48 protein-coding genes and 2 pseudogenes are annotated in these 51146 nt (G+C 42.0%); 24 read left to right on the top strand and 26 right to left on the bottom strand.

From position 1 onward, the window contains the following. Positions 1-487: 487 nt before the first annotated feature. Positions 488-814, top strand: a complete 327-nt coding sequence (locus PN447_RS15990) for an STAS domain-containing protein (protein WP_271764008.1) — start codon at positions 488-490, stop codon at positions 812-814. Here the strand turns inward: PN447_RS15990 and PN447_RS15985 are convergent, their stop codons facing one another. From PN447_RS15985 to PN447_RS15970, 4 genes are all read right to left on the bottom strand, one after another. Continuing rightward, positions 815-1951, bottom strand: a complete 1137-nt coding sequence (locus tag PN447_RS15985) for a PP2C family protein-serine/threonine phosphatase (protein WP_271764007.1) — start codon at positions 1949-1951, stop codon at positions 815-817. It abuts the gene before it with no gap. Between the two features lie 251 nt (positions 1952-2202). After that, a complete protein-coding gene (locus PN447_RS15980) occupies positions 2203-2970 on the bottom strand; it encodes a DUF1350 family protein (RefSeq protein WP_271764006.1) in 768 nt (255 codons plus the stop codon). 78 nt (positions 2971-3048) lie between these two features. After that, the gene (locus tag PN447_RS15975; RefSeq protein ID WP_271764004.1) at positions 3049-3777 is read right to left on the bottom strand and encodes a hypothetical protein; all 729 of its coding nucleotides are present in this window, start codon (positions 3775-3777) and stop codon (positions 3049-3051) included. Between the two features lie 294 nt (positions 3778-4071). Further along, complete coding sequence (locus PN447_RS15970; RefSeq protein ID WP_271764003.1) at positions 4072-4845, bottom strand: MlaE family ABC transporter permease; 774 nt, start codon at positions 4843-4845, stop codon at positions 4072-4074. Positions 4846-5713: 868 nt separating this feature from the next. Between PN447_RS15970 and PN447_RS15965 the strand changes: the two genes are divergently transcribed. Next, positions 5714-7348 carry a fasciclin domain-containing protein gene (locus PN447_RS15965; RefSeq protein ID WP_271764002.1) on the top strand — a complete coding sequence of 545 codons (1635 nt, stop codon included), beginning with the start codon at positions 5714-5716 and terminating at the stop codon, positions 7346-7348. 30 nt (positions 7349-7378) lie between these two features. Here PN447_RS15965 and PN447_RS15960 read toward each other — a convergent pair whose 3' ends face one another. Then, positions 7379-7621, bottom strand: coding sequence for a hypothetical protein (locus PN447_RS15960; RefSeq protein ID WP_271764001.1), 243 nt, complete (start codon positions 7619-7621; stop codon positions 7379-7381). 165 nt (positions 7622-7786) lie between these two features. On the opposite strand from PN447_RS15960, the gene PN447_RS15955 reads away from it, so the two are divergent. Continuing rightward, positions 7787-9397, top strand: a complete 1611-nt coding sequence (locus PN447_RS15955; RefSeq protein WP_442867105.1) for an alkaline phosphatase D family protein — start codon at positions 7787-7789, stop codon at positions 9395-9397. 173 nt (positions 9398-9570) lie between these two features. Further along, positions 9571-12150, top strand: a complete 2580-nt coding sequence (gene mutS / locus PN447_RS15950; protein ID WP_271764000.1) for a DNA mismatch repair protein MutS — start codon at positions 9571-9573, stop codon at positions 12148-12150. Positions 12151-12179: 29 nt separating this feature from the next. On the opposite strand, the gene PN447_RS15945 is transcribed toward mutS, so the two are convergent. Continuing rightward, entirely contained in the window at positions 12180-13463 is a 1284-nt protein-coding gene (locus tag PN447_RS15945) for a tetratricopeptide repeat protein (RefSeq protein ID WP_271763999.1), read from the bottom strand. A gap of 121 nt (positions 13464-13584) precedes the next feature. On the opposite strand from PN447_RS15945, the gene sfsA reads away from it, so the two are divergent. The 4 genes from sfsA to PN447_RS15925 are packed head-to-tail and all read left to right on the top strand — an operon-like array spanning position 13585 to position 16501. Then, positions 13585-14310, top strand: a complete 726-nt coding sequence (gene sfsA, locus PN447_RS15940; RefSeq protein WP_271763998.1) for a DNA/RNA nuclease SfsA — start codon at positions 13585-13587, stop codon at positions 14308-14310. 29 nt (positions 14311-14339) lie between these two features. Next, positions 14340-14825, top strand: coding sequence for a gluconokinase (locus PN447_RS15935; protein ID WP_271763997.1), 486 nt, complete (start codon positions 14340-14342; stop codon positions 14823-14825). A 12-nt stretch (positions 14826-14837) separates the two neighbouring features. Further along, entirely contained in the window at positions 14838-15737 is a 900-nt protein-coding gene (locus PN447_RS15930; RefSeq protein WP_271763996.1) for a HipA-like protein, read from the top strand. Between the two features lie 2 nt (positions 15738-15739). Next, positions 15740-16501: an HIRAN domain-containing protein gene (locus PN447_RS15925; RefSeq protein ID WP_271763995.1), complete on the top strand. Its 762-nt coding sequence runs from the start codon at positions 15740-15742 to the stop codon at positions 16499-16501. Here the strand turns inward: PN447_RS15925 and PN447_RS15920 are convergent. Beyond that, positions 16498-17475 carry a carbohydrate kinase family protein gene (locus PN447_RS15920; RefSeq protein ID WP_271763994.1) on the bottom strand — a complete coding sequence of 326 codons (978 nt, stop codon included), beginning with the start codon at positions 17473-17475 and terminating at the stop codon, positions 16498-16500. The genes PN447_RS15925 and PN447_RS15920 overlap by 4 nt on opposite strands. 389 nt (positions 17476-17864) lie before the next feature. Here PN447_RS15920 and PN447_RS15915 point away from each other — a divergent pair, with 389 nt between their 5' ends. The 4 genes from PN447_RS15915 (at position 17865) to PN447_RS15900 (ending at position 21521) form a co-directional block, all read left to right on the top strand. Continuing rightward, positions 17865-18128 carry a helix-turn-helix domain-containing protein gene (locus PN447_RS15915; RefSeq protein ID WP_271731655.1) on the top strand — a complete coding sequence of 88 codons (264 nt, stop codon included), beginning with the start codon at positions 17865-17867 and terminating at the stop codon, positions 18126-18128. Between the two features lie 169 nt (positions 18129-18297). Continuing rightward, positions 18298-18933: a DUF6391 domain-containing protein gene (locus tag PN447_RS15910; protein WP_271763993.1), complete on the top strand. Its 636-nt coding sequence runs from the start codon at positions 18298-18300 to the stop codon at positions 18931-18933. 10 nt (positions 18934-18943) lie between these two features. Next, positions 18944-19939, top strand: a complete 996-nt coding sequence (locus tag PN447_RS15905; RefSeq protein ID WP_271763992.1) for a glycosyltransferase — start codon at positions 18944-18946, stop codon at positions 19937-19939. Between the two features lie 253 nt (positions 19940-20192). Continuing rightward, positions 20193-21521, top strand: a complete 1329-nt coding sequence (locus PN447_RS15900) for a serpin family protein (protein ID WP_271763991.1) — start codon at positions 20193-20195, stop codon at positions 21519-21521. Positions 21522-21543: 22 nt separating this feature from the next. Here the strand turns inward: PN447_RS15900 and PN447_RS15895 are convergent, their stop codons facing one another. Continuing rightward, positions 21544-22704 (bottom strand): AI-2E family transporter, encoded by a 1161-nt coding sequence (locus PN447_RS15895; protein ID WP_271763990.1) that lies wholly within the window; start codon positions 22702-22704, stop codon positions 21544-21546. Between the two features lie 933 nt (positions 22705-23637). Here PN447_RS15895 and PN447_RS15890 point away from each other — a divergent pair. After that, positions 23638-25053 carry an LCP family protein gene (locus PN447_RS15890; protein ID WP_271763989.1) on the top strand — a complete coding sequence of 472 codons (1416 nt, stop codon included), beginning with the start codon at positions 23638-23640 and terminating at the stop codon, positions 25051-25053. Between the two features lie 106 nt (positions 25054-25159). Further along, positions 25160-26731, top strand: a complete 1572-nt coding sequence (locus PN447_RS15885) for a tetratricopeptide repeat protein (RefSeq protein ID WP_271763988.1) — start codon at positions 25160-25162, stop codon at positions 26729-26731. Positions 26732-26744: 13 nt separating this feature from the next. Here the strand turns inward: PN447_RS15885 and PN447_RS15880 are convergent, their stop codons facing one another. After that, positions 26745-28181 (bottom strand): carotenoid oxygenase family protein, encoded by a 1437-nt coding sequence (locus tag PN447_RS15880; protein WP_271763987.1) that lies wholly within the window; start codon positions 28179-28181, stop codon positions 26745-26747. Between the two features lie 225 nt (positions 28182-28406). Between PN447_RS15880 and PN447_RS15875 the strand changes: the two genes are divergently transcribed. Next, positions 28407-29222, top strand: a complete 816-nt coding sequence (locus tag PN447_RS15875; protein WP_271763986.1) for a carbon-nitrogen hydrolase family protein — start codon at positions 28407-28409, stop codon at positions 29220-29222. A gap of 78 nt (positions 29223-29300) precedes the next feature. On the opposite strand, the gene PN447_RS15870 is transcribed toward PN447_RS15875, so the two are convergent. The 4 genes from PN447_RS15870 to PN447_RS15855 form a co-directional block, all read right to left on the bottom strand. Further along, positions 29301-29882, bottom strand: a complete 582-nt coding sequence (locus tag PN447_RS15870) for an HMA2 domain-containing protein (RefSeq protein WP_271763985.1) — start codon at positions 29880-29882, stop codon at positions 29301-29303. Between the two features lie 170 nt (positions 29883-30052). Next, positions 30053-30352 (bottom strand): DUF5132 domain-containing protein, encoded by a 300-nt coding sequence (locus PN447_RS15865; RefSeq protein WP_271734283.1) that lies wholly within the window; start codon positions 30350-30352, stop codon positions 30053-30055. A 259-nt stretch (positions 30353-30611) separates the two neighbouring features. Continuing rightward, positions 30612-31169 (bottom strand): peptide deformylase, encoded by a 558-nt coding sequence (gene def, locus PN447_RS15860; protein WP_271763984.1) that lies wholly within the window; start codon positions 31167-31169, stop codon positions 30612-30614. A 10-nt stretch (positions 31170-31179) separates the two neighbouring features. Then, positions 31180-32358 (bottom strand): HhoA/HhoB/HtrA family serine endopeptidase, encoded by a 1179-nt coding sequence (locus PN447_RS15855; protein WP_271763983.1) that lies wholly within the window; start codon positions 32356-32358, stop codon positions 31180-31182. 220 nt (positions 32359-32578) lie between these two features. Here PN447_RS15855 and dnaA point away from each other — a divergent pair, with 220 nt between their 5' ends. Continuing rightward, complete coding sequence (dnaA, locus tag PN447_RS15850) at positions 32579-33958, top strand: chromosomal replication initiator protein DnaA (RefSeq protein WP_271763982.1); 1380 nt, start codon at positions 32579-32581, stop codon at positions 33956-33958. Between the two features lie 598 nt (positions 33959-34556). Then, the gene (dnaN, locus tag PN447_RS15845) at positions 34557-35720 is read left to right on the top strand and encodes a DNA polymerase III subunit beta (protein WP_271763981.1); all 1164 of its coding nucleotides are present in this window, start codon (positions 34557-34559) and stop codon (positions 35718-35720) included. Positions 35721-35832: 112 nt separating this feature from the next. Here dnaN and PN447_RS15840 read toward each other — a convergent pair whose 3' ends face one another. From PN447_RS15840 to PN447_RS18755, 6 genes and pseudogenes are all read right to left on the bottom strand, one after another. Continuing rightward, on the bottom strand, positions 35833-37020 hold the full coding sequence (locus PN447_RS15840) for a TRC40/GET3/ArsA family transport-energizing ATPase (RefSeq protein ID WP_271763980.1): 1188 nt from the start codon (positions 37018-37020) through the stop codon (positions 35833-35835). Between the two features lie 88 nt (positions 37021-37108). Then, entirely contained in the window at positions 37109-37504 is a 396-nt protein-coding gene (locus PN447_RS15835) for a DUF2358 domain-containing protein (RefSeq protein ID WP_271763979.1), read from the bottom strand. A gap of 28 nt (positions 37505-37532) precedes the next feature. Continuing rightward, the gene (locus PN447_RS15830; RefSeq protein ID WP_271763978.1) at positions 37533-38111 is read right to left on the bottom strand and encodes a hypothetical protein; all 579 of its coding nucleotides are present in this window, start codon (positions 38109-38111) and stop codon (positions 37533-37535) included. A gap of 97 nt (positions 38112-38208) precedes the next feature. Next, positions 38209-38574: a zinc ribbon domain-containing protein gene (locus tag PN447_RS15825; RefSeq protein ID WP_271764010.1), complete on the bottom strand. Its 366-nt coding sequence runs from the start codon at positions 38572-38574 to the stop codon at positions 38209-38211. Positions 38575-38692: 118 nt separating this feature from the next. Further along, the gene (locus tag PN447_RS15820) at positions 38693-39175 is read right to left on the bottom strand and encodes an RNA-guided endonuclease InsQ/TnpB family protein (protein WP_442867106.1); all 483 of its coding nucleotides are present in this window, start codon (positions 39173-39175) and stop codon (positions 38693-38695) included. Beyond that, positions 39176-39238 (bottom strand): annotated as a pseudogene (locus tag PN447_RS18755) (helix-turn-helix domain-containing protein); the annotation flags it as partial. A gap of 38 nt (positions 39239-39276) precedes the next feature. On the opposite strand from PN447_RS18755, the pseudogene PN447_RS15815 reads away from it, so the two are divergent. The 3 genes and pseudogenes from PN447_RS15815 to dprA all read left to right on the top strand — a co-directional run. Next, a pseudogene (locus tag PN447_RS15815) lies at positions 39277-39366 on the top strand (IS200/IS605 family transposase); the annotation flags it as partial. Then, positions 39367-39633, top strand: a complete 267-nt coding sequence (locus tag PN447_RS15810) for an HNH endonuclease (RefSeq protein WP_271764009.1) — start codon at positions 39367-39369, stop codon at positions 39631-39633. Between the two features lie 33 nt (positions 39634-39666). Beyond that, a complete protein-coding gene (dprA, locus tag PN447_RS15805; RefSeq protein ID WP_271763976.1) occupies positions 39667-40797 on the top strand; it encodes a DNA-processing protein DprA in 1131 nt (376 codons plus the stop codon). 50 nt (positions 40798-40847) lie between these two features. On the opposite strand, the gene PN447_RS15800 is transcribed toward dprA, so the two are convergent. Beyond that, positions 40848-42242: a serine hydrolase gene (locus PN447_RS15800; protein WP_271763975.1), complete on the bottom strand. Its 1395-nt coding sequence runs from the start codon at positions 42240-42242 to the stop codon at positions 40848-40850. A 98-nt stretch (positions 42243-42340) separates the two neighbouring features. Then, complete coding sequence (locus PN447_RS15795; RefSeq protein ID WP_271763974.1) at positions 42341-43066, bottom strand: RNA methyltransferase; 726 nt, start codon at positions 43064-43066, stop codon at positions 42341-42343. A gap of 237 nt (positions 43067-43303) precedes the next feature. Between PN447_RS15795 and PN447_RS15790 the strand changes: the two genes are divergently transcribed. Continuing rightward, the gene (locus PN447_RS15790; protein WP_271763973.1) at positions 43304-43654 is read left to right on the top strand and encodes a DUF6464 family protein; all 351 of its coding nucleotides are present in this window, start codon (positions 43304-43306) and stop codon (positions 43652-43654) included. A gap of 46 nt (positions 43655-43700) precedes the next feature. Here PN447_RS15790 and PN447_RS15785 read toward each other — a convergent pair whose 3' ends face one another. The 4 genes from PN447_RS15785 to sufB form a co-directional block, all read right to left on the bottom strand. After that, positions 43701-44963 (bottom strand): cysteine desulfurase, encoded by a 1263-nt coding sequence (locus PN447_RS15785; RefSeq protein WP_271763972.1) that lies wholly within the window; start codon positions 44961-44963, stop codon positions 43701-43703. Between the two features lie 30 nt (positions 44964-44993). Next, the gene (sufD, locus tag PN447_RS15780) at positions 44994-46346 is read right to left on the bottom strand and encodes a Fe-S cluster assembly protein SufD (protein ID WP_271763971.1); all 1353 of its coding nucleotides are present in this window, start codon (positions 46344-46346) and stop codon (positions 44994-44996) included. Next, positions 46346-47128 (bottom strand): Fe-S cluster assembly ATPase SufC, encoded by a 783-nt coding sequence (sufC, locus tag PN447_RS15775; protein ID WP_271763970.1) that lies wholly within the window; start codon positions 47126-47128, stop codon positions 46346-46348. The genes sufD and sufC overlap by 1 nt, the downstream gene beginning before the upstream one ends. A 97-nt stretch (positions 47129-47225) precedes the next feature. Then, the gene (gene sufB, locus PN447_RS15770; RefSeq protein WP_271730657.1) at positions 47226-48665 is read right to left on the bottom strand and encodes a Fe-S cluster assembly protein SufB; all 1440 of its coding nucleotides are present in this window, start codon (positions 48663-48665) and stop codon (positions 47226-47228) included. 271 nt (positions 48666-48936) lie between these two features. Between sufB and sufR the strand changes: the two genes are divergently transcribed. Together sufR and PN447_RS15760 are read left to right on the top strand one after the other, a co-directional pair. Next, on the top strand, positions 48937-49620 hold the full coding sequence (gene sufR, locus PN447_RS15765) for an iron-sulfur cluster biosynthesis transcriptional regulator SufR (RefSeq protein WP_271763969.1): 684 nt from the start codon (positions 48937-48939) through the stop codon (positions 49618-49620). A 38-nt stretch (positions 49621-49658) separates the two neighbouring features. Continuing rightward, the gene (locus tag PN447_RS15760) at positions 49659-49919 is read left to right on the top strand and encodes a hypothetical protein (RefSeq protein ID WP_271763967.1); all 261 of its coding nucleotides are present in this window, start codon (positions 49659-49661) and stop codon (positions 49917-49919) included. A gap of 78 nt (positions 49920-49997) precedes the next feature. Here PN447_RS15760 and PN447_RS15755 read toward each other — a convergent pair whose 3' ends face one another. Continuing rightward, a complete protein-coding gene (locus tag PN447_RS15755) occupies positions 49998-50618 on the bottom strand; it encodes a hypothetical protein (RefSeq protein ID WP_271763966.1) in 621 nt (206 codons plus the stop codon). 313 nt (positions 50619-50931) lie between these two features. Between PN447_RS15755 and PN447_RS15750 the strand changes: the two genes are divergently transcribed. Beyond that, on the top strand, positions 50932-51146 hold a 215-nt coding region (locus PN447_RS15750), incomplete at its 3' end, for a hypothetical protein (RefSeq protein ID WP_271763965.1).

The raw sequence follows: 51146 nt of genomic DNA, 5'->3' as shown, positions 1-51146 counted from the left end.
TATAAAATCTTCCTTGTCCACTTTCCTTCCTTGTCTTCCTAGTCTTGCCTTCACAGATCATATTAAAAACCTACCCTTGCAAGGAGAGGGTGGGGTCAAACAATAGTTGATACACTAATCATGACTTGACAAACATCCTCTTAGAAACCCATCTAACTTATATAAACTTTGGCTATAGGAATCCTATTTAATTTTTGAACAAGACTCAGTACACACAGCAATTCTTCTTACCTGTTCCCTGTTCCCTATTCCCTGTTCCCTGTTCTCTACCTAGACAAATCAATTCAAAACCAAACCGGATTTCTATATATGTAATTTCTGTTAAATGAAATCCTGGATACTTTTTTATTAATCAGCAAGCATTTATGATATACCACTAGTAATTGAGTGCCTGTTTGATTTTGCTAGGTTTCTTAAAAAGTCCATCTTGGTATATAATACTAACAAAATCATTACATTTTCTTAAAAAAATCTGGTCATAAGTATTATGAATGAACAAGTCAAAGTCCTGAAGCTCAGTGGAATTATCAACACCACCAACTCACAACAACTACGAGAAGACCTGATGTGCCTTGTAGAAAGTGGTGCTAAAATAGTTTTAGTCGATTGTCAAGATGTGACCTTTATGGATAGTTCAGCCTTGGGCGCTTTAGTATTAGCATTCAAAACATTACGGGCAGCAAATACCAAACTAGTTCTGTGTTCTATCAATGAACAAGTCAGAATATTATTTGAATTAACAGGTATGGATAAAGTGTTTGAGATATTTTTAAATCAAGATGACTTTAATCAAGTTGTACTCTCCACCAAATAATTAATCGAAATTAATTTGTAGGACTGATAAATCATCATCAAAAGCATCTTTGGAGTTCAAAGCAATGAGATAATTCAATACTTGATCGAGTTTGACCTCAATGGTGTGTTGTAAGCTAACAAGTATTTGAATAAAAGCATCTAAACTCCAAAGTGTGCCATCTGATTTTGTGATTTCATAAGCACCATCACTGAAAATATAGAGATTACTAAATTTATCAATATTGCAAAAGGCATCAACATATTTTGCCTCTGGAAACATCCCAACAGGCATTCCCGGAGTTCTTAGTAATTTAAATTCGGTGTTTTTGGCAGATGTACCTGATACTAATATTGCAGGGGGATGGCCAGCGCTTGCATAAATTAACTCCCGCTTAACTCGGTTATAAACTCCATACCAAATAGTAAAATATTTGTCATTTTGGTAATTCATCTGGAAGGTTTGATTTAAAGCCTTGAGTACATCGCTCGGTTGATAGTAATTCAAACCTTTTAAGGCGCGAGAACGTAACAGATTGAGGACGGAAATTGAGGGGAGAGCAGCTTTTAGTCCATGTCCAGCCGTATCTAGGAGGTATATAGCTAGATAATCAGCATCTAGCCAGTAGTAATCGAAACAATCGCCGCCAAGTTGTCGGGAAGGAATGAATCGAGAGTCGATTTTTAGAGGTTCCATGACTGGTAATGGTAGCAGCGATCGCACATATTCTGCTGCTTCTGCTAATTCGGTTTCTAAAAGTAGCTTTTGGGTATGTAAATCCTGACTTAACTGATGCAAGCGCAATCCGGCTCTGACTCTTGCTTTTAATTCATTTTGCTCAATGGGCTTGGAGATAAAATCATCAGCGCCAGCATCTAGTCCCTTGACACGATCAGCAATCGAATCTAAAGATGTTAAAAAAATAAAGAAAGTGGTGCATAAGCTGGGGTCTGTCTTCATGCGCTTACAGACTTCTAACCCATTGAGTCCTGGCATGATCCAATCACAAATAACCAGGGCTGGATGGTAAGCTATAGCTTTGGCTATTCCCTCTTCTCCATTACTAGCAGTAATTACTTTATAGCCTTGTTTTTCCAACATCCTCTTCAGGAGTATTTGTATAGAAATATCATCATCAATTACGAGGATTTGAAACATGGATCATGCTAATTGGAAATTTGATCATGGTTTGGTATTTTGCCAATACTCCCAGGGTTTTCTCCTGGTGGGAAGATATCAGGAAGGAATTAATTGACCTCAGATGCACACAGATATAGCATTTCCCATGCTCGTGAGGTACAAAGTTGTTTAGTTTCAGGGAACAGGGAATAGGCAATTGATGTGTACTTCATTAGCCTGAAAAAGGCTTTAAACACCGATAATTTTTATATACTCGTTTTTTTCAAATGTTATGGGGGTGATAATGGGTTTAACCATAAGAGAATGGCGCGTTTTAGCTGGTTTAAATCTCGGTAAATTTCTTGTTTAAACCATTGTCCTAAAGCATCCCAAGGAGTAAATGACCCTCCTGTTTGCCATTTGATATCTTGACCTAAAGGTGTGGTGTGAGTACCTGGTAAGGTTTGTTTGGTCACCATGTGGGAAAAGCGGTCTAGTAAGATTTGACTTAAACCTGCTGATTGATCAATGGTATCGTTGCTAAATTTTATTAATAAATTACGGCGGATATTGTAGCTCTGTCTTACGATTGTGTCGGTTTCCACTGGTGAGGGCGTAAACTCAATGGGCAAAGTAGAATTAAATTGCTCTACTAAGGGGATGGCCTCTTTGGCGGCGTAGTTGTTGAAGGAAATTAAAATATTTCCAGCACGTTCTACAGGTAGCAAACTGCCAATGAGTAAGTGAAGTTTACAACCCATACTGTGCCCTAACCCGTAAGTAGGCAGATAAAGCTGGCGTAGGGAGCCAGAGTCCTGTAATCTTTCTAGGGTGCGTTCAAAGTTCAGCAGTACGGTTTTGGCGATCGCAATATGATCTAAAGTATTGATAAATGGTGTAGCAATAATCACATATCCTTTGTTAGCCAGATGTTCTAGTAACCAGCGATAAGTCAGATGGGGTGCGGTGGCCACAAATGCACCTCCGAGAAAATGGATGATACCAATGGGCTTTGGGGGAATGAGTACCCAGTTACCTCTAATTTCTTTCCAGTCCATACCTATAGGCGATCGCTAAATTCACACCTCTTTATGTTAGACTGTCGATTGCAGTCCTGGGGAGTTTCATAGCAAGATTCATGAGTGTGAGGTCAGGTTTTGCAGCCTTTTCATTTCCAGTTGCACATCTAAAGCGATTTGCAATGCTTCATTGAGTAACCTACCATGCTCGGTCGCTTCTTCTGTAACTTGCATTGCGGTTAAAGTCGCCAAATTATTGGTAAATAACTCTGTATTTCTGAGAATAAAATTCTGATTTTCTCTTAAAATTCTCTCTGTCTTCAAAGCCCGAATTAAATCATTTCTTGTGAGCTTCAGGGCGGCGATAACTTTTTCCCTTTCTCTAATAACCACTCCTGGATTACCAGCTGCTTCTATTTGATCATTGATATCTATGGCTTTGATAACAGCATTATATCTATCAACATCATTTAAAAGTATTTCTAAAGAATTCGTCATATTGTGATTAAGTATTTTAATTTTTCTCCGCCATAATAAATAGAAAACAATCTGTGTGACACATCCACCCCAAGAACACAATATTATTAACAGTAACCAAGATGGAATTGTGATCCAAGTAGCAAACAGCTTAATCAGGATATCAAAGAGCAAATAACCAAAAACAAATATAGAAGAACTAATAAAAACTACAGTAGCTCCCTCGGAACCCCTAAGTTTATCTGTAATGCTTTTAGCAATTGTTCTTAAAGGTTGGGTAATAATAATTAATTGCTGTTTAACAGGTAAATTAGTCAAATTTTGCAATTCTGTATGACTAATATCTAAGCCATGTAAATCATTACGCACCAATTCCGTATCCTCACCAGATTACTTAGGAATGTGAATTAAATAACCTGCAAAGGAAAATTTTCCACCTCACCCAGTCTTCTTTAAGCAAGAGGCGGACAGGGGATGAGGTTCTGTACTTTCCTGATGCAATGCTTATTTAGTACAATATAGCAATCAAATTTATTGATGGCTCGTTAAATAGTAATTTTTATGATTATTTTAATTGAGAGAACTACTAGCATTCAAATACATATACGTTAAATTTGATACAGATTTATCACTAGCTAGTGACCATCTAATTTTAAACTCCAATTAAATTGTAGGCTGATGAAACATCAACAAAGAGAGAAAAAAGTCCATCATAAAAATTAACACCCAAGTAGTGACCACTGCAGTTGTTGCTGACTCTCCAACTTCTTTTGCTCCTCCCTTAGTAGTTAGTCCCCAACTGCAACCATTGATAGCGACTATAGCGCCAAAAATCAGCCCCTTCACTAAAACTATAAGTAAATCTGATGGTTCTAAAAAAGTTCTGACAGATTCTAAAAATGCTTCAGGGTCAACATGATAAAATTGGGATCCTGCAAAAACCCCACCAGTGATGCCTACAACTAAAGCAAAAACCATCATAATGGGCATCATCAAAATGCAAGCCACTACTCTAGGAAGCACCAAGTAATCAATAGGATTTGTTTTGAGCATATAAAGTGCATCAATTTGCTCTGTAACTCGCATAGCACCTATTTCCGCTGCAAAAGCAGAACCTACTTGTCCAGCAATAATACTAGCTGTCAAAAGAGGCGCTAATTCTCGACAAAAAGCCAAAGCGAAAGCCCCCCCCACAGCATCTAATGCACCAAATCTCACTAATTCTCGAGCAGTTTGAATAGTAAAAATCATACCAGCAAAACCACTAACAAGGACAACTGGAGACACCGAAGCAGGCCCTGCGGTCACCATATGTTGCAAAATTTTGCGGTAGTAAGTTTTTCCTTGGAGTAAATGCAGGAGTACCTGACCAAAGAGTAGAACTGCGGCAAAGCAGCGTACTATCCATAATTGATCTAATTTTTTTTTAGTTTGCATTACCGCCCTTCAGACTGAGTTTTTTTGTCCCCATATAAGCAAGTGATACAAATGGGAGGCAATTTAGTACCTATCTAAATTGAGTCTTGCCTGTCATTAGTTTATCGCCAATTATGTCTTGCATCAAAATATTATGCCCCTATATAAGCCCTAAGTTTGTGTAATTAATGAGACCAATAGATTGAGCATATTACATTATTGCATTCCCCGTCCCATAAACTAGAAAAACATCTGTGTTTATCTGTGGTAGATATGAGATTTTTAGTGATGATAATCAGCATCTAAAAGCATGATCAGTCCTGAGTAATAATTTAGATGAAATTGCAGTCAATAAAAATACTTAACTTGTATATAGAAATCCGGTTTGGTTTCTGAATTGATTTGTCTAGGTAGGGAACAGGGAACAGGGAACAGGGAACAGGTAAGAAGAATTGCCGTGTGTACTGAGTCTTGTTCAAAAATAAAATAGGAGTTGTATATATTCATCCTAATTAATAGGTATTCGATTGTCCTCAACTATCTAAAGGAAGAGAAAAAAAATAATAGTTTCACCTTAAGCTAGTTGTGTAATTCAATTAAATCTGAGAACATTCATTATGTCCAATAATTTATTTCAATACTATTGAGACATTTGGCGAGAATTTTGGCAAAGTGGCGATTAAATGGCCAGTATTATGTTAAGACTCCGCTATCAAGTCATAGATAAATTAATCAGGGTGAGGAGAAAATGATCATGTCCTCAAAAGTTATAACTCTCATTCATTCAGGTTTGCATTGGTACTTTAGATATTGACATCAGCCAAACACTCCTGTGTCTACTAGGAATCTACATAAAATAATTTTCAACTTTTTCTTGGAGGATATTTTCATGATTAGTTTCTGGCGTTGGTCATCAGCAGGTACAACTTTGTTGTCCTTAGGAGTCATACTAGCTACAATCAATCCCATGATAGTTTCCGCTCAAACCAGTGTGACTCCCTCCCCTGCTTTAGCAGCTAACTTGTCTGACGTTAGTGCACAGTATTGGGCCAGTCCATTTATTCAAGCTTTAGCGCAAAGAAACATTATATCTGGTTTTCCAGATGGTACTTTTAGGCCAAATGAACCGGTGAGTCGCGCTGAATTTGCAGCAATGATTCAAAAAGCTTTTAATCAAGACCAAATTCGGCAAATAAGTGCTGATGGTTTTGCAGATGTTCCTGGGAACTTCTGGGCGGGTTCTGCAATTCAGGAAGCCTACGAAACCGGATTTATGTCAGGTTATCCAGGAAACTTATTTCTGCCAAATCAACAAATTCGCAAAGTTGAGGCCATAGTTGCTTTAACAAATGGTTTAGGTTTACAAACTAGAGAGAATCCATTAGCCGTAGTCAATACTTACTACACAGATGCGTCAGCAATCCCCAGCTATGCATTAGATAATCTTGCAGCAGCTACGGAGGCTAGTATTGTTGTTAATTATCCCAATGTTAAGCTACTTAACCCGCTAGATCCTTTAACTCGTGCTGAAGCGTCGGCGATTTTATATCAAGCTTTAGTCAGACAGGGACAAATGCAACCCCTAGCTAGCAACCTTGTAGCCACTAAGTATATAGTTGGGCCTGCAGAACAAACTCAAAGTCAAGATATTGTTTCTATTGCTGCATCGAGTGAGGTTTTTACAAGCTTGACTTCTTTATTGCAAACAGCAAATTTAGCAGGTATTCTGCAACAAGCGGGCCCCTATACAGTGTTTGCTCCCACGGATCAGGCATTTGCAGCTTTACCAGCTGGGACTCTAGAAGAGTTGCAGCAACCGGAGAATAGAGAATTATTGATTGAGATTTTGAGATATCATGTGGTTCCTGGGGAGATAACGGCTAATCAACTCTCACCCGGAAAATTAATCACCTTTGAGGATGTACCTGTAAATATTCAGGTAGATAGAGCTACTAATCAAATTGCGGTGAATGATGCGGATGTTATCCAGCCCAACGTACAGGCGAGTAATGGTGTGATTCATGTAATTAATAAGGTACTCATACCACCTAACCTGGGAGTCAGTCAATCGCCACCAGCAGCAACTACTGTTGCTATGGAACCAGGTACAGGTACTCGTGGAGGGTCTAGTTATATTGGGGTTGCTGGTAACATTGGTATAGGGGGTAATTCCACTCTCAGTGAAAGTAACTATGGATTAATCAGCAAAATTGGGCTGACTAATACTATCTCCGTGCGACCAGCGGTGATATTTGGGGGCGATACACTGTTTTTGGTTCCCGTAACTTTAGATTTTGCTCCCCGTTTCGCAGATCCCCTAAATGGAGAACAAATATCAATATCTCCTTTTTTAGGGGCTGGGGTAGCTGTTGAAACTGGAAGCGGTTCTGACGTTGGTTTATTATTAACTGGTGGTGTGGATGTGCCTATAGGCGATCGCTTTACTGTCACGGGTACTGCAAATGCAGCATTTTTAGATCGTACTGATGTGGGTTTGCTCCTGGGGATTGGCTATAATTTTTGATAGTGACCTTGCGGGTGATGGTAGTTCATCTTACCTGTTAATCAGAATGAACAGAGAATAGCCACAGATAGCAAACACGAAGGCGATCGCCACAGAAAAAATAACAACATCCCTGACAATAAATAAAATCCAATCTTTTCTAAGTTCTTGTCTAAACTTGAGTTCCCGCAGCTTCTGTTCTAGTTCCGCGTCTGCTTGTGATTGCAAGTTTACCGGTGATATGATTTTGGTTTTATCTACTTCCATCTTTCTCCTGTGAGCAATGCTTTCCATCTCCTAACTAAGCAGAAATCTCTCCAGAACCTAGGTTCAGGTTTTTGCCAAATTCATCTAAAAAACTAGTTTTAATTAACCTTTGGATAACTCAAGCTTTACTTATTGGCATTACAAAATTTAGTAGTTAACTATTTTGTAATACTTTGCTTGAGGGGGCTATTCATGAGCATAAAATCTCATAACCCATTAAGATTAAATCGTCGGCAGTTTTTACTTAGTTCTGCTGTTACAGCAGGTGGTATTATCACCACAAATATTGTATCAAATTCACAAGTATTTGGACAAGCGCCGGGAATTATTACATCTGAAAGTATGCGTCCTACCATACCCTATGGTGTTGCTACTGGGGATATAAGTGGTAATAGTATTGTGATTTGGAGTCGGAGCGATCGCCCTGCACGAATGGTGATTGAATACTCTACCAGTGAATCCTTTAATAGACTAGGACGTGTTTTTGGTGAACGTACTTCACAGGAACAGGATTTTACAGCCAGATATGTTCTCAAGAACTTACCCCCAGACCAGCAAATATTTTACCGGGTAATTTTCCAAGACTTAGACAATCCACGCATCCAAAGTGAACCTGTCAGCGGTACTTTTCGCACTCCTTCCAGAACCGGAAGAGATATTTTCTTTGTGTGGGGTGGAGATACCGCCGGTCAAGGCTGGGGGATTAATCCCGATTTGGGTGGGATGACAATTTATGAACAAATGCGTCAGTTAAATCCTGACTTTTTCATCCATTGCGGGGATACGATTTACGCCGATAACCCACTTGTAGCAGAAAGAACACTAGATGATGGTAGCATTTGGCGGAACATCGTCACAGAAGAAAAGTCAAAGGTAGCAGAAACCCTACAAGAATTTCGTGGTAATTTTCAATACAACTTGCTAGATGAAAATGTGAAGCGTTTTAACGCCCAAGTACCGATGTTAGCCCAATGGGATGATCACGAAGCTGTAAACAACTGGTATCCTGGGGAATTTTTGACTGATGATCGCTATACAGTTAAGGATGTTAACTTGCTAGTACAAAGAGCAAGACAAGCATTTTTTGAGTATATGCCCATGGAATATAAGTCAAGATATGGTGCTGACCGGTCAGAAATTTATCGTTCTTTCCAATATGGCCCATTACTTGACATTTTCATGATAGATGAGCGGACTTATCGCGGACCAAATACCGGGAATGTTCAGCCAGCAAAAAGTCCAGAAACAGATATGCTGGGCCAATCACAACTGCAATGGTTGAAGGTGCAACTACTTAAATCAAAAGCTACATGGAAAGTAATTTCCAGTGATATGCCTTTAGGGCTAATAGTGCGAGACGGTTCTACTGCTTTTGAGGCTTGGGCTAACGCAGATAATGGTAAAGCCTCCGGAAGAGAATTAGAGTTGGTTGAATTACTGCGATTTATCAAACGCAGAAACATTAAAAATGTTGTTTGGATAACTGCTGACGTACATTATGCCGCAGCCCACTATTATGACCCCAACCAGGCGGTATTTCAGGAATTTAAGCCTTTTTGGGAGTTTGTCGCCGGGCCTCTCAACTCCGGGACATTCGGACCGGGACAATTAGACAATACCTTTGGTCCACAATTGATATTTCAAAGCAATCCTCCAGGTATGCGTCCAAATCGACCACCCACTGAAGGTTTACAATTCTTTGGTGGAGTGAAAATTGATGCTAATACCAAGGTGATGACAGTATCACTGCGTAATTTAGCAGGGGAAATTATTTATAGCCAGGATTTACCACCAGAAGCGTAAGTTTTTGACACTTGAGCTTAATTGAGCCAGTAAGATAGAATTATTCTGTCTACTGGCTTTTTGTGCAGCTGAGATAGCCGGAAAACATCACAAAAGTTTGAGCCATCGCCTCTTAAACTCCACATCAGGTTATCATCAAATATTGTGGAATGTCCGTGCATAACCTACCATCTATGACTGCTTCTGATTCTGACACTCAACTAACGGAACCCCATAACCCTGCAGCGCCTCTGATTGATACTCAATTAGCAGACCGCAGTAAGCTGAGTAAGATGTACCAGCACTATGTAGAAATGAAGGATAAATATCCTCATGCTTTGCTACTGTATCGGGTAGGAGATTTTTTTGAAACTTTCTTCCAAGACGCTGTAACAGTCTCCAGAGAATTGGAACTGGTACTGACGAGTAAACACGGTGGCGAAGTTGGTCGCGTAGCCATGACTGGTGTACCGCATCACGCCTGGGAACGCTACACCACCCAGTTAGTAGAAAAAGGCTATGCGGTGGTAATTTGCGACCAAGTAGAAGACGCATCGGAAGCAGTGGGTTTGGTGAAGCGTGAAGTCACCCGTATCCTCACACCGGGGACTTTGCTAGAAGAGGGAATGTTAAATACGCGTCGCAATAATTACCTAGTTGCTGTGGTAATTGCGGTAACTCATTGGGGTTTAGCTTATGCAGATATCTCCACAGGGGAATTCCTCACAACTCAGGGGAGTGATTTAGAACACCTCACCCAGGAATTAATGCGGTTGCAACCCTCAGAGGTGGTGGTTCCCACTAACGCCCCAGATTTAGGGAGCTTGTTGCGTCCCGGAGAAACTTCGCCTCATCTTCCCCAATGTTTACCACCATCATTTTGTTATAGCCTGCGATCGCAGGCTCCCTTTACCCAAGGTGAAGCTAGAGCAAAATTATTGCATAAATTTAAGATCCGATCGCTCGAAGGACTCGGTTGTGATCATCTTCCTTTAGCGGTACGGGCCGCTGGGGGTCTGCTGGAATATGTGGAAGATATGCAAAAAGTCAACCCCGTTACCCTGCAAAAGTTACGCACTTATACTATTACTGACTATTTAATTGTAGATAATCAAACTCGCCGTAACCTAGAGATTACGCAAACAGTCCGGGATGGTACATTTCATGGTTCCCTGCTGTGGGCGTTGGATAGAACTAGCACATCAATGGGGGGGCGGGCTTTGCGGCGGTGGTTATTGCAACCACTACTTGATATTAAAGGCATTCGGGCGCGACAAGACACCATCCAAGAATTGATGGAAAATACACCCCTGCGTCAAGATTTGCGGCAATTGTTACGGCAAATTTACGACTTAGAACGGCTGACAGGTAGGGCGGCTTCGGGAACAGCTAACGCTAAGGATTTAGCAGCTTTGGCCGATTCCCTCTCACGCTTACCCCAATTATCTTACCTAGTGGCTGATGCGCGATCGCCTTTTCTCAAAGCCTTACAGAAAGTCCCCGATGTCTTGGGAGAAATAGCCCAAAAATTACACGCCCATATAGTAGAATCACCACCCATACATATTAAAGAAGGCGGCTTAATTCGTCCGGGGATAAATCCCCAGTTGGATGAGAGAAAAGCCACGGTAGAATCAGACCAGAAATGGATTGCTAATTTAGAAGTTGACGAACGAGCAAAAACCGCAATCCCCACCTTAAAGGTAGGATTTAATAAAACTTTTGGTTATTATATTAGTGTTCCCCGGTCTAAATCTGACCAAGTACCTGATAATTATATCCGCAAGCAAACCCTCACCAACGAGGAACGTTACATCACCCCAGACCTGAAGGAACGGGAAGCGCGCATACTCACAGCGCGGGATGATTTAAACCAGTTGGAATATGAGATTTTTGTACAGTTGCGCCAAGATGTGGGAGAACAAGCGGAGGTAATTCGCAATGTTTCCCGTGCTGTAGCTGCAGCGGATGTGTTATGTGGTTTAGCTGAGTTAGCTGTACAACAAGGTTATTGTCGTCCAGAGATGATTTCCGGACGAGAGATGATGATTGTGGATGGTCGTCATCCCGTAGTCGAACAGTCTTTACCCGCAGGGTTTTTTGTCCCCAACTCCACCCACTTAGGAAGAGAACAGACCACCCAGCACCTAGAGGAAAAACCAGATTTAGTTATTCTCACCGGACCAAACGCAAGTGGTAAGAGTTGTTATTTGCGTCAGGTGGGGTTAATTCAGTTAATGGCGCAAATTGGGAGTTTTGTCCCAGCGACCCTGGCGAAGTTGGGAGTATGCGACCGGATTTTTACCCGTGTGGGTGCGGTGGATGATTTGGCCACAGGTCAATCTACTTTTATGGTAGAAATGAATGAAACCGCCAATATTCTCAATCATGCCACTGCGCGATCGCTGGTATTATTAGATGAAATTGGCCGAGGAACAGCAACTTTTGACGGTCTTTCGATTGCTTGGGCCGTAGCGGAATATATAGCTACAGAAATTCGCTCGCGGACAATTTTTGCCACTCACTATCATGAGTTAAATGAATTGGCTAGTATTCTCCCCAATGTGGCTAATTATCAAGTCACCGTCAAGGAGTTACCCGACCAAATCGTTTTTTTACATCAAGTTCAGCCCGGAGGGGCGGATAAGTCCTATGGTATTGAAGCTGGACGTTTAGCGGGTTTACCAGATGTAGTCATTCAAAGGGCGAAACAAGTTATGGGACAAATTGAGAAACACAGTAAGATTGCTATGGGGTTGCAAAATATGGAATAAGCCCATCAAAACCTCTAAATTAAGAATCATCACCTACCTCGTCCCCGTTCTATATCCTCAATTACTTGTTGTAAATACCATTCATAAGACATCCCCGGAAGGTATTCCTGTTTATCATCAATTAGTCTTTGGGCGATTTCCCAATGTCCCCCCACCAGTCGCAACAGTCGCTGACGCAGTAAATTATAGTTTTGCTGTTTCGACTCCGGTCTAGATGTCTGGACTTTTTGCAACCTCTCCAATACTTGATGATAATTGTCCCAATCTTCCTGTTCACAAAAAATACTCGCCGCTTGTTGATAATCTGCAACTGCGTTTTGCATTTCTTCTAAGCAAGCATGGGCAATACCGCGATTGTAGTAAGCTGGTGCATAATGGGGATGAATTTGTAATGCTTGGTTGTAATCTTGAATGGCATCCAGATAATTACCAGATAATCGATAGGCGTTACCCCTAGCAACATATATTAAAGCATCTTGGGGTTGGATTTTCAAAGCTTGATTAAAATCCGCCATCGCTCCTTGATTGTCCCCCAACAGCGAACGGGCTTTACCTCGGTTACGATAAACTATGGCATCTGTGAAGTTTAATTGTATAGCTTGGTTAAAGTCAGCGATCGCTTCTCGATAATTGCCCATTTTACACCTGACCACCCCCCGACAACAATAAGCTTGAGCATCTTGGGGGTCAGCTTGTAATATCCAGTTTAAATCAGCGATCGCCTCAGTGGTATCTCCCTTTTCGGCTTTTTCTAATAACTGGGTAAAATATCCGTTGATTGATAAGTCTAATATTTTTTGGGCATAAGCGTTAGTATAATTACTTGAGGTTACATCTGGTTTTGGTTTTGGTTGTAACTGTTTAATTTTTTGCATACACAGCCGACAGCTAGCGGTGTCTTTTTGTGCTAAATATAATTCAGCGGCTTTTTTAAAGTTAGCGATCGCATCTTGAATAAAACCTTGCTTGCGCCGTATTGTTCCCCGCAATTGATAAGCAGGTGCATAATTAACATTGAGGCGAATCGCCTGATCCACATCTTCCAGCGACCCCGGTAAGTTTTTCAGTACTACCCTAGCCAATCCCCGACAATAATACCCCTCCATACCCCCAGGATTCAACCGGATACATTCAGTATAATCAGAAACTGCTTGATGAATCGCACCTAAATTATAATAAGCCAGACCCCGGTGTAAAAACCCATCCGCAAAATCAGGGACCCATTGTAAACAACTAGTAAATTCCTCAATAGCACCAGAGTAGTCTTTTTCCTCAGCCCTTTTTAGTCCCCGGTGATAAAACTCATTACTCATAAATCACCTAACCAGATAAACATTCCACTTATATTATGATGTTAAATATGAAATCAACCTGTTGCATAATTCCATCAGCAGTTAATCATTGTATATTACTTAACAGTAAACAGATTTGATCATGATTGACTGGCTTTACCGCTATCCACCTTTATATTCAGGAACACTACTAAAGCGCTACAAGCGCTTTTTTGCGGACATTCAACTTGACTCCGGGGAAATAGTCACCGCACATTGTCCCAACACAGGGCCAATGACAGGAGTCTCCACCACCGGGAGTAAAGTACAACTTTCTCAAAGTGATAACCCCAAGCGCAAATTAGCTTACACCTTAGAATTAATTCAGGTACATGATACTGAACCCACCTGGGTAGGAGTAAATACAGCCTTACCCAATCGTATAGTTAAACTAGCCTTAGAAAAACATCTATTCCCCCAACTAGGAGATTATAGCCAAATTAAAAGCGAAGTAGTGTATGGACAAGATAAAAAAAGCCGGGTAGATTTCTACCTCACAGGTAAAGACCCACAACCGCCAATTTATTTAGAAGTCAAAAACACAACCTGGTCCCAAAGTACCCGAGCAATATTTCCTGACACCGAAACCACCAGAGGACAAAAACACTTACGCGAACTAACAGCACTCCTCCCCCAAACCCGCGCAGTCATGTTGTACTTCATCAACCGGGGGGACTGTACAGAATTTGCCCCCGGGGATGTAACAGACCCAATATATGGTAGACTCCTAAGACATGCCATACATCAGGGTTTAGAAGTATTACCCTGTCGTTTTGACATCTCACCAGAAGGCGTACGCTACCTAGGTTTAGCAAAACTGAGCATTTAACTAACTTTGCGTCCCTCTGCGTTAAAAAAATGATCATTATTATCATGGGTGTATCCGGTTCCGGTAAAAGCACCATTGGTAAACTACTCGCCGATGCCTTAAACTGGGAATTTCAAGACGCGGATAACTTTCACTCCACAGCGAACATTGAGAAAATGCGCCTGGGTATCCCCCTCAATGATAGCGATAGAAAGCCTTGGTTAAAAGACTTGCAAACAGCGATCGCTGTGTGGTTACAACAAAATACTAATGTAGTCTTAGCCTGTTCGGCGCTCAAAGCAGACTATCGCCAATATTTACTATTAGATAGCGATCGCATGCAACTAGTCTACCTCCAAGGCAGTTTAAACTTACTACAGCAAAGGCTCCTAGGGCGACAAAATCATTTTATGTCCGAAAAACTCCTCAACAGTCAGTTAGAGACCCTAGAAGAGCCTGATGACGCTATTTGTGTAGATATTTCTGAGCCACCCCAATTAATTGTCGAGAACCTGAAAACAGTGATTGGGCTTTAGATCATTTTTAGCATGAAAGAACCATTTCCCATCATTGACATCCTACCCGATGCCCCTGAAGCTGATGAAGATTTAGGAACCAAAGAAAAATTCTGGTTCCGCCGCCATGATAATGTCAATTATCTCTACAAAAAAACTAGACAAAACACAGGCGAAGACTGGTCAGAGAAGATAGCATCTGAGTTGTGCAGTTTGCTAGACTTACCCCATGCTATTTATGAGTTAGCCACATTCAATGGTGACAATGGCGTTATTAGCCCCTCGTTTTTGCCGGAAGCTGGAATTCTTACCTTAGGAAATGAGATTCTAGCGCCAATAGTACCTGGATACCCACAAAATTGCCGAGACTTATCTCAACACACAATTCATAATATATCCCATGCTCTTGAAGGTGGTTCCGTAAATTCACCGATTCACTGGGTACTACCAGCAGGAATTAACCGTGCCATGGAGGTTTTCGTGGGATATTTACTCTTAGATGCTTGGATAGGAAATACAGACAGACATCACGAAAACTGGGCATACATAAATTTAGGCGATAAGATGCACTTGGCACCAAGTTATGACCATGCTTCTAGCTTGGGTAGGGAAATGTCTGATGGAAAAAGAGAAGAGAAGCTGAAAAATAAATCTTCTGTGGTAGATTATGCCGAAAAGTGTACATCTTTGATTTACCCTAGTAATGGAGGGCAAAAACCCCTCAGAACTTTTGATGCTTTTTATCAAGTCCAACAACTTTATCCAAAAGCTGCTGGGTTATGGTTAGAAAAATTAGCGGGAGTGTCCAGTCATGATACGTCAATGCTCTTTGAGCGCATACCATCTCATCGCATATCGCCAATAGCAATTGAATTTGCACAAAAAATCTTGGAATTTAATCACAAAAGACTGGTACAACTCCTAGACACCTGAATATGAAAACATTATTTTTAGCTTGGCAAGACACCCACACTAGAGCTTGGTTTCCCATTGGACGTTTAACTTTTGACGGTAGAAAGTACGAGTTCTTATATACAAAGGGTGCATTGACAGCTAAAAATAACTGCGGATTTACTGGATTACTTTCTTTCCCAGATTTTAATCAAGTATACACATCAGTGGAACTGTTTCCATTATTTTCTAACAGATTAATGCGACGCTCCCGCCCCGACTATAAAAATTATATTGAATGGCTGAATATTCCAGAAGGTGAAGATGACCCCATTACCATTCTTTCTCGGAGCGGGGGAAGGAAAGTAACAGATAAATTTGAAGTTTTCCCCGCTCCACAACCAGATCAAAATAATTTATACCATATTCATTTTTTTGCACATGGACTCAGACATCTTCCCACTTGTGCAACTGAAAGAATTAATCAACTACAACCTAGGGAACTTTTATATTTAGCTCACGACTTTCAAAATCCCTATGATCCAAAGGCGTTACTTTTATGCACTAGGGAGCATCACATCGTAGGTTATTGTCCCCGCTATCTTGTGGATGATATTCTTCAAGTGAGAAACAAAAATCCACAAGTTGTAAAAGTACACGTTGAACGGGTCAACCCCGCACCAACTCCACTTCAACTGCGGTTATTGTGCAACGTCACCGCGGAATGGCCAGAAAATTTTCGTCCATTTTCCGGCCAGGAGTATCAGCCCATTATCGCTGATATCCCAGCTGGTACTACTTCCTAAACTTGATGGGAAGCTAGAAAAGCCTCAACTTCAGCCCCAGTGGGTTGAGAAGCGATCGCACCCGGTTTAATAGTAGTCAGGGCCCCCACAGCATTAGCATAAGCAACAACCTTTTTGGCTGTTTCGCCATCCTGTAAGCTTTGGATACCATGTTGACCCAATTGGTGGATAAATCCAGCTAAAAAACTATCCCCTGCGCCCGTTGTATCCACAACCTGAATGGGATAAGAAGGTAACCTATCTTCATTTTCACCCAAACAATAGGCGCAACCATTTTCTCCATCTGTTACCAGCACCCCCTCAACGGAAGCCAGACGGTAAGTAATTGCACCTGGGTCAGTGGTATTAAACAGCCATTCTGCCTCTTCCTTAGAGAGTTTGAGGAAATCAACCTGCTTTAAGATATCCTGGATTTTTTGGCGAGCCACATTGGCATCTTGCCAAAACACAGGTCGCCAGTTAACATCCAAAATAATCTTCAGGTCATATTGTCCTGCTAATTCCAAAGCCCGGTGAATTGCCCGCTCACTTTCAGGGTAGGCTAATTCTAAGGTACCTAATACCAAAAACTCCGCCTCTGTAAACAGCGACTCTGGTAATTGTTGAGCTTGTAAGCGGGTATCGGCAAATTCAGAGGTGTCATACTCACCAAATCCCGCAAAATTGCGATCGCCCCCCAAATCTCGCACCACATAAACTTGCCTCGTTGGTGCTGTAGAATGGGGTTGTACCCCTGTTGTATCGACACCGATCTCTGCTAATAGCTTCACTAACTGACTCCCCGGTTCATCTTCACCAACAGCGCCAATAAAACCTGCGGGAGTGCCCAATTTTACTAAAGCACAAGCCACATTAGCCGGCGCACCCCCTGGGTAGTGAGTCCAGGACTGAACTTCTTCTAGCTTTAGCCCCAATTGGTCAGCTAAACAATCGAACAAAATTTCACCAACGCACAAAACACGGGGATTGCTCATATAAATATCTGGTATGTGGAAAACGACGGCGTCTTTCAACCTGAGAGTTCAGGGATAGGTTGACTCAAATCAGTGACCACTCCAGCGGTTAAAACCGCCAGGATTTGCTAACTATAGTATAAAATATAAAACAATCTTCACTAATCTGTCTCCACTCTTTGACTCAGAAAAATGGCATTTTTGCTAATTTAACCAGAGACATATCTGCTACTATATAAATATATTTACATATCTATCTATTTAATTAAGTTAAAATAGTTACATATAATTATTGAATATAAATCTAAAGAAAATATAGTCTCCCATAACTTAAAACCCCTCTAAACAAAAGAATCTTCTAGAATTAAAAGAGGATTAAGTACATATACCAAGGGAGGATAGAAAAACTTATGGCTGGTGGCGAGTCTCAGACCCCTGTTAGTCTGTCAGACAGAGAATTGCAAATTATCGACTTAGTGGCCGCTGGCTTAACTAACCAAGATATTGCAATCAAACTGGAGATTAGCAAACGCACAGTTGATAACCATATCAGCAATATTCTCACCAAAACCCAAACGGAAAACCGAGTGGCTCTGGTCCGATGGGCTTTGCAGTGGGGTAAAATCTGCTTGCATGACGTTAATTGCTGTGTTTTACCTATCCAGAACGATTAAACCATTGCTGGGTGTGTACTAGTTTTCATTCTCCTCACGCCTTTGCATTCAGGTGGATCTCCAGCGTAAATTCCTATTGTCATCAACAAAAATTAGCAATAATCCACAGCCTCAAGGGTTACATTTAAAAAATCTATATTGCTCCATCAGCTAGGAGAGCAGTCTTTTGATGCATACTTCAGCTTCTGTTCCAGGTGGTTCACCTACCTTTGATTTTTTTAGTTTTGACTTTACCGCCCCCCAACCAACACAAGATGCTGACTTACTCAGACAGCTATCATTCATCCCAGGATTAAAAGAAATAATCCTGCTGCGACAAGTTCACGCCCTAGAACATGCTACTGTCTGGGTTCTGAGTGAAGCTAAAAGCGGACCAAAAAAAGTGCAAGTAGACAACGAACTCTTAGGCGGGTTGTCTACAGAACAAGGATTTTACCTTTATGGTGAGGTGAATATCAGTGATTTGCGCCGGGCGGTCACACTCGGCTTAAATCGTCTGATTAATGGTGAATGGGATTTAGCCGTGCATCCCCGTTGTGGCACAAATGCATCAGTAGCAATGCTGTTGACAGCCAGCCTAGCTGTGGGTGTTAATCTATTACTACCATTCCGACCCATTGAGCAATTAATCGGTTTAGGACTCGCGGCCACCACAGCAGCAGAACTTGCACCTAATTTAGGTTCCATAGCACAGCGCTATCTCACCACCGCCATCCCCTTTAACCTCACAATTGAAAATATTACTCTGACTCGTGACCTTTGGGGAAGACCGGGACATTTTGTCAAAGTCAGCTGGCGAGAATAAACAATTAATCATGAGAAAGCTTTACTTCTTAGTTCCTGGTACTTATGGCAAATTTGCCTGTGGTGGACTTTGGGCAGAATTAAAAACAGTTAAGCTAGCGCAGCAAATCTGTAGCGCTGATGTCGTCACTTATCGCCAAAGAGAAACAGACCAACTGTTTATCGATGATCTGCTCACCCAAAAAAATTTAGATCAGGCTATTTTTGTCATTAGCTGGGGATTTGATGTACCCCAGCTAGCCAAAAAACTCAAGCAATATAACGTTATCTACCATGCCCATAGTGCCGGTTACAAGTTTCGCCTACCTGCTAGTATTCCCATCATCACAGTCAGCCGCAACACTATGGGATATTGGGGGCAAAAGTCCCCTAATTCTTTAATTTATTATTTGCCCAATCAAATTAGTAATGAATTTCAAAATTTACATTTAGAGCGGGACATTGATGTTTTAGTTCAAGCCCGAAAATCTTCTGAGTATTTAATGCAAGAATTGATCCCCGCTTTGCAGAAACAGTGTAACCTAAAATTAGTTGACTCTTATGTAGAAGACTTACCCGGCCTATTTAACCAGGCAAAGATTTACCTGTATGACTCTGCCGAATATTGGGCGCAACAGTTCGTTAGTGAAGGCTTTGGACTACAACCCATGGAAGCTCTTGCCTGTGGCTGTCAGGTATTTTCTAGTATCAACGGTGGACTGTCAGATTATTTAGACCCTGGGTTTAATTGCTATAAAATCGCCGGCTACTCCAAAGAGTATGACCTGCAACGCGTTATAAATTCCCTGAAATCATCAGAAACTATCAACTTATCTGAAGAATTTTTTGCCCAATATCGCAGGGAAAATATTATCAGAAGATTTCAAATTATTTTGCAAGAATTAAACGAATTCTTTGACAATAAAATTAATTTTTCACCCAATATCAAAGACTTATCAAAAACTCGGTTACTCAAACTAAGGATCAAGAACATATACAAAAAAATCAGGCAGAAATACTTTTTCTAACTCAGCCATTGAGTGCTGCTGATCATTTGAATAACCTGGCTTAAAAAGTATAATAATACACAGATTGATATCTGTGTTTATCCGTTGACTTTATAAAAAAGGCAGATATCCATTCCCTATTCCCTTGACTGTTACTAAAACTGTAACCGTCTGTAGTTTTAATGGTTCTAAATGCAATAGTAAGCAATCGGAACATAATTGAGCCTCAATTTTGGATCGACTGCGAAAAACGTTGGGTAAACTAGGTGGCAGAATGAATCGGCAAAAACTAAGTGGTGTGGCAACAACATTCCTACAAAGACGTTATGGTGTAAGTCTAGGGAGACGTTACGTTTTGGCGGCAGCTAGTGTTGTCCTGTTCAGTGTCTTGGGTTGTTCTCAAGTAAGTGGGAGTACAAATTCCCCGACCCAATCTGATCTACATTATTCCGAGACTCCCTTACCCAAAAAAATATTAATCTCTGATCAGAAACTTGTAGATTCTAATAATAGATTTGGCTTCAAACTGTTTTCCCAAATTTTGCAAAAAAACAGTAGTGAAGATAACATTTTTCTATCACCTTCAAGTATAGCCATCGCCCTGTCCATGGCATATAATGGCGCCAGTGGTTCCACTCAACAGGAAATGGCTAAAACCCTAGAATTACAGGGCATGAGTCTACCAGAAATTAACTCAGCCTACGCCACATTAAAAGGGTTACTAGAAAATCCTGATCCCCAAGTGCAACTGACGATTGCTAACTCACTATGGGCAAATCAACAAGCTACATTGCAGCCGAATTTTATCCAAAGTATCCAGAACCTATACAAAGCCCCGGTCAAAAAATTAGACTTTGAAGATGGCGCATCTGCCAATACTATCAATAAGTGGGTTGAAGACAGTACCCGGGGAAAAATCACCAAAATAGTCGAGCAAATTCCACCTGAGCAGGTATTGTTTCTGATTAATGCCATATATTTTAAAGGGCAATGGAGTAGTAAGTTTGATAAATCACAAACTGCCAAACATCCTTTTAGATTAATATCTGGTGAACAGAAGCAACACCCGATGATGTCGCAAACAGGGGAATATAGATACTATGAAAACGACCAGTTTCAGGCGGTGAGTTTACCTTATGGCGAAGATGGCAAAATCAGCTTTTATATCTTCTTACCCAAGCAGGAATCTGACCTCCCAAACTTTTATGAAAACTTGAATTTTGACAACTGGGAAAAATGGATTTCTCAGTTAAGAAAACGGGATGGATTTATTCGCTTACCCCGCTTCAGAACAGATTATGATGTAACACTCAATGATGCGCTCAAAGCCTTAGGGATGTCAGAAGCTTTTAGCAATCAAGCCAACTTTTCCGGTATAGGTAATAATGTCAAAATTAGTCAGGTCAAACATAAAACATTTGTCGAAGTCAACGAAGAAGGTACAGAAGCCAGCGCCGCCACATCAGTAGGAATGGTAGCAACAGCTTTTAGAGAAAAACCGGAACCTTTCCGCATGATTGTTGACCGTCCCTTTTTCTGTGCTATTCGAGATCATCAAACAGGGAGCATTTTGTTTATGGGTGTCATTACTGACCCTCAGTAACCATATAAAACACTCCTCACCACTACGGTAATGTCGGTTCGGAAACACCTAGACCATTGTTAGTTTCAGGTGTTAGTGATTTTTCTGTAAGAACGTGTGCAGCTTTCTCTTCGATTTCACCGTTTAAACCCTGGGGACGCAGGGCTGTTAAAGCCGTCTTAATAATTACAGCCGTTGGTACTGCCACAATTACCCCTAAAAGTCCACCAACTCTCGCCCCTGTGAGCACAGAAATCAGTATCCAGACTGGGTTTAAACCAGTAAAACTACCTAAAATTCGGGGTGCAATTAAGTTCTCCAAAATTTGCTGCACAATTACCGCGGCTATGACCACCTTGATTCCCATAGAGAAATCTTGCAGCGCTACTAGGGAAGTAGTCAGGGCTATACCCACCGAACCACCAAAGGGTACAAGAGCCATGATGCCAATAGTTAAGCCAAACAACAACCCAAATGGCACTTTTAGCCACAAAAACGTGGGAATTAGGGCTGATGCCATACAGGTAGATAAAATCAGTTGGGTGATAAAAAAGTTCTGAAAACTCAGGCGTACTGTTTTAGAGAAAGGTTCGCGAAACTTGGTAGGTAGCCACTCTACTAAACTCTGCCAAAGTTCACCGCCATGCTGCAAAAGATAGAAAGTCAAAACCATGGTTAAAAGAAAATCTAGCAGGCTAGTGAATGTCACCACAGCTAGATTTAACACTTGTCCGGCGATTTGTTGTAATTGACTCTTGACGCGATCGTTAATTTGGACAACAAGAGCATCAAGATTAATTGGTAAATTCAGGGTTTCTGCTTTCTCATTTAACATCATCAACTGAGAACGTCCAGAGTCGATTAACTCTGGTAATCGCGCCACTAATTGCTGGGCTTGGGTGAGAGCTAGGGGAAACAGGGTAACACCCAGGGCCAATAGTACCGATAAGGCCAACAAAAAAACTAAAATAGCAACTTGTTCTCGCCTAGCACCTTGACGCTCCATCCAGCTCACGGGATAGTTGAGCAGAAATGCTAGTACTGAGGCTCCCACCAAAATCACGATGAGGGAGTGGAAATAATGGAAAATTGCCGAAATCGCCCAACCATTGAGAACCAAAAGTGGGGCGCATAACGCGATCGCCCCCAGGCGCGTTATAGGTGTAAATGTCTGCCACCAGTTGAGTAGCTTGCGTGTCTGCATCTTTAGCCGATTGCGGGATAGAACTAAATCAAATCTTTTTCTATAGCTTATTATCTCTAATTACATCATCGCATTTCATCTCTCTAGTTTAGGATCAGACTCAATCTTATGGAAAATCTTGAACCAATTGAGAATTCCCAGTAAAATCAATATACATCTACCTCTACAAGACCGTTCAGGTCATACAGCGAACATCTTACCGGGAATCAGGGTTCAGTAGTTTTGCTGACCCACTATTGGGCAAGCAATCCTCTTCATTCCTGCTATGAAGCCCACATTTGACGAGTATTTTCACCGATTTTTTCGCCAATTGCAGATGATCTCTGATCAGGTCTGGTCAAACTAACTGATTGTTGTCATACTTCAATTAATTATCTCCGGATTAGCCACCAAAAAATGAGAAATCCTATAAGTGTTCTTGTTAACACAACCATCACAACTTAGTACGGTTAATTAAACGTTAAGTTATGTCAATAATTCAGCCCTCACGGAACTGAGGGGCTAAGAAGCAAATCTTACCTGTTGAATTAGTTCGGCACAGCGTAAATAGGTATACCATTTAAAAAAAGTCGAAAGTCCTAAAATAAAAACCTTTGAACTTTTGACTTGTGCTTTGCGGTACTAATTCCATTGAGAATGCCCTCCGGGTGCGGACACATTTCTAGACTATTTGTTTAGTCTTTGGGTAAGGTCAAGACATTATGAATTAGGTAGGCCAGGGACTAATATATATAAGGAAAGTTACTGACTGGGATTATATCTATTGCTCTATTGCAAAAGTAGCATTTCCCTGCGGTGAATACCGGTATCCCTGTCCGTAGGTTTGTTGACTGAGTTGACCAGGTAGTAGGTATTTATATGAGTTAGTTTCGTTGCATATTAATTAGTCAGAAAATTTACAGAGTTTAATGAGCAGTAAGTGTGAGGAAGTCTGTGACCAGTCAAAGAACTTCGGCAAAACAAAAGCAATTAGCCAAGGCGATCAAATCAAAAAAACCAAATTCCCACAGCCGTAAATATCGAGGTTGGGTGTTGTTCTGGCTGGGTATGAGTGGTATTGCTATGGTCTCAGCAACAGTAGGGGCGATGTTAGCGGTTTCCCTTACTAGTAGCCCATTGCAGCAAGCACAGTTAAGCCCCCAAGAAGAAGCGGTTTTTGATACAGATCGCATTTCTGGCGGTGGGTTACGATTCTCGGAATTAACTCGCCCTGTGAATCTGTTAGTGATGGGGATGAGCGTCCTCCCATCGGATTTAATTAATCCTCCGGCCGAATTGCAGCATCTGGGCTATGAACCCCAGGTAAATTCTTTTGATGGGCTGGCTGATGTCATGATCTTGATCAAATTTGATCCCGCTACAAAAAGAATAGCTATGCTCTCAATCCCCAGAGACACTCTTACAGAAGTAATTGGGTATGGAGAGAAAAAACTCAATGCTGCTAATGTTGATGGGGGCCCAGCTTTAACCGCTCAAAGTGTTAGTCAACTTCTGGGTGATATAACAATTGACCGCTATATCCGTATTAATGTTCTGGGTGTTGGTAAACTGATCGATGCTTTGGGTGGAGTCACAGTCAACGTTCCCAAGGATTTGCGATACCAAGATGACTCTCAACGCCTATATATTAATTTAAAGGCTGGTGAACAGCATCTTGACGGTGAGCAGGCTTTGCAGCTATTACGCTTTCGCCATGACGAACTCGGAGATATTGGCCGGGTTCAGCGTCAACAAACGGTCATCAGAGCTTTGATAGACCAGACTCTTAACCCTGTAACATTAACCCAATTACCCAAAATTCTCAACCTGGTCAAAGAAAATATCGATACCAATTTAACAATTGAAGAATTATTAGCACTAGCAGGCTTTGGTGTGCGAGTCAACCGTCCTAATATGCATATGTTCATGTTACCAGGTCGCTTTAGCCAACCCGGTGAATATCTGGCTAGCTATTGGATACCAGACGAAACTGGTATTTCTAGAATGATGTCTCAACATTTTGGTGTCGAATTAACTCGTGAACTCCAAGAGGTTGATTATCGTTCTGTGCGAGTTTATGTTCAAGATAGTACAGGTAGCGATCGCTCACAACTGATTTCTGTAGTCCGAGATTTAGAACAACTCGGATATCGCCGGGTTTATATATCTGCACCTTGGCGGGAATCCCTGAAGGTGACTAATATCATCGCCCAGCAAGGAGATATTGAGAATGCACAGTTAATTCGCGATGCTTTGGGATTTGGGGAAGTACGCATAGAAAGCACTGGTATTATTGATTCTGATGTTACTATCCAGTTGGGTGAGGATTGGTCACAACAAAAAACACGTCCCTGGGACATGACTTATTAAAACTTATCCATCAAAGTGCTGAACACTCAGCACTTTTCCCTCAGAGGTTTACTTTAGTTCTAAATTTTCATACAATAATTTCATCACCAGATTCGCAGAATGATACATGGATTGGATTACACTACTGCGATCGCTACAGTCCGACTTTATTAACAGATTAACATCGGGTTGTTTACTTCAATGTGAAATACCAGGTCAATATAGTGAATTAACTGTCATCTCCGGGGAAAGATTAAAGATATTACGAGAATTTTGCTGGCTGATGGCTGAAAAATATAAACGGACTTCCTCAGTGCGTGACGTTTTTATTAACAATCTTAAAGGAAAACTAGGGGAAGAAGTTGTTAAAGAACGTTTAGCTGATTTGATTACAGAAGTCGATTATGAAACCCGATTCGGCGGTGATGGTAATGTTGATTTTACTTTAACTTCTGATTCAAAAATCGGCATTGAGGTCAAGTCCCGTCATGGTAGTATTAGTCAGGTTAGATGGTCAGTTACTTCTGAAGAAGTTGCCAAAAATACAGTTATAGTTTGCGTTTTAATTCAAGAGGATGTCAACGAAGCACAACCACATTATCACCTGTTTTTAGCTGGATTTCTGCCAACCAAAATGATTAAGTTAAAAACTGGTAAAATTTCTTTTGGCATCAACCAGTTATTATATGGAGGTGGTTTATTCTGCTATCTAGAACAGTTCAGAAAAACTCCTAATTTTCAATACTCACACTCATTACAATTTCCAGGTAATTCATGTAATTTTAATCAATTAAAATATATGAATCAAAATTCAAGTCAAGATTATATTAAACTAGGTGATGATTGTTTTCATATCGGTGAATACGAAGCAGCAATTACTCACTATCAAGAAGGATTACAAATAAAAGCTGATGGCGAAAGTTATTACAAATTAGGTTTAACTTACTATCAGTTAGGAGAATACGCCGCCGCAACTGCGAATTTTTCCCAAGCAATCCAGCTTAACTTTCATGATAGTAAGGTTTACCATAAAAGAGGTTTAGCACATTATCAACTAGGAAATTATCCAGAGGCAATTGAGGATTATACTCAAGCTATCAGGATTAATCCTTATATTGCCGTTGCTTATAAAAATCGTTCTGAAGCTCGTTCTCACATTGGAGACAATCAGGGAGCAATAGAGGATTACACTCAGGCAATTAAAATTAACCCTGATTATGCAGATGCCTATAAAAACCAAGGGATTGCACGTTATTTCATAGAATATCACCAGGGACTATCTCAGGCAATTAAAATTAACCCCCAAGATGCAGTTGCTTACAAAAATCGTGGTAACGCTCGTGCGGATTTAGAAGATTATTCAGGAGCAATTGCCGACTATACTGAGGCTATACAGATTAATCCTAATTATGTAGATGCTTATTATAACCGTGGTAATGCTCGCTATGATCTAGGAGATTACGAGGGAGCAATTGAGGATTATACTCAGACCATTAAGATTAATTGTAATTATGCTCACGCCTATTATAACCGTGGTAATGTTTATTCTCACCTAGGAAAAGAACAACTAGCAATTGATGATTTTTGCAAAGCAGTAGATATTTATAGGCGAGAAGGTAAACTAGAAGCTCTTAAAGATGCTCGTGCTAGAATTTCAGATTTAGAAATCGCTCAATCATTGGATATTTTGAATTTCTAAAGTTTTCAGGTCTCTACTTAGCATTTTGAAAGTAACCGTGAAAGCCATGAGGAATCACAGTGGGTAATCCCAATCTACAAACCGGTTCTGTATCTAGGCGATCGCCATCAAATATCCAAACTTCGCTACTATGAGAATTGCCATCATAAACCACTGTCAACACCCAAGCTTGCTGAGAGTTGTGTGCATCTTCCACAGGTAAAGATTCACACGGATAGCAATTTTCCGGTAAATTAGCCTCAGTGAAGGTTTGAGTGCGGTGATCAAAACGGCCGATAGTATTTAATATTTCTTGACTAATATCTGTATCTTCCCGGTGTGAGGACATATAGATATAACGTGAAAGTTTCCCTAAATTTGTCTTAGGGACATGAGGAAACTCACAACTGCGGTTTATTAGTTTCTGAACTGATGTCACCTTAGCTGTTTGGGGTTGCAGATGAATTCGCGTCAGGGTACTTTGAGCACTTGTGAGGGTTTTACCTGTAGCCACTTCCCCCAGATATTTATTTGTGTTAAAATCTTGATAGCGGGCGAAATCTACCACCACATCACCACTAACATCTACATAACCATTAGCAAAATGCCATTGATACCAAGGTTCGGTTTCTCCACGACTGACTAAAGATAAGGTTTCACGGTCAATTACTAAAATTTCCGTACCCAATTCTGGTTTCCACTGGAAAGACTGACTGTAGGTGCTGATACCAGCAACCACAGGAAAAATATTTAACCGTAGTGGTGGAATAAAAAATATTAGATATTGTCCAGCTAAAACAAAATCGTGGATTAATGGAATACCAGGAAGTTGGACTTCAGCTTTTTGAATAATTTTCGCAGTTAAGTCACTCTTATAAAGATTTAAGGTTCCACTGAGTCCCGGAATGACACCAAAGTTAAAAATTTCCCCCGTTTGGTGATCAACTTTGGGATGAGCAGAATAGGTTAGTCCCTGGTTCAGACCATTTAAATTATCCAAACCGCGTGTTTCTAAAGTTTGGAGGTCAAGGGAATGAGGATGACCACCTTCCCAAAGTGCTAGAAGTCTGTCAGGTAATGCTAGAACCGAAGTATTAGCAGTATTCTTAACTGGTTTGAGCCATTGATTCCAAATTGCACCGGGTGCCGTCATGCCATAATTACCGTAAAGCAGTTTACCCGCTGCGGTTTCTTCCTGATAGCCCGCAGTTTGCACATAACGATAAACTCCGCTAACACCAGCATCGGTAAAATGAACCGCCAAAATTGCGCCATCACCATCAAACCAGTGTCCCACATGAACACCACCACGTTCTAACCTTCCTGGTCCATTGCGGTAGAGTGTACCGCGTAGGCCTTCAGGGACTTGGCCGGAGAGAATGGGTAATGGAGTGAGGGGAAATTCTTTCCCCGGTTGAGCGATCGCCTGAGCCCATTTTTTATGCGTTAATGGTTGAATAGTTGTTGTCATCCTCACATACTATGGCATAACGTTAGTAGATTTAAATAATATCTAAATCTATTTATGAAATAAATTAATGACTTATAGGTGACACTTCGTAGCTACCGGTACAAGGGGGCGAGCTAACCGCCTACTTTAGCCAATTATATGGTATATCAATTTTACCAATTTACCGTGTCTGTTTTCCTCTCAGGATTGATCATCCTGACTTTGTAACTTTCTGGAGGTTTTTAAATGAAGTCTTATTTAGCAGCTGCTATTCAAATGAGTAGTGTACCCAACTTACACAAAAACTTAATAGAAGCAGAAGAACTAATTGATCTGGCTGTGCGTCGAGGTGCGGAATTAGTCGGGTTACCAGAAAACTTTTCTTTTATGGGAGAAGAGAAAGACAAACTCGCACAAGCAGACGAGATTTACCGTGAAACTACACAATTTCTCAGAAAAATGGCCCAGCGCTTCCAAGTTACCATCTTGGGCGGTAGCTTTCCCCTTCCTGTGGAAAATACTGGCAAGGTATATAACACTACTGTCCTGATAGACCCTAGCGGTGAAGAACTCTTACGTTACTATAAAGTACATTTATTTGATGTTAATGTCCCCGATGGTAATACCTATAGAGAATCTAGCACCGTTGTAGCTGGTCAGGAACTACCCTCAGTATATTTCTCGGAAAAACTCGGTAATATAGGACTTTCTGTTTGCTACGATGTCCGTTTTCCCGAATTGTACCGACATCTGTCGGATAAGGGAGCAGATGTGATGTTTGTACCTGCTGCTTTCACTGCTTTTACTGGCAAAGACCACTGGCAAGTATTATTACAAGCAAGAGCAATTGAAAATACCGCTTACGTGATTGCACCCGCTCAAACTGGCAATAACTACGGCCGTCGCCACACCCACGGACACGCTGTGATTATCGACCCTTGGGGAGTAATTTTGGCTGATGCTGGTGAACAACCGGGAATTGCGATCGCGGAAATTAAGCCGTCTCGCTTGGAACAAGTCCGCCGTCAAATGCCTTCCCTAGAACACCGGATATTTAGTTAAATGAATGTAATTTGGGTTGTTGATGGATTTTCCACCTGCAACCCAACTTTATAGTTGACTTGACCGAGATATCACCGCCTAATGTTCGCTATTAAGCAGCACTTGACTGTTACTGTTGAGTTTAAGAAAACTATCAAAGGCATACCAAGCCAACACATACCAAGGAATAATTTCCAGTTCTAAACCTTTAACCATAACTTGTCTAATAGCCAGAATACTCAGTCCGAGGGGAAACAGAACGCGCAAATCAACCTCGCCACCAGTGGCGCGCTCAAACCGGTTATTTAAGTTAATAATTGTGCTTTTCATATCTTCTGCTGCTTCCGAGTTCCCCTCGGTAACATCAGCAAAAGTTACTCCTAAATCTAGTAGTGTAGTTAGCACATTTTCTAAAGCCGCATTTTTGCCATCATGGTTGATGATTATACTACCTGAATTAATATTAGTCCTGACCTGAGTCACATGAGGCTGTGTCTGGAGCACATTAGCAATACGTTGCATTTCTCGAGGATGACGATGAACAGGAGAAATTCTCAACCGTAGTCTTCCGTGAGTTTCACTAATGATTTTAGTGGATATAGGTTGATGTGTGGTTTTGAAACTTGCCTGTTGCAAAATTTTGATAATCTTGGTAAAATTATTATAACTATTTGTCAACACACAGTGGCCCTCCTGAATTATATTTCTGCTTGTAGTCAGGACTTTAATCCTCTCATCACCAACGCAAGAAAAGTCTGATAGCCAATTCCTGCGTTGCTCCTATTGATTTTGAGGACTGAAGTCCTCCGTAAGACAAACTACGCGTGGAGAAAGAACTTTTACTTGCTGATTTATACGCCATGTTCTGCTGTGTTCTCAGCAGATGCTTCAAATACGGGTGTTTCTCTCTCCTCGGCAATTTCAGCCTTAGCCTCGGCTATAATGTCTTCCCAGGTTTCGCCCATTTCTGCAAATGCTCCGCGGCTTTTTTCGTAGGCGACAATTCCACCTTTGACTAGTGACTTGAGTATGGGTTTACCAATTCCTGCTACAACGGGAATGAGGACAGGTGCCAAGAGTACCGCCCCTATACCGGCTATAATTCCAGGAGTGCCAGCCTCTTCAACAAAGTTAATAATTTTAGGTGCCATAATTTAGTTAACTCTCGTAGATGATAGGTAAGCCTTTTAGCTTAATCTGGGTGGGATTGGGATCTCATCTTGCTGATGGTAGAGTTTGATTTGTTGCAGGTTTGGGGAGAAGACGTAAAGTATTGTTAATGAGGATATTAAGAAGATTTACTTAATTGAAGTATAACCCTTAGCCACAATATCCCATCTCTGCCTTGAGGGATATCTTAGATGTGGTAGAAAATATCACTTTTTGGGGATATGAAATCCAGATTCATCTCTAGTTGATGATTTCCTCAGCCCTACCCGCTGGATTAATTAACATTTTTTGGTATTTATCCTCAGTAATAATATTGAGGTAATTCTCAATGCGGTCAATAAACAACACCCCATCGAGATGATCATACTCATGTTGAAAAATCCGCGCCACAAAATCAGTTAATTCTTGCTTTTGTAACTGGCCATTGCGGTCAGTATATGATACTTCAATTGCTTGGTATCGTGGTACTAACCCTCGAAGACCAGGAACACTTAAACAACCTTCCCAACCTGGAATCATTTCGGAAGAGTGAGCAATTATTCTGGGATTAATCATGGCGGTAGGCTGCATAAACGGAGCGTGGGGATACCTGAGATTAGGGCGGGAAGCTACTATAAATAAACGATAGGATGCGGATACTTGAGGCGCTGCAATTCCCACACCATTAGCCTGGGTAACTGTGACAGTCAAGTCGTCAATGAGGTTTTGAATACTTTCATCTTGAGTATTTTCAACCCAAGTGGCTTCTTGGCGGAGTATGGGATCCCCTAGTTGAAGAATTTGTATTAGTTCAGACATAAGCAAGAATTTAACCTTGTCTTCTAGCTGGTAAAGGTGCTGGACTAACTTCTAGTGATATCAGCTGTCCATTGCGTTCTACCTGTATTTCTAAAGGAATACCAATTCGGCTATTTTGTACCAGATTCTGTACTTCTTCAATTTTAGTCACAGGTTGGTTATTAATGCTTTGAATCAAATCACCAGATTTTAGTCCCGCCACAGATGCCGGCGATCGCGGTACAATTTCAACTAATAAAACACCCTGATCTGCTCTCAAATTCAGGCCATTGCGTGGGTCTCGATTGATGCTGGCTTTAATATCCGGTGTCAAAGTCAGCATTTGAATACCTAAATAAGGATGATCCACCCTACCTTTAGCGATTAATTCCTGAGAAATTCTCTCTACTGTGTTAATGGGAATAGCAAACCCTAACCCTTGAGCACCGCGAATAATTGCCGTATTCATACCAATTACCTCCCCGCGGGAATTGAGTAATGGACCCCCAGAGTTACCCGGGTTAATAGCTGCATCAGTTTGGATATAGTCAACCCGCTTATCGCTGGCTCCAATATCACTACTAGAACGCCCGATAGCGCTAAGTATACCAGAGGTAACAGTATTATTTAACCCTAAAGGATTACCAATAGCAATCACCGCTTCTCCTGGTTTTAAGGTATCAGAGTTACCTAGAGGTAAGACTGGCAGATTATTAGCCTCAATTTTGATCACCGCCACATCTGTAACCGGATCTTCCCCGAGCACCTTCCCATCAAACGTCCTACCATCCTTGAGGGTGACAGTTACAGAATCAGCTCCATCTACAACATGGGAATTAGTGAGAATTTTACCAGAGGAATTAATAATAAATCCAGAGCCGCTACCCCGCTCTACTCGTTGTTGTGAATTGGCAAACCGGCGTAAAAATGGATCCCTGGGTACACCACGAGACTGTACTATTCTAGAGGCATCAATCCGCACTACGCCATCTCCCACTTTTTGTACAACTGCGACAACGAAGTTAGGATTGTCACCCGATGAGGAGGTAATTACCGGGTTAGTCACAGCCGGACTGCGATCATTTATGTTTTGGGTCTCAACCTGAGACAGAGGATCATTTCTTTGACCATCAAGGGTTTTAGTGGGTGGAAAAGAGCAGCCACCCAGTGACACTACTGCTACCCCACTGATTAGGATTAACTGAAGCATACAGCTTGATTCTCTCCTGTAGGCACCAACCCAGGTATCAATAATAGCTTGAACTTTCATCTTCATTGTCTTTGTTTCTCCGTTTTAGTCAGTGGGTGGTAGGATATTGCCTACTGGGTATGTCCTGTGAATGATGGCGAATCAAAAGCTCATTTGCCGTCTAGAACTGATCAATACTAAATTAGTGCTTTCTGACCATTAGTAGCAAAGGTGGTAAATAATGGCGATTCCCATTGACAGTCTCTGGAGTCAGGTATTACAGCGCTTACAGCTAGAATTATCCCGTCCTACCTTTGAAACTTGGATAAAAACTGCTCACGCGGAGGGATTAGAAAATAACTGCTTGGTAATCATTACTCCTAATCCCTTTGCTCGTAATTGGTTACAAAAATATTACATCAACACCATTGCTAATGTAGTCGAAGATATTTTGGGTCATCAGGTGGATATATACATTACGGAGGCTCAGGGTAATGAAGTCACTGACGGGGGACAAGCAAAATTTACTCGGGAATTACTGACTCAAAGCCAGAGTTCTGAAAATGTTCCGCCAAAAATGCAACCCACTACAGACTTAAATTCTAAATATGTATTTTCCCGATTTGTGGTTGGTGCTAATAATCGCATGGCTCACGCTGCTGCTTTGGCTGTGGCGGAATCCCCAGGAAAAGAGTTTAACCCCTTATTTCTATGCGGTGGTGTGGGGTTGGGTAAAACTCACCTGATGCAGGCTATTGGTCATTATCGCTCTCGCATTTCTCCAGGTTCTAAAATCTTTTATGTTTCCACAGAGCAATTTACTAACGACTTAATTACAGCTATCCGTAATGATAGTATGCAGAGTTTCCGGGAACATTATCGGGCTGCCGATGTGTTGTTAGTGGATGATATTCAGTTTCTTGAGGGTAAGGAGTATACCCAAGAAGAATTTTTTCATACTTTCAATACTTTACATGAGACGGGGAAGCAAGTTGTGATTGCTTCCGACCGCCCTCCTCATCAAATCCCTCAGCTACAAGAGCGTCTGTGTTCCAGGTTTTCTATGGGTTTAATTGCTGATGTACAAACTCCAGATTTAGAAACTAGGATGGCCATTCTCCAGAAAAAGGCTGAATACGAAAATATTCCCCTTTCCAGGGATGTCATTGAGTATATCGCCTCCCATTATACTTCTAATATTCGTGAGTTGGAAGGCGCTTTAATTCGGGCCCTGGCTTATATTTCTATTTCTGGTTTACCTATGACTGTGCAGAATATCACACCAGTTTTAGAACGACAAAGGGAGAACCTCGCAGCTACCCCAGAGGGCATATTATCAGTGATTGCTGATACTTTTGGTATATCCATTGAAGACCTGAAAAGTAACTCCCGGCGACGAGAAATTAGTTGGGCGCGTCAAATCGGGATGTATCTGATGCGCCAACACACTGGTCTGAGTTTACCGAGAATTGGTGAAGAATTTGGTGGTAAAGACCATACAACGGTAATTTATAGTTGTGATAAAATTGCCCAAATGCGAGAAAGCGATCGCACCCTAGCAGCAACCTTAGGTCAATTGAGCGATCGCATCAACATGAATAGCAGAAAACAGCAAAAATAAAGCCCGGAGTCATCAGCAGTTAACTCTTAGCCAAAATCCTCTGTCCGGCAAAAAATTGTTTTCCACAACCATTACTGCCATAATTGTTCAGCCGCTCACAAAAAATATTAATGAAACTATAAGAACTGATTAAAATTAAATTGATTTGCGCAAAAACTTCAGTCAGGTATAATTACCCTGTGGAAAACCCTCCTGGTTTTTCCACAAGTTTTCCACAGATACTAACCTACCAAACCATTATTTCAAATAGCCTCTAAGAGGAGTTTGGAAAGTCATGATTAGTGTATCGAATATTATTTGACCCCTCCCTAACCCTCCCCTTGTAAGGGGAGGGGACTGGATTTGATTGTTTTTTGTGTGTTCCGGTGTTCCGGTGTTCCGGTGTTCCGGTGTTCCCTAAGATAAAAATTACCTGTTGAAAACTTATCAAACATCCTCTAAGGGAGTTTTCCACAATTTCCACAATTCATATCAATATTTATGATTTGATGATAAAAATAAACAACCCACAAACACAATCAATCGCGTCTCTATCTACTTCCACCCAGAGCAACCCAGATTGACAGATGCTCTGATTTCCCACTTACGGAATATTTTTATGAAATTAGTTTGCACCCAAAGCGATCTTAGTACCAACCTCTCACTTGTCAGCCGTGCAGTACCCTCACGCCCAACTCATCCAGTATTAGCCAATATCTTACTCCAAGCAGATGCTCAAACTAACCAAGTCAGTTTAACCGCCTTTGACCTGAGTTTGGGTATCCGTACCAGTTTTAATGCTGAGGTATTGGAAGGAGGAGCCATAGCCCTACCAGCTAAACTACTTGTAGACATCACCTCACGCCTTCCAGAAGGAGAATTGACCCTAGATGATCAATCAGCCGTAGAATCGGAAACAGCTACCGGAGAAGGTTTAAGTGTCACCCTCACCCCCAAAAGTGGACATTTTCAAGTCCGAGCCATGGGGGCTGAAGAATTCCCCGAACTACCAATTATTGACAACGCTGAACCCATTCAAATTACCACCGCTTCCTTAATTGAAGGATTAAGAGGCTCATTATTTGCTACCAGTAGCGATGAAACTAAGCAAGTATTGACAGGAGTCCATTTAACAGTTAAAGAAGATAGCCTAGAATTTGCTGCTACCGATGGACATCGCCTAGCAGTGGTGGAAACTACTAACGAGCGTCCCCTAGGAGATAATCATCAGCTAGAGGTGACAGTTCCAGCCAGAGCCTTACGGGAACTACAACGCATGTTAGCTCATAATTCTGTGTCCGATGATGCGATCGCCCTATACTTAGATCAAGGTCAGGTTGTATTTGCTTGGCAAAATCAACGCTTAACCAGCCGCACCCTAGATGGCCAATATCCCGCATATCGTCAACTAATTCCCCGCCAATTTGAGCGTCAATTGACCATCGAGCGTAAACAATTAGTTAGCACTTTAGAGCGCATTGCCGTACTCGCCGACCAAAAGAATAATATTGTCAAGGTTAGCATTAACAGCGCTGCCCAGGAAATTACCTTATCCTGCGAAGCCCAAGATGTGGGTAGCGGTAGAGAGTCAATACCCGCACAAATATCCGGGGAAGATTTAGAAATTGCTTTTAACATTAGATACTTAATGGAAGGGTTAAAAGAATTACCATCTTCAGAAATTCAAGTACACCTCAATCAAGCTCTCACCCCAGTAATTTTTACACCCCTAGGAGGTTTAAAAATGACATACCTAGCCATGCCCGTACAACTGAGAAATTAGGTGCAATAAAAACTAGTTTTTGATCAATTCTGGTCTCAAATCTAAATAATTATCAAGTCAAAAGTAGAGATTTTTACCTGATTTTCTCTCTACTTTTGCTTGATGAGTAAAATTACACCTTCACCTTATCAGTAAAGCGAATTTTGAGATAGTCGTCTTCCATCTTCGCCCCTCCTGGCTGTAAAGCTGCCAAGGCTTGGGGCAATACCAAATTACGTCTGTGATTACCGATAGTAATATTTAATTCATCTCCAGTTTTACTGAGTTGAATTTGGCTTTTAGGGATACCAGGTAAATAAAGTTCCAAACTATATTGGTTTTGCTCCTGCACAACCTTAATAGTTGTTTCTTTGTAATATACCTGAGTGGGGTCTTCATCCTTGTAGAGAGTTTCTTTCAACCGTTCTAAAGCTGCTAGTCCGCACATCTCCTCAGAAAATAGCGGCACCTCTTTAACAGGTAGAGGTAGAAAATTATCATGTATTTCCCGGCGATATTCCTCCTGGTTTTCTTTCCAACGTTGGAAAAAGGGATCTTGCACTTCCTGGGGAATAATGCGATTAGCTATGACTAAATCTGTAGCCACATTATATAAACTCAGATAAGCATGGGCGCGCAGAGATTCTTTAATCACCATCTTTTCGGGATTAGTTACCAGGCGCACGGAGGTTTGAGTATTATCAGTTAAGACTTTTTCCAGGGCTTCAATTTGCTCATAAAATTCATAAGGTGCATCCATCACCTCTTTATCTGGGAGAGAAAAACCCGCAATGGGTCTAAACAAAGGTTCCACCAGAGGTCGCAGCGCCACGGAGATATTTTGAAATGGCTTGTAAAACCGGCGCATATACCAGCCGCCGACTTCAGGTAAACTCAGCAGACGTAATGCGGTACCAGTGGGGGCTGAGTCGATAATCAAAACATCAAAGTCCCCTTCGTCGTAGTGGCGTTTCATCCTGACTAAGCCAAAAATCTCATCCATACCCGGTAAGATGGCTAATTCTTCGGCTTGAACCCCTTCTAAACCCCTAGCTTGTAACACTTGGGTGATGTAACGCTTCACCGCACCCCAATTTCCTTCTAGTTCTTGCAGCGCGTCGAGTTCCGCACCCCACAAATTCGAGCGAATTTCTCGCGGTGCGTGTCCCATTTCTAAATCGAAACTATCTGCTAGGGAGTGGGCGGGGTCTGTACTCAAAACTAGTGTGCGATAGCCTAGTTCTGCACAACGGAGTCCAGTGGCCGCAGCAACGGAGGTTTTACCTACGCCGCCTTTGCCTGTCATCAAAATTACGCGCATGGATGATTACGTCCTGTTCAGGATTTTTACATTTATTTACATTATCAACTGTTTCGAGAAAATAAATGCTTTCATCGGCTTTGTTTCCCTAACCTTTGACGGCAGGAGATAGGTAAAAATGCTGTTTAATTACATCTATGGGTGAACAGTGCCAATAATCAATGTGGGAAATAATCAGGTTAGCAGAGTTTAGTGTTAATTCACTCCAGCCGGAGATGGAAATTCGCGGTTTCCACGGCACTGGTGTATTCCAGCTGAGTGTCCACTCCGTTTTTATGGTGTCTCCTAAAGGTTGAATCTTGTGTACTTCCATATGGGGATTAATAAACCATTTCTGGATGAATTTAATCATCTGCTCATAGCGTTTAACTCCCCGAAATTTAGTTAATGGATCTTGAAAATAAACGTTTTCGGCGTAAATGCTATATGTCTGATTCTGGGGAAATCTTTGATAGTCTTGTTTGAGAATTTCAATTATATCCATGAACTTGTTCAGCTCTATGAAGGCTTTTCTATTCAGGTTTAATCTCAACTTCGTTCCAGAGGCGTTGTAATTGACTCTGCCAAGCTGTTAAAACTTGTTCTCTGTCTTGGGCTGTTTGGTTATTGTCACCTAGTAATCCTTCTGCATAAAAACGTTCTAGGTTTTGCATTGTCCCTTGCAGTGATTGTCCTTGCTGCTTCGCTGTCTGGATGATTTGCCGAATGCGGGTTTCAATCAGACGATTAAAGACGTTATCTAAACCAGCTTGATATAAAGATACTATTCGGCTGATGGCACTGGCAAAATCTTCACTGACTAAAGTTTGACTGTTATGTTGATATACTGCCCAAATTACACTATCAAACAAAGCATAACGTACTTCTTGGGTATCATCAAAGTTCGCTTCTAAAAATTGCGCTAAAAATGGTTGGGCTTGTGTTAGTGGAACAATAGGCAGTAAAATTCTTAACCCCGTATTATCTTCAGATAGTAGCACCAACAGCCGAAAACTAGGGCTTTCCACCTGCCACGATCCAGGTGCGATCGCTTTAATTTCCTTGCTGCTAAATAATTTTGTCAGCGTCCCTACAATTTCTTCTGGTGTCATAGTCTGTTTTAAGTCTCTAGTCTCTAGCTTAAGGCTTTGTGAGTATTCACTTGGCTTTTGTGTGGGAACTACTAGCAATATAGTAAATTTGACATACTCACCGACCCTGAAGGTCGGTGATTCTTGACAGTTCACAGTAACTCGCTGCCGAAACAGTCTTACAGTCACTCCCTGTCCGTTTTAGGTCGTGCCGATGCCCCATGCCGACCATTTCTATGTTCTTAGCAGCATTCTCATCTCTGTCTGCAAGAGTGTTGCAATTCAAGCACAACACTGAGCGAACAGACAAATCAATCTTGCCCCAACGATACCCACAACAAGAGCAAATCTGGCTAGTAGGTTCCCATCTGTCAATTACTCTGAAATCCCTTTTAAGTTTCTCAGATTTAGCCTCACAAAAAATTCTGAATTGCTGCCACACTTTCAAACTAATCGCCCTAGATAGTCTACGGTTTTTGAGCATTCCTGAGACATTCAAATCTTCCAAAACAATTACTTGGTTATCGTTAACTATTTTGGTTCTTGCGTAGATTTTATGGTAATCGAGGATTGATAACAACAAAACCCTTACGGGTTAAGGGTTATAAACAATTATGCCCAATATTTTCAATGAAATGCCGACACAATAAGGCTTTCAATGATTTTGAACTGGGTTCTCCATAAAAAGTACCGAAGAACCAGCTAGGTTCAGATGGTAGGTCTCTTGACCAAATTGGTTTGATATTCCCAATTTTGGCTATGTAGACTACTCCATCTTTTATAGAAAACCCAGCTTTAGTAAACTCTGCTGATTGTGAGTTGGTTTTCTTTTTAAATCTAGGAACCCCAACCTTTTTACCTTTTCTCTTACCTTTAAGGGAATTGAAAAAGTTTTTGTAAGCAACATCTAAATGCCTAAGAGACTGTTGTAATGGCACTGAAGAAACATCAGATAGCCATTTTCTCTCTTGAGTCTTTTTAGCTTGGGTCAGCATTGCCGAGAGTTTATTGTATCCAGGCAGCTTTTCAGATTGTTTGCAGAACGCTAAAGCATCATTCCAAACAACCCTAACACAACCATACAACCGAGCTAAACTCTGTTGCTGTTGGTTTGTTGGGTAAAATCTGTACTGATATCTAGCTTTCATGCTTTGTGCTAAAATTTGTCTGTAATAATATATTTTACATTGTTAATGCTTTAAAAAGTGTGTCTAGCCGTAGATACGGTCAAGCTGGATTCCCTAAACCCTATGGGAAGCAAGCTCTATGGAGTCCTATTAAAAGGCAAAAGGGTAAATGTCCAGAATGTGGGCATTACTTTAGGGACGGTGATGTAATGGAAGTTGACCACATCTTACCCATATCCAAAGGTGGAAAAGATGAATATAAAAACCTACAACTATTACACAGACATTGCCACGATAGAAAGACAGCCAGTGATGGAAGTCTTACAGGTTTTCATGACAAGAACCATATCACTGAGGAGCCGTATGAGGTGAAACTCTCAAGTACGGTTTTGAAGACGAGTCGGTCAGGTGACTGACCGGCTTAGTTTAATTTATCGGAATACTTAATCGTGGCAGAAGAAAAAGCGTATTGGCTAGCTTGGGCGCAAATTTCCGGGGTGGGTCCAGTGTTAATGCAACGGCTAAACCAGCATTTTGGCAACCTCTCTACAGCTTGGAATGCTAGCAAAGCCCAGTTAGCAGAAGTGGAAGGTTTTGGTTCTCAGACCTTAGAAAAGGTAGTTGCACAGCGATCGCCTGTGCGTCCAGAAGAACTACTAACCAAACATCACCAAGAAAACCCCCATTTCTGGACACCAGTGGATCCAGATTATCCCCGTTTATTACTGGAAACTCCTACCCCACCGCCAGTTTTGTATTATCGGGGTCAAGTGGATCTGCGGGAAAATCTGGGACAAACACCCATGGTGGGAATTGTGGGGACACGGCGACCTTCAGACTATGGTATTCGTTGGACTCGCCAAATTAGCGCAGCCTTGGCTAAAAATGGCTTTACAGTCGTATCTGGGATGGCGGAGGGAATTGATACAGAAAGCCATCTAGCCGCGATGCAAGCAGGGGGTAGAACCATAGCAGTTTTAGGAACCGGCGTAGATGTCATTTATCCCCCTAAAAATCGCGATTTGTATAAACAGATTTTGAGTCAAGGGTTAGTAGTGAGTGAATATTCCGCCAAAACCCCACCAGACCGCACTCACTTTCCCCGCCGTAATCGGATTATTGCGGGTTTAAGCCGTGCTGTTTTGGTCATGGAAGCGCCTGCTAAGTCTGGGGCTTTAATTACGGCTCGTTATGCTAATGAATTTGGCAGAGATGTCTATGCATTACCGGGAAGAATCGATGATTATCCATCGCAAGGGTGTTTAAAATTACTCAGTCAAGGTGCTTGTTTGGTTCTTAGGGAACTAGACGAACTGTTAAAAATGCTCGGAGCTATCCCCAAACTGGATACAATCGACACTATACCCATCCCGGAACAGGTTCGAGAAAAGGTAAAATTACCGAGGTTACCGCCAGAAATGCAAGCAGTAATGGATGCTATTGACTCTGATATTTTAACCTTTGATTTAATTGTGCAAAAAACAGGGATGAATACAGGCTTAGTTTCCAGCACATTATTACAGTTAGAACTTATGGGGTTAGTTTACCAACTCCCTGGAATGCGTTATCAAAAGACCTAAATTTTACCCACTGCATGTATGAGGTTTTCGTAATTTCCCACTATTCATCCCTACCTTGCTTCGCTGAAGGTAGGGACTTTCGTGTTAGCGTTAAATTGTTGGTAAGCAGCGCTAGAAATAGAGCTAATTAGTTTTTCGGCTTCCGGGTCATTATGGGGGCGTTGTACCATCACAGCCGCAATGTAGCGTTTACCTGTGGGGATATCAATTAAACCCACATCACCCAACATGGTGCCAATATCACCTGTTTTGTGGTGTATTCTTGCCCCTGGGCTTAAACCAGAAGGTAGCAGATGATTCCGCTCTGTACGACGCATAATATCAAGGATAAGGTCGCGCGATCGCATACTGACTAAATTCCCCTGATTGACCATAGCCAATAAATTCGCCAAATCCCTGGGGCTAGTGGTATTGGTTCCTGATAAATCGGGGAGAGGATTACGAATAGCTGTAGCGGAGAGTCCCCAAATTTGAAACCGCTGATTCAGGGCTTCCATACCTCCTAATCGAGCAATCAGCATATTAGTAGCGGTGTTATCGCTGCTTGTACTCATGCGAGTAGCGATTTCCATGGCGCTATACTGAGTCCCCACTTTTTCATATTGCAGATTTCCCGAACCACCGGCTATCATATCTTTTTCCATGGTTAGCATTTCATCCAGGCGGACTTTACCGGCATCCACATCTTGGAAAAAGGCGATGAGAAGTGGTACTTTAATAGTACTAGCCGAGGAGAAACTGCTCGCCCCATTCACATCCACATAGCCACCAGTCTCTAAATCCAGCAAGAACACCCCGGGTTTGAGATTGGGGTTAGCAATCGCCAAATTTTGGATAGCATTTTTCAATGGGGTAATTTCCTGGGTTAAATATAAACCAGAAGTATTATGTATAACTTGCGGCTGATTCTGCCCCAAATGAGGAGATTGTGTCCCCGAATGACTGGGCATACGCGTAGCAGGGTCTAACACTGACAACACCGTACCCATGATCGCACCGACACCCACTCCCACAATCAACAACCGTAAAGCATATAACATGGTTCTAGCCATGGGCTTTAACCGTGTTTTCCGCGATACTCGTCTGCCCATTTTCGGCATTGCTTGCTTGTCTACCCGGACGGTCTTTAATTGTGCTTTACCCCTCCTCATATGGGGCATGGGTTTTACGCCTGTAGGCATGACTAACACCGGTTTGGAGCGAGACATCATATTATAATTCAGCCCCGTCACGGCTACTTCTTTCTTGGGAGAACGCTGCTGATTAATGACTTTTACTTTTTTCTTTGCCACCTTTTGGCCGTTACTCTGACGCGGGCGAAGGTGGGTCGGTTGACCCCGCGAAAAGTTTCTTAGTTTGTCACTTGACTCTGACACTGTTACTCCTTGTGACCCACTCGAATGTTTTCGGTGCAAACTCCGCTCTAGCTTGCGTGGCGTAGCCATACCAAAACTCACCAGTAGCCTTTGTATGTTTAGTGTAAGCTATTTTAAATGTTTCAGGGGGATAATTTCGTAGATTTTCTCGGGTTCAATCATAAGTTTTACTCATGGTTCTTGTTTTTAATCACCCATTCTATTTGTCGCAGAATCCCTCTGAGCAGGGCTACCTCCTTGGTTTGTAGGTGCGCGCGATTATACAATTGGCGGAATTTAGCCATGCGACTAGCGGCTGTATGGGGATACAAGTAACCAATATCTAGTAGTAGAGATTCTAACTGCTGATAGTAGTTTTCTAATAGATCCAAAGATGCCAGTTCCAGACTGGGAGGAGGCGTTGTCGCTGGTGCTGTTTGTCCTAGTTCATAACAGCAAATACCCACAGCTGAGGCTAAATTCAGGGATGAATAATTGTCACTGGTGGGAATGCGAACAAACCTCTGAGCATAATTGAGTTCTTCATTACTTAAACCCCGGTCTTCTCTACCAAAAATCAGGGCGGCGGGTTCCTGTGGTGACTCTAATAACCAGGGTAGGGCGCTGCGGGGATTTTCTAAGGGTGTGTCCCAATCACGTACCCGCGCTGTGGTGGCGATCGCCCGGACACATCCGTGCAATGCTGCTGATAATGTGGGTACTAATACCGCAGATTCTAAAATATCCTTGGCATGAACTGCCATTTTCATGGCTTCCGGTGACTGTGGTTCGCATTGGGGATTGACTAAGACTAGGTTATGTAAACCAAAATTTTTCATTACTCTGGCGATTGACCCTAGGTTCAACGGTCCTGCTGGTTCCACCAACACAATTCTTAAGTCAGCCAATGCCATTTTTGCCTCCCATCATCCCTGTGATTTGTACTTAACTTTGTGCATTTTACCGATAGCTTGCATAGCGTAACCATCAAGCTATACAATTCTAGTTAAATAGTTACTTCGCTGTATGCACTCTATGATGTTGACATAATGGTAATAATGTCTATATCTGGGTATAATTTAAGTTGCAGTTTAGTCCCCCGTTGCTAACATCGGATAAGGTAGTTAGCGCATAACAGAGGCCAAGATCAGGTGTTGAAGACGCTATTAGTGATGACCGTTGGTTTATTACCATCCCTGTTTTCCCTGTGGGTAATTCGTAGAACCCATTCTCACCCACGCCGACAGACCAGACAAGTAGCTACTCACTCACAAACACCCATCCCGGAGAGGATCACACCCTTTGAAAGCGATGGCGCTAGGTCACCCCTGCTACGCGATCGCTATTATTTGGAAGGTGTGGGTTATCTCATCGGTGATATTAGTTGTAAATTTAATGCTCGCTCTGGGTATATGCGTTGTGCTGTTAACCCCATTGGTCCTTGTGGGGGTTGTCGTCATTATGAACAACGAGAATTAGCAACTACGGAAAACCTCTTATAAGTGCTTTTCTGTTAGCTCACAAAGGTGGGAATGACCCACCTTACATTTAAGCCTGGAAACCGGCAAAAAAGTCAAGGGTTTCCTGCAAAGCCTTGATAAAAATATCAATTTCTTCGCGGGTGTTATAGAAAGACAAACTTACCCGTGCGGTTCCTGGTAAACCTAAGTAACGGTGTAAGGGTTGAGTGCAATGGTGTCCAGAACGAATCGCTACCCCTTCTTGATCTAATAATGTAGATAAGTCGTTAGGGTGGACATCTGCGACTGTGAATGCAGCTAAAGCAGCTCTACCTTCTCCTTGGGCGTTAGGTTTCGGCCCATAAACTTGAATTTGGGGTATTTGGGCTAATTTTTGGAATAAATAAGCGGTGAGTTCAGCTTCGTAGGCGTGGATTCTATCCATGCCAATATTACTAAGATAATCTACCGCAGCCCCTAGGGCGATCGCCTCAGCAATAGCGGGGGTACCGGCCTCAAATTTATGTGGTAATTCTGCGTAGGTAGAATGGTCTAAATACACATCAGCAATCATCTCACCTCCACCGAAAAATGGTGGCATAGATTCTAACACTGCCAACTTACCATACAAAAACCCAATACCAGTGGGGGCGCACATTTTGTGACCAGATGCTACCAACCAATCACAGTTTATTGCCTGCACATCTACGGGCATATGAGGTAAACTTTGACAAGCATCAACCAAGAATTTAGCACCGTATCTGTGAGCGATAGTGGCAATTTCTGCTACTGGGTTAATGCAACCCAAAGTATTAGAAACATGACTTACTGCTACCAGTTTTGTTTTCTGGGAAATCAGCTGTTTAAACTGTTCTAAATCAAAACTACCTGCGGGTGTCAATTCGACAAACTTTAACACTGCACCCGTTTTTTGTGCTACCAATTGCCAAGGAACAATATTACTGTGGTGTTCCATCACCGACAGAATAATCTCATCTCCTGGTTGCAAATTGTTCATACCCCAGCTGTAAGCTACCAAATTAATGGCTTCACTGGCGTTGCGGGTGTAGATGATTTCCTGACGTGACCCAGCATTAATAAATTTAGCGACTTTATCTCGTGCTCCTTCATAAGCATCAGTAGCCTTAGCGCTGAGGGTATGAGCGCCGCGATGCACATTAGCGTTATATTGTTCGTAATAATCCCGTAGAATATTTAAAACGAACACAGGTTTTTGAGAGGTAGCAGCATTATCCAGATAAACCAAAGGTTTACCGTTAACTTCCTGATGTAGCAGGGGGAAGTCAGGGCGAACTTTGTCAGCTAGGGTTTTGGTAGGGGTGAAAGTCATGGGTAATTAGTCATTAGTGGTGATAAATAGTCATTCATGACCATTTACCGTGTTTAATAGGATATTTTGCAGAGACTTGACGGGTATTTGGTTGATAATTTCCGCCGCAAAAGCGTTAATCAACAACTTACGCCCATCGCTTTCATTAATTCCGCGACTTTGGAGATAAAAGATCTCGTCGTCTTCCAATTGACTAACCGTAGCACCATGAGCGCATTTAACGTTATCGGCGGTAATTTCCAATTGGGGCTTAGTATCCACTCTCGCCTTTGGTGATAACAGTAAATTGCGATTTAATTGTCCTGCATCTGTCAACTGGGCTGGTTTGGGGACAAAAACTTTACCGTTGAACACCGCATGAGCGCGATCGCCTACAATACACTTATGTAATTGTCTGCTTGTACCATGGGGATGATTAAGTGCGATCACACTGTGAGTATCAGCCAACTGCTTGTGAGAAATCATCGTCAAACCATTGAGAGTAGTTTCAGTTTGCTCACCAGTTTGGAACACTTCCAAATTGTGGCGAGATAACCGACCCCCAAAAGTCAAAGCATGACAAGTATATCGACTATCACGAGCCTGAGTGACAGTCGTCTTCCCAATATGAAAAGCTTCTACACCTTCGCGCGCTAACCGAGTATGATTCACCTGAGCATTGTTACCCAGCCAAATTTCCGTTACCGCATTAGTCAGGTAAACCGGCTTGTTCTTAGTGTTTTCCGTATCCCCCAACCCAGCAAAAGTAAAATCTTCCACCAAAGTTACACTACTACTCGACTCCGCCACTACCAAACAACGAGGCTGGTAAATGCTCGGTTGCTTATCAGCAGTATTGAGAAACAACATATGAATAGGCGTGTCAACGGTGACATTTTTCCCCACCCACAACACCGCCGCATCAGAAATTCCAGCAGTATTAAGAGCCGTAAACACCTCTTGTGAACCCTCAGCTTGTGCTAAATAGGGTTTAACACCCTCCTGCTGAGACTGGGACAAACCCGCCAAATTACCGACCACAACCCCAGATGGTAAATCTGCGACTGCGGATAAATGGGGCGCATAAACACCATTGACAAATACCAAACGACTGTTAACAGCTTCTGGTAAAGTTAAAGCCGAGATATCAGCTGATTTTAATTGTGTATCTACATGAAACTGTACTTGGCGTAAAGCTGACAAATCAGTAAAACGCCATTCCTCATTGCGGGTGGTGGGGATAGTAGCACGACGTACCCCATGAGCAGCACCTTGGCGTAATTCCTCTAACCAGTCCTGGGTTTTAGGAGAAATTACTTGATTTAATAACCCAGTCAGAAAATCATCCCTATCCCGCAGACCATGAGAGTTAGAAACGGGAATAGACTCAACTTGAATAGTCATTACACACCCACCTCAGCAGCTTCTAACACCCAGTCATAACCGCGAGTTTCCAATTCTAGAGCCAAATCCTTACCACCACTGGTGAGGATGCGACCCCGAGCCATAACATGGACAAAATCCGGCACAATATAATTAAGTAAGCGTTGATAGTGAGTAATCATAATGGTGGCATTTTCTGGACTAGTTAACTGATTCACGCCATTAGCCACAATTTTGAGAGCATCAATATCCAAACCCGAATCAGTCTCATCCAGAATACTCAACTTTGGTTCCAGCAGGGCCATTTGCAGAATTTCATTGCGCTTCTTCTCCCCACCAGAAAAGCCTTCATTGAGACTGCGATTCAAAAAAGCCGGATTCATTTTCACTACATCCAACTTTTCTGAAATCAAATCATCAAAATCAAAAGCATCCAATTCTTCCAAACCCTGAGCCTTGCGGCGAGAATTGTAAGCTACCCGTAAGAAATCCAAATTACTCACACCTGGAATTTCCAAAGGATATTGAAAGGCCAAAAATACACCTGCTCTAGCGCGTTCCTCTGGTTCCATTTCCAGCAAGTTCTCACCCTGGAAAATCACCTCACCACCAGTCACCTCATAAGCTGGATGTCCGGCCAACACCTTAGAAAAAGTGCTTTTACCAGAACCATTCGGTCCCATAATCGCATGAATTTCTCCAGAGCGCACCTCAAGATTTAAACCCTTCAGAATTGGAGTTCCATCAACATTAGCGGTCAAATCTTTAACTGACAGAACTACTTCACTATTTTCAATAATCATGTTCTCTCTTCTCTTCTCTTACTTTGCGCTCTGTGCGTCTGTGTGGTTCCTTAATCAAGACTAGGAATAAATAAAAAGCCAAGCCCTAGGTTGACAATTATCCAACACTACCTTCTAACTTGAGACTCAGAAGCTTGTCCGCTTCCACAGCAAACTCCATAGGTAGCTGATTAAACACATCCTTACAGAAGCCGCTAATCATCATAGAAATAGCATCCTCTGGGGAAATACCTCTCTGAGCGAAGTAAAACAGTTGGTCTTCGCCAATCTTAGAAGTAGAGGCTTCATGCTCCACTTTTCCAGTATTATTTTGTACTTGAATATAGGGGAAAGTATTGGCATGGGCATTATCGCCAATCAGCATAGAATCGCACTGAGAATAATTTCTCGCGCCTTGAGCTGTGGGATTGACTTTCACTAAACCGCGATAACTGTTACTAGAATTACCTGCTGAAATTCCCTTAGAAATAATCGTGCTGCGAGTATTTTTACCCACATGAATCATTTTTGTTCCGGTGTCAGCTTGCTGCATATTATTGGTCAGCGCCACCGAGTAAAACTCACCCACGGAGTTATCACCCACTAACACACAGCTAGGGTACTTCCAAGTAATAGCCGAACCTGTTTCTACTTGAGTCCAGGAAATTTTAGAGTTAACACCTTGACACAAACCGCGTTTTGTGACAAAATTGTAAATTCCGCCTTTACCATTTTCGTCCCCGGCGTACCAGTTTTGGACAGTGGAGTATTTAATTTCGGCGTTGTCCAGGGCGACGAGTTCCACTACAGCGGCGTGTAGTTGGTTGCTGTCATACATAGGTGCGGTACAACCTTCTAGGTAGGAAACATAGCTACCTTCTTCGGCTACAATCAAAGTCCGTTCAAATTGTCCTGTATCACCGGAGTTGATGCGGAAATATGTAGACAATTCCATGGGGCATTTTACGCCTTTAGGAATATAGACAAAAGAACCATCACTAAATACAGCACCATTCAAAGCTGCAAAGTAATTATCCGCAGCGGGAACAACGCTACCCAGGTACTTCCGCACAAGTTCCGGGTGTTCTTGTAGAGCTTCGGAAATTGAGCAGAAGATCACGCCATCTTCGGCTAGTTTTTCTTTAAAGGTGGTAGCCACCGAAACGCTATCAAAAATCGCATCAACTGCGACATTGGCGAGGCGCTTTTGTTCCGATAGGGAAATACCCAATTTTTCAAAGGTTTCTAGTAGGGTGGGGTCTACTTCATCCAAGCTGTTGAGCTTGGCTTTGGCTTTTTTGGGGGCGGAGTAGTAGATAATATTTTGATAGTCGATGGGCGGGTACTTGACGCTAGGCCAAGTTGGTTCCGTCATTTTTTGCCACTGGCGATAACATCTGAGCCGAAAATCTAACATGAACTGTGGCTCGTTCTTCTTGGCGGAGATCAAGCGAACAACGTCCTCGTTTAGTCCCCGGGGGATAGTGTCGGCTTCAATATCGGTGATAAAGCCGTACTTGTAGGGTTGGTTGACTAAGGTTTTGACAGTGGCACTCATCGGTATAAATCTCTTGTGTTCAGAACTGCAATTGTGGAATCTGTTTACTGATATCTCTTTAAGGATGGGAGAGGGGTTATGGTGTCCGCCTATTCCCCGCTGGTGTGACCGAGTGGTTACACATCTGTTAGAATAGTAATTGGGGAGTAAAACAACTTGCGGGTTGTTTAATTTATTTTCATTTTACGCTAAATTAACAACAAGAATGTTGTTAAAGTCAAATTTTCTAAAAAAATTTTTGGGGACGTTCGCGCAGCGTCTTGTAGAGAAAATGGAGATTACTCACCAAACCTCGACAAAGCAAGATATTCTCGAGTATCTGCTTAAACGCTCACAAGCAACTGCTTTTGAGTTGGCGGAAGTTTTAGATGTCAGCAAGCAAGCCATTCGTCGTCACCTGAAGGATTTGGAGACGGAGGAGCTAGTTCTGTATACATCTGTACAAGTAGGGATGGGGCGGCCGCAACATATCTATAAATTAAGCCCTCGGGGACGCGATCGCCTGCAAAGAAGTTTGAGCACTCACCAAGCCGACCGCTACGGCGAGTTTGCGGTGTCACTGCTGGATACTTTAGCGGAAACTGTAGGACGTGAACAGGTTAGCTCGATTTTACAGAAACAGTGGGAGAGGAAAGCCCAAGAATACCGCGATCGCGTCGGTAAGGGTTCACTCCAAGAGCGTGTAGCTAATTTAGTCAATGTCAGAAAAGCTGAAGGATTCATGGCTGAGTATCACTGTGTGGAATCCTCCCATGGTGATAGCTTTATCTTCATGGAACATAATTGTGCCATTTCTAATGTTGCCGAGTCTTTCCCTAGCATTTGCGGTCATGAATTAGAAATGTTTGCGGCGGTGTTACCAGATTGTCAGGTAGAGCGAACCCATTGGATTATCAATGGTGAACATCGTTGCGGGTATTTAGTGCAAGGGCGACCCGAACAAACAGATGCGTAAGTAGTAATAATTTTGACTTAGATTCAACAACTAAATATATGGATATACTACCACAGCAACCTTCAGCACAATTTCTCACCTTAGAAGAGTCGGCACAAGTTGATAGCGCCTTGTTGTCTTCTTCGGAAAAGTTTCTCACCAGACTAACAATTTCATCCCTCAAACTTTTACAGCATATAGCCCAAGAATACGGTGTTGCTATAGAAGACCTAACCACCCAGCAACTGATTACTTGGTTTGAAAAGGATGCCAAAATTAAGCGAGAGCAGGGAATTGAAGCTTCATATTTGAAGTGGTAAAAATTCCATACCGCAATAAAAAGCACCTTCAAAAAGGTACTTTTAGCGATGAATTTTATGTAATTTTAAGTACCACATTTAAGTCCGATAATTGTTAGTTCTAGGACTGCGAGCCCCCACAACAGCCCCCATAAGAGCCGCAGCTAAACTTAACAGGGAACCCAACACAAACCACCACAAAGCTCTGGAAGTAGCCCCAGCAATTTGGCGGGCTTGTTCAGCAGTTACAGCCGTTTCCGGTGGGGGTGTGCCTAGTTCAGGTGCCGGTACTACTGCAATATTGGGCACCACCACGCCAAAAGTACCCCATACTCCGGTTGCTAATAGCCAAGAACTCAGGGCGATAGTAGTAGCCCAGAGAATTGCGCCGTTGAGTAGGGCTGTATTTCGATTCATGGGGCCACAAGTACGAGTTGTCACCCAACCACCAATGAACAAGGAGATCAACAAAGCTAGGGTTGACCAGACTCCCACATTAGCAGCAACATCAGGGGCTATAGTCCTGGGGGCTCCCGAACCAGCAATGCTAGCTGCGCCGATAGCACCAAATAAGGAACTCAAGATTAATTGAGTAGCTAGGGCTACCAATACACCGGCAATGATTGGTCCCCAACGCACCCGGTCATGATATTCAGCGACTCTAGCTCCTAGTTGTGGTTCATTAATAACTTCATCGCCTACACGATTTATGTATGACATGGTTAATTTTCTCCATTGCTTTGTCAGCAAAGTTTTTCTCAAGTATATTCATTTTTTCAGTCATGCTTATGCTTTAAATTAAATTCCCAGCTTTGATTTTTAATATCTATCAACAGCATGACTTAATTACTCTATCTTCAGTAGGATGAAATCCAATTAATTAATAAATTAATAGCTAATCCATCGATTCTTAATGTCTTGATTGTTTGAGGTTATGTAAGAGGATGTTTGATAATTTTTCAACAGGTAATTTTTATCTTAGGGAACAGGGAACAGGTAACACCGAAGGATTGGGGAACACACCGAACACGGTATGGCTAACGCCACGCTATCGCTATCGACTTCGCTCACCAACCACAGAAAAAACAATAAAATCAAGTCCCCTCCCCTTACAAGGACAAGACTTGGTGGACAAGGTGGACAAGGTGACAAGGGAGAAAAACAGTACAAAGTCTGTATTTTTAGTAAGAAAAATAGCCCATTAAAAGACCATTGTCCGTATAAAATCTTCCTTGTCCACTTTCCTTC

The organism is Anabaena sp. CS-542/02, assembly GCF_028331085.1.
GTDB classification, from domain to species: domain Bacteria; phylum Cyanobacteriota; class Cyanobacteriia; order Cyanobacteriales; family Nostocaceae; genus Anabaenopsis; species Anabaenopsis arnoldii.
Note: the sequence above shows the minus strand (reverse complement) of the source record. Positions and strands in the feature narration are given on the sequence as shown.

What these genes read in the sequence shown, in the direction of transcription:
- PN447_RS15990 (WP_271764008.1), top strand. Translation starts at nt 488, where the DNA reads ATGAATGAACAAGTCAAAGTCCTGAAGCTCAGTGGAATTATCAACACC.
- PN447_RS15985 (WP_271764007.1), bottom strand. Translation starts at nt 1,951, where the DNA reads ATGTTTCAAATCCTCGTAATTGATGATGATATTTCTATACAAATACTC.
- PN447_RS15980 (WP_271764006.1), bottom strand. Translation starts at nt 2,970, where the DNA reads ATGGACTGGAAAGAAATTAGAGGTAACTGGGTACTCATTCCCCCAAAG.
- PN447_RS15970 (WP_271764003.1), bottom strand. Translation starts at nt 4,845, where the DNA reads ATGCAAACTAAAAAAAAATTAGATCAATTATGGATAGTACGCTGCTTT.
- PN447_RS15965 (WP_271764002.1), top strand. Translation starts at nt 5,714, where the DNA reads ATGATTAGTTTCTGGCGTTGGTCATCAGCAGGTACAACTTTGTTGTCC.
- PN447_RS15960 (WP_271764001.1), bottom strand. Translation starts at nt 7,621, where the DNA reads ATGGAAAGCATTGCTCACAGGAGAAAGATGGAAGTAGATAAAACCAAA.
- PN447_RS15955 (WP_442867105.1), top strand. Translation starts at nt 7,787, where the DNA reads ATGAGCATAAAATCTCATAACCCATTAAGATTAAATCGTCGGCAGTTT.
- mutS (WP_271764000.1), top strand. Translation starts at nt 9,571, where the DNA reads ATGACTGCTTCTGATTCTGACACTCAACTAACGGAACCCCATAACCCT.
- PN447_RS15945 (WP_271763999.1), bottom strand. Translation starts at nt 13,463, where the DNA reads ATGAGTAATGAGTTTTATCACCGGGGACTAAAAAGGGCTGAGGAAAAA.
- sfsA (WP_271763998.1), top strand. Translation starts at nt 13,585, where the DNA reads ATGATTGACTGGCTTTACCGCTATCCACCTTTATATTCAGGAACACTA.
- PN447_RS15935 (WP_271763997.1), top strand. Translation starts at nt 14,340, where the DNA reads ATGATCATTATTATCATGGGTGTATCCGGTTCCGGTAAAAGCACCATT.
- PN447_RS15930 (WP_271763996.1), top strand. Translation starts at nt 14,838, where the DNA reads ATGAAAGAACCATTTCCCATCATTGACATCCTACCCGATGCCCCTGAA.
- PN447_RS15925 (WP_271763995.1), top strand. Translation starts at nt 15,740, where the DNA reads ATGAAAACATTATTTTTAGCTTGGCAAGACACCCACACTAGAGCTTGG.
- PN447_RS15920 (WP_271763994.1), bottom strand. Translation starts at nt 17,475, where the DNA reads ATGAGCAATCCCCGTGTTTTGTGCGTTGGTGAAATTTTGTTCGATTGT.
- PN447_RS15915 (WP_271731655.1), top strand. Translation starts at nt 17,865, where the DNA reads ATGGCTGGTGGCGAGTCTCAGACCCCTGTTAGTCTGTCAGACAGAGAA.
- PN447_RS15910 (WP_271763993.1), top strand. Translation starts at nt 18,298, where the DNA reads ATGCATACTTCAGCTTCTGTTCCAGGTGGTTCACCTACCTTTGATTTT.
- PN447_RS15905 (WP_271763992.1), top strand. Translation starts at nt 18,944, where the DNA reads ATGAGAAAGCTTTACTTCTTAGTTCCTGGTACTTATGGCAAATTTGCC.
- PN447_RS15900 (WP_271763991.1), top strand. Translation starts at nt 20,193, where the DNA reads ATGAATCGGCAAAAACTAAGTGGTGTGGCAACAACATTCCTACAAAGA.
- PN447_RS15895 (WP_271763990.1), bottom strand. Translation starts at nt 22,704, where the DNA reads ATGCAGACACGCAAGCTACTCAACTGGTGGCAGACATTTACACCTATA.
- PN447_RS15885 (WP_271763988.1), top strand. Translation starts at nt 25,160, where the DNA reads ATGGATTGGATTACACTACTGCGATCGCTACAGTCCGACTTTATTAAC.
- PN447_RS15880 (WP_271763987.1), bottom strand. Translation starts at nt 28,181, where the DNA reads ATGACAACAACTATTCAACCATTAACGCATAAAAAATGGGCTCAGGCG.
- PN447_RS15875 (WP_271763986.1), top strand. Translation starts at nt 28,407, where the DNA reads ATGAAGTCTTATTTAGCAGCTGCTATTCAAATGAGTAGTGTACCCAAC.
- PN447_RS15865 (WP_271734283.1), bottom strand. Translation starts at nt 30,352, where the DNA reads ATGGCACCTAAAATTATTAACTTTGTTGAAGAGGCTGGCACTCCTGGA.
- def (WP_271763984.1), bottom strand. Translation starts at nt 31,169, where the DNA reads ATGTCTGAACTAATACAAATTCTTCAACTAGGGGATCCCATACTCCGC.
- PN447_RS15855 (WP_271763983.1), bottom strand. Translation starts at nt 32,358, where the DNA reads ATGCTTCAGTTAATCCTAATCAGTGGGGTAGCAGTAGTGTCACTGGGT.
- dnaA (WP_271763982.1), top strand. Translation starts at nt 32,579, where the DNA reads ATGGCGATTCCCATTGACAGTCTCTGGAGTCAGGTATTACAGCGCTTA.
- dnaN (WP_271763981.1), top strand. Translation starts at nt 34,557, where the DNA reads ATGAAATTAGTTTGCACCCAAAGCGATCTTAGTACCAACCTCTCACTT.
- PN447_RS15840 (WP_271763980.1), bottom strand. Translation starts at nt 37,020, where the DNA reads ATGCGCGTAATTTTGATGACAGGCAAAGGCGGCGTAGGTAAAACCTCC.
- PN447_RS15835 (WP_271763979.1), bottom strand. Translation starts at nt 37,504, where the DNA reads ATGGATATAATTGAAATTCTCAAACAAGACTATCAAAGATTTCCCCAG.
- PN447_RS15830 (WP_271763978.1), bottom strand. Translation starts at nt 38,111, where the DNA reads ATGACACCAGAAGAAATTGTAGGGACGCTGACAAAATTATTTAGCAGC.
- PN447_RS15825 (WP_271764010.1), bottom strand. Translation starts at nt 38,574, where the DNA reads ATGCTCAAAAACCGTAGACTATCTAGGGCGATTAGTTTGAAAGTGTGG.
- PN447_RS15800 (WP_271763975.1), bottom strand. Translation starts at nt 42,242, where the DNA reads ATGGCTACGCCACGCAAGCTAGAGCGGAGTTTGCACCGAAAACATTCG.
- PN447_RS15795 (WP_271763974.1), bottom strand. Translation starts at nt 43,066, where the DNA reads ATGGCATTGGCTGACTTAAGAATTGTGTTGGTGGAACCAGCAGGACCG.
- PN447_RS15785 (WP_271763972.1), bottom strand. Translation starts at nt 44,963, where the DNA reads ATGACTTTCACCCCTACCAAAACCCTAGCTGACAAAGTTCGCCCTGAC.
- sufD (WP_271763971.1), bottom strand. Translation starts at nt 46,346, where the DNA reads ATGACTATTCAAGTTGAGTCTATTCCCGTTTCTAACTCTCATGGTCTG.
- sufC (WP_271763970.1), bottom strand. Translation starts at nt 47,128, where the DNA reads ATGATTATTGAAAATAGTGAAGTAGTTCTGTCAGTTAAAGATTTGACC.
- sufB (WP_271730657.1), bottom strand. Translation starts at nt 48,665, where the DNA reads ATGAGTGCCACTGTCAAAACCTTAGTCAACCAACCCTACAAGTACGGC.
- sufR (WP_271763969.1), top strand. Translation starts at nt 48,937, where the DNA reads ATGGAGATTACTCACCAAACCTCGACAAAGCAAGATATTCTCGAGTAT.
- PN447_RS15760 (WP_271763967.1), top strand. Translation starts at nt 49,659, where the DNA reads ATGGATATACTACCACAGCAACCTTCAGCACAATTTCTCACCTTAGAA.
- PN447_RS15755 (WP_271763966.1), bottom strand. Translation starts at nt 50,618, where the DNA reads ATGTCATACATAAATCGTGTAGGCGATGAAGTTATTAATGAACCACAA.